Source organism: Pseudomonas sp. AL03 (assembly GCF_029960815.1).
In the GTDB taxonomy this organism is placed as follows: Bacteria; Pseudomonadota; Gammaproteobacteria; order Pseudomonadales; family Pseudomonadaceae; genus Aquipseudomonas.
In genome coordinates, this window is record NZ_JASBRE010000006.1 from 1 (window position 1) to 57671 (window position 57671).

General features: G+C 59.4%; 48 protein-coding genes, 1 pseudogene and 1 riboswitch (1 of these 50 running past the window's edge). Of the genes and pseudogenes, 38 read left to right on the plus strand and 11 right to left on the minus strand.

What is annotated here, in order from left to right; genetic code table 11:
• The 3 genes and pseudogenes from QK293_RS08045 to QK293_RS08055 form a co-directional block, all read left to right on the plus strand.
• Positions 1-257: pseudogene (locus QK293_RS08045) on the plus strand (hypothetical protein); the annotation flags it as partial.
• Between the two features lie 8 nt (positions 258-265).
• Positions 266-1222, plus strand: a complete 957-nt coding sequence (locus QK293_RS08050) for a hypothetical protein (RefSeq protein ID WP_282376649.1) — start codon at positions 266-268, stop codon at positions 1220-1222.
• A gap of 502 nt (positions 1223-1724) precedes the next feature.
• Positions 1725-2018 carry a fructose-bisphosphate aldolase gene (locus tag QK293_RS08055; RefSeq protein ID WP_282376650.1) on the plus strand — a complete coding sequence of 98 codons (294 nt, stop codon included), beginning with the start codon at positions 1725-1727 and terminating at the stop codon, positions 2016-2018.
• Positions 2019-2092: 74 nt separating this feature from the next.
• Here the strand turns inward: QK293_RS08055 and QK293_RS08060 are convergent, their stop codons facing one another.
• Positions 2093-3526 (minus strand): TolC family outer membrane protein, encoded by a 1434-nt coding sequence (locus QK293_RS08060; RefSeq protein WP_282376651.1) that lies wholly within the window; start codon positions 3524-3526, stop codon positions 2093-2095.
• Positions 3527-3719: 193 nt separating this feature from the next.
• A riboswitch (TPP riboswitch) is annotated at positions 3720-3825 on the plus strand.
• Positions 3826-3988: 163 nt separating this feature from the next.
• Here QK293_RS08060 and thiC point away from each other — a divergent pair.
• Both thiC and cytX read left to right on the plus strand, forming a co-directional pair.
• Positions 3989-5878: a phosphomethylpyrimidine synthase ThiC gene (thiC, locus tag QK293_RS08065; protein WP_282376652.1), complete on the plus strand. Its 1890-nt coding sequence runs from the start codon at positions 3989-3991 to the stop codon at positions 5876-5878.
• Positions 5879-6022: 144 nt separating this feature from the next.
• Positions 6023-7315: a putative hydroxymethylpyrimidine transporter CytX gene (gene cytX / locus QK293_RS08070; RefSeq protein ID WP_282376653.1), complete on the plus strand. Its 1293-nt coding sequence runs from the start codon at positions 6023-6025 to the stop codon at positions 7313-7315.
• Here the strand turns inward: cytX and QK293_RS08075 are convergent.
• Positions 7284-8030, minus strand: coding sequence for an RsiV family protein (locus QK293_RS08075; protein WP_282376654.1), 747 nt, complete (start codon positions 8028-8030; stop codon positions 7284-7286). The two genes, cytX and QK293_RS08075, sit on opposite strands and share 32 nt — an antisense overlap.
• 228 nt (positions 8031-8258) lie before the next feature.
• Between QK293_RS08075 and QK293_RS08080 the strand changes: the two genes are divergently transcribed.
• The 9 genes from QK293_RS08080 to QK293_RS08120 all read left to right on the plus strand — a co-directional run bounded on the left by QK293_RS08080 (position 8259) and on the right by QK293_RS08120 (position 17630).
• Positions 8259-8876, plus strand: coding sequence for an NUDIX domain-containing protein (locus QK293_RS08080; protein ID WP_282376655.1), 618 nt, complete (start codon positions 8259-8261; stop codon positions 8874-8876).
• The gene (locus tag QK293_RS08085; RefSeq protein ID WP_282376656.1) at positions 8867-9319 is read left to right on the plus strand and encodes a DUF1249 domain-containing protein; all 453 of its coding nucleotides are present in this window, start codon (positions 8867-8869) and stop codon (positions 9317-9319) included. The genes QK293_RS08080 and QK293_RS08085 overlap by 10 nt, the downstream gene beginning before the upstream one ends.
• A 105-nt stretch (positions 9320-9424) precedes the next feature.
• On the plus strand, positions 9425-10240 hold the full coding sequence (gene cpdA, locus QK293_RS08090; protein ID WP_282376657.1) for a 3',5'-cyclic-AMP phosphodiesterase: 816 nt from the start codon (positions 9425-9427) through the stop codon (positions 10238-10240).
• Between the two features lie 146 nt (positions 10241-10386).
• Positions 10387-10995, plus strand: a complete 609-nt coding sequence (locus QK293_RS08095; RefSeq protein ID WP_282376658.1) for a YqiA/YcfP family alpha/beta fold hydrolase — start codon at positions 10387-10389, stop codon at positions 10993-10995.
• 55 nt (positions 10996-11050) lie between these two features.
• The gene (parE, locus tag QK293_RS08100) at positions 11051-12955 is read left to right on the plus strand and encodes a DNA topoisomerase IV subunit B (RefSeq protein ID WP_282376659.1); all 1905 of its coding nucleotides are present in this window, start codon (positions 11051-11053) and stop codon (positions 12953-12955) included.
• Complete coding sequence (locus tag QK293_RS08105; RefSeq protein ID WP_282376660.1) at positions 12955-13944, plus strand: esterase-like activity of phytase family protein; 990 nt, start codon at positions 12955-12957, stop codon at positions 13942-13944. The genes parE and QK293_RS08105 overlap by 1 nt, the downstream gene beginning before the upstream one ends.
• Positions 13941-14465: a TIGR02281 family clan AA aspartic protease gene (locus tag QK293_RS08110; protein ID WP_282376661.1), complete on the plus strand. Its 525-nt coding sequence runs from the start codon at positions 13941-13943 to the stop codon at positions 14463-14465. Before QK293_RS08105 ends, QK293_RS08110 begins: the two co-directional genes overlap by 4 nt.
• A gap of 7 nt (positions 14466-14472) precedes the next feature.
• Positions 14473-16740, plus strand: a complete 2268-nt coding sequence (parC, locus tag QK293_RS08115; RefSeq protein ID WP_282376662.1) for a DNA topoisomerase IV subunit A — start codon at positions 14473-14475, stop codon at positions 16738-16740.
• A 176-nt stretch (positions 16741-16916) separates the two neighbouring features.
• The gene (locus QK293_RS08120) at positions 16917-17630 is read left to right on the plus strand and encodes an ABC-type transport auxiliary lipoprotein family protein (protein ID WP_282376663.1); all 714 of its coding nucleotides are present in this window, start codon (positions 16917-16919) and stop codon (positions 17628-17630) included.
• Between the two features lie 246 nt (positions 17631-17876).
• On the opposite strand, the gene QK293_RS08125 is transcribed toward QK293_RS08120, so the two are convergent.
• Positions 17877-19409, minus strand: a complete 1533-nt coding sequence (locus QK293_RS08125; RefSeq protein ID WP_282376664.1) for an AhpA/YtjB family protein — start codon at positions 19407-19409, stop codon at positions 17877-17879.
• Between the two features lie 135 nt (positions 19410-19544).
• On the opposite strand from QK293_RS08125, the gene serB reads away from it, so the two are divergent.
• Entirely contained in the window at positions 19545-20759 is a 1215-nt protein-coding gene (gene serB, locus QK293_RS08130; protein WP_282376665.1) for a phosphoserine phosphatase SerB, read from the plus strand.
• Between the two features lie 142 nt (positions 20760-20901).
• On the opposite strand, the gene QK293_RS08135 is transcribed toward serB, so the two are convergent.
• From QK293_RS08135 to QK293_RS08150, 4 genes are all read right to left on the minus strand, one after another.
• On the minus strand, positions 20902-22680 hold the full coding sequence (locus QK293_RS08135; protein ID WP_282376667.1) for a molecular chaperone: 1779 nt from the start codon (positions 22678-22680) through the stop codon (positions 20902-20904).
• Positions 22681-22797: 117 nt separating this feature from the next.
• Positions 22798-23658 (minus strand): archaetidylserine decarboxylase, encoded by an 861-nt coding sequence (gene asd / locus QK293_RS08140; RefSeq protein ID WP_282376670.1) that lies wholly within the window; start codon positions 23656-23658, stop codon positions 22798-22800.
• Positions 23659-23676: 18 nt separating this feature from the next.
• A complete protein-coding gene (locus QK293_RS08145) occupies positions 23677-24492 on the minus strand; it encodes a rhodanese-like domain-containing protein (protein WP_282376671.1) in 816 nt (271 codons plus the stop codon).
• Between the two features lie 42 nt (positions 24493-24534).
• Complete coding sequence (locus QK293_RS08150; RefSeq protein WP_282376672.1) at positions 24535-26073, minus strand: HDOD domain-containing protein; 1539 nt, start codon at positions 26071-26073, stop codon at positions 24535-24537.
• Positions 26074-26239: 166 nt separating this feature from the next.
• On the opposite strand from QK293_RS08150, the gene motA reads away from it, so the two are divergent.
• From motA to QK293_RS08190, 8 genes are all read left to right on the plus strand, one after another.
• Entirely contained in the window at positions 26240-27091 is an 852-nt protein-coding gene (gene motA / locus QK293_RS08155) for a flagellar motor stator protein MotA (RefSeq protein WP_282376673.1), read from the plus strand.
• 163 nt (positions 27092-27254) lie between these two features.
• Complete coding sequence (gene motB, locus QK293_RS08160) at positions 27255-28283, plus strand: flagellar motor protein MotB (protein WP_282376674.1); 1029 nt, start codon at positions 27255-27257, stop codon at positions 28281-28283.
• A gap of 241 nt (positions 28284-28524) precedes the next feature.
• Positions 28525-30618 carry a type VI secretion system tip protein VgrG gene (locus QK293_RS08165; protein ID WP_282376677.1) on the plus strand — a complete coding sequence of 698 codons (2094 nt, stop codon included), beginning with the start codon at positions 28525-28527 and terminating at the stop codon, positions 30616-30618.
• On the plus strand, positions 30615-31181 hold the full coding sequence (locus QK293_RS08170) for a DUF4123 domain-containing protein (RefSeq protein ID WP_282376678.1): 567 nt from the start codon (positions 30615-30617) through the stop codon (positions 31179-31181). The genes QK293_RS08165 and QK293_RS08170 overlap by 4 nt, the downstream gene beginning before the upstream one ends.
• Positions 31178-32224, plus strand: a complete 1047-nt coding sequence (locus QK293_RS08175; RefSeq protein ID WP_282376679.1) for a toxin VasX — start codon at positions 31178-31180, stop codon at positions 32222-32224. The genes QK293_RS08170 and QK293_RS08175 overlap by 4 nt, the downstream gene beginning before the upstream one ends.
• A complete protein-coding gene (locus QK293_RS08180) occupies positions 32184-33872 on the plus strand; it encodes a hypothetical protein (protein ID WP_282376680.1) in 1689 nt (562 codons plus the stop codon). The genes QK293_RS08175 and QK293_RS08180 overlap by 41 nt, the downstream gene beginning before the upstream one ends.
• A complete protein-coding gene (locus QK293_RS08185) occupies positions 33863-34789 on the plus strand; it encodes a hypothetical protein (RefSeq protein WP_282376681.1) in 927 nt (308 codons plus the stop codon). Before QK293_RS08180 ends, QK293_RS08185 begins: the two co-directional genes overlap by 10 nt.
• Before the next feature lie 683 nt (positions 34790-35472).
• The gene (locus tag QK293_RS08190) at positions 35473-35742 is read left to right on the plus strand and encodes a hypothetical protein (RefSeq protein WP_282376683.1); all 270 of its coding nucleotides are present in this window, start codon (positions 35473-35475) and stop codon (positions 35740-35742) included.
• A 92-nt stretch (positions 35743-35834) separates the two neighbouring features.
• On the opposite strand, the gene rsgA is transcribed toward QK293_RS08190, so the two are convergent.
• Entirely contained in the window at positions 35835-36866 is a 1032-nt protein-coding gene (rsgA, locus tag QK293_RS08195) for a small ribosomal subunit biogenesis GTPase RsgA (protein WP_008153263.1), read from the minus strand.
• A 107-nt stretch (positions 36867-36973) separates the two neighbouring features.
• Between rsgA and orn the strand changes: the two genes are divergently transcribed.
• The 3 genes from orn to QK293_RS08210 all read left to right on the plus strand — a co-directional run bounded on the left by orn (position 36974) and on the right by QK293_RS08210 (position 39437).
• On the plus strand, positions 36974-37516 hold the full coding sequence (gene orn, locus QK293_RS08200; protein WP_282376686.1) for an oligoribonuclease: 543 nt from the start codon (positions 36974-36976) through the stop codon (positions 37514-37516).
• Between the two features lie 92 nt (positions 37517-37608).
• Positions 37609-38220 carry a trimeric intracellular cation channel family protein gene (locus QK293_RS08205; RefSeq protein ID WP_282376687.1) on the plus strand — a complete coding sequence of 204 codons (612 nt, stop codon included), beginning with the start codon at positions 37609-37611 and terminating at the stop codon, positions 38218-38220.
• A 167-nt stretch (positions 38221-38387) separates the two neighbouring features.
• Positions 38388-39437, plus strand: coding sequence for a Fic family protein (locus tag QK293_RS08210; RefSeq protein WP_282376688.1), 1050 nt, complete (start codon positions 38388-38390; stop codon positions 39435-39437).
• On the opposite strand, the gene queG is transcribed toward QK293_RS08210, so the two are convergent.
• A complete protein-coding gene (gene queG, locus QK293_RS08215; protein WP_282376689.1) occupies positions 39434-40522 on the minus strand; it encodes a tRNA epoxyqueuosine(34) reductase QueG in 1089 nt (362 codons plus the stop codon). The two genes, QK293_RS08210 and queG, sit on opposite strands and share 4 nt — an antisense overlap.
• 63 nt (positions 40523-40585) lie before the next feature.
• Here queG and QK293_RS08220 point away from each other — a divergent pair, with 63 nt between their 5' ends.
• The 12 genes from QK293_RS08220 to QK293_RS08275 all read left to right on the plus strand — a co-directional run bounded on the left by QK293_RS08220 (position 40586) and on the right by QK293_RS08275 (position 55581).
• Positions 40586-42085, plus strand: coding sequence for an NAD(P)H-hydrate dehydratase (locus tag QK293_RS08220; protein ID WP_282376690.1), 1500 nt, complete (start codon positions 40586-40588; stop codon positions 42083-42085).
• Positions 42073-42543, plus strand: coding sequence for a tRNA (adenosine(37)-N6)-threonylcarbamoyltransferase complex ATPase subunit type 1 TsaE (tsaE, locus tag QK293_RS08225; protein ID WP_282376692.1), 471 nt, complete (start codon positions 42073-42075; stop codon positions 42541-42543). Before QK293_RS08220 ends, tsaE begins: the two co-directional genes overlap by 13 nt.
• Entirely contained in the window at positions 42544-43971 is a 1428-nt protein-coding gene (locus tag QK293_RS08230; protein ID WP_282376693.1) for an N-acetylmuramoyl-L-alanine amidase, read from the plus strand.
• A gap of 8 nt (positions 43972-43979) precedes the next feature.
• Positions 43980-45878: a DNA mismatch repair endonuclease MutL gene (gene mutL / locus QK293_RS08235; RefSeq protein WP_282376859.1), complete on the plus strand. Its 1899-nt coding sequence runs from the start codon at positions 43980-43982 to the stop codon at positions 45876-45878.
• Positions 45878-46849 carry a tRNA (adenosine(37)-N6)-dimethylallyltransferase MiaA gene (gene miaA, locus QK293_RS08240; RefSeq protein ID WP_282376860.1) on the plus strand — a complete coding sequence of 324 codons (972 nt, stop codon included), beginning with the start codon at positions 45878-45880 and terminating at the stop codon, positions 46847-46849. The genes mutL and miaA overlap by 1 nt, the downstream gene beginning before the upstream one ends.
• A 94-nt stretch (positions 46850-46943) precedes the next feature.
• Positions 46944-47204: an RNA chaperone Hfq gene (hfq, locus tag QK293_RS08245; protein WP_007902656.1), complete on the plus strand. Its 261-nt coding sequence runs from the start codon at positions 46944-46946 to the stop codon at positions 47202-47204.
• A gap of 12 nt (positions 47205-47216) precedes the next feature.
• On the plus strand, positions 47217-48518 hold the full coding sequence (gene hflX / locus QK293_RS08250) for a ribosome rescue GTPase HflX (RefSeq protein ID WP_282376694.1): 1302 nt from the start codon (positions 47217-47219) through the stop codon (positions 48516-48518).
• A 96-nt stretch (positions 48519-48614) separates the two neighbouring features.
• The gene (hflK, locus tag QK293_RS08255) at positions 48615-49787 is read left to right on the plus strand and encodes an FtsH protease activity modulator HflK (protein ID WP_131058812.1); all 1173 of its coding nucleotides are present in this window, start codon (positions 48615-48617) and stop codon (positions 49785-49787) included.
• Positions 49787-50656, plus strand: coding sequence for a protease modulator HflC (gene hflC, locus QK293_RS08260; protein WP_056746351.1), 870 nt, complete (start codon positions 49787-49789; stop codon positions 50654-50656). The genes hflK and hflC overlap by 1 nt, the downstream gene beginning before the upstream one ends.
• Before the next feature lie 316 nt (positions 50657-50972).
• Positions 50973-52160, plus strand: coding sequence for an ATP phosphoribosyltransferase regulatory subunit (locus QK293_RS08265; protein ID WP_282376695.1), 1188 nt, complete (start codon positions 50973-50975; stop codon positions 52158-52160).
• 54 nt (positions 52161-52214) lie between these two features.
• Entirely contained in the window at positions 52215-53507 is a 1293-nt protein-coding gene (locus QK293_RS08270; RefSeq protein ID WP_282376696.1) for an adenylosuccinate synthase, read from the plus strand.
• A 139-nt stretch (positions 53508-53646) separates the two neighbouring features.
• Positions 53647-55581 carry a methyl-accepting chemotaxis protein gene (locus tag QK293_RS08275; RefSeq protein ID WP_282376697.1) on the plus strand — a complete coding sequence of 645 codons (1935 nt, stop codon included), beginning with the start codon at positions 53647-53649 and terminating at the stop codon, positions 55579-55581.
• A 96-nt stretch (positions 55582-55677) separates the two neighbouring features.
• On the opposite strand, the gene QK293_RS08280 is transcribed toward QK293_RS08275, so the two are convergent.
• The gene (locus QK293_RS08280; RefSeq protein WP_282376698.1) at positions 55678-57243 is read right to left on the minus strand and encodes an iron ABC transporter permease; all 1566 of its coding nucleotides are present in this window, start codon (positions 57241-57243) and stop codon (positions 55678-55680) included.
• A protein-coding gene (locus tag QK293_RS08285) for an extracellular solute-binding protein (RefSeq protein ID WP_282376699.1) crosses the window boundary here: on the minus strand, positions 57243-57671 show its end. It continues 582 nt past the right edge of the window; only the last 429 of its 1011 coding nucleotides appear in the window; the start codon falls outside the window, past its right edge; it ends in the stop codon at positions 57243-57245. The genes QK293_RS08280 and QK293_RS08285 overlap by 1 nt, the downstream gene beginning before the upstream one ends.

Consider the following 57671-nt stretch of genomic DNA (forward strand, 5'->3'; position numbering starts at 1 on the left):
GAGGTTGGCCTTTAACCATCTTGTGGGAAGGTTTCTGCGGGATCTTCATTTTCAACACGCTGCTGATCGACGTCCTTGAACGGTGGAAACTGAACCCGCCGCCAGACCTGTCCTATCCCGACATCATCGAATGGTCAAAACCATTACCCCCCGAGCAGTGGGCCAAACGCTCTCCAGAGCTGGAAGAAGCCATAGCCAAACGCGAGGCTGAACTGGCCGCACAGGCGGAACAAGCGTTGCTTATGGAACAGTCTTAGAAACTGTAATGTCTCAACTTCCCTCACTACCAACTCCCGGACACGGCGAACTACCGGACTACGACGTATGCCTCCCGGCGAACCTGCGTCCCGACGCCGATCGTTTGATTCGCTATCTGCACGAATTGCCGCATCGGCGAGTGAAGTACTGCCCCTGGTGTGGCAACACCAACGTGACCCTGCAAAATCATTCGGCTCTACAACGGCTCCCGCGTTACTACTGCGGTTCCTGTCGCAAGAGTTGCAACAGCTTGAGCGATTCGCCCTTTGCACACATGCGCCGGATGGACCTGTGGTCAACGTTTGCCGTGTACCTGCTGGCCGGGTGGTCCAGCGTCCAGATCGCGCCTCGTTTGGGGGTGAACCACAAGGTCTACTTCAGCTGGGGGCAGGCGGTTCGAGAGGTGATGGCTGAGGAGTGTCCTGATTTGCATCAGTGGTGGACGACACGCCATTACCGGGAAAACCTGCAACCACCCGACCACATTGCAGCGCAACAGCAAGCGGTCATCACTTGGATTGAAACGACGCTGAACGCACAGCTCGCGACGTGCCCAAGGTGTGGGGGAACGCGGACCTATCGAATTAAAGGCATTCGCCCGAAGTTCAAGTGCGATCCCTGCGTGACCTGCTTTTCCATTCTGTCCGGGACACCGCTGGTCGGGATGATTCGACCTGAACTCTGGGTCGATTTCGTGAAAGGGGTGATGGATGGCCAAAGTATTCCGGACCTTAAACGGCGCTCAGGGCTGGGCATGGGCGGCAGTACACGCTGGCGTGAGCAGTTTTTGTTGTTGATTGAAACGTTGGGGCACCCTGAACTGTTGCAATGGATCACCTGGATGCGCAGTCGTCGTAATAACGAAGCGGTCAGTTTTGTGCGTCAGGGTGGTCACCTGGACAAGGCAACGCGCTCTATTTATCCGCAAGGAACGCGTAAAGGCAGGTTTGTTTCCCAAAAGTAGGCGCCGCGAAGGCTGCGATCTTTTGATTTTTTTCATGTCTGCAATACGTGTAGGACTGCTCCCATTGTGGCGAGGGGACCTGCCCTCCTTGGGCTGCGAAGCAGCCCCAAACCCTGCCACCGCATTCCTGCTGACATACCGCACCGCCCGACTTACGACGGCTGCGCCGCCGAACGGGGCGGCCACTCCATCGCCACAATGACGTGCTTGGTCCTACACCCCGGTTGCAGCCGCCAAAGTCGCCGCTTATAGTTCGCCACGTCGCCGACAACAGTCAGCGATAGGGTTTCGCAGCCCTTACGATACGTGTAACCGAGCATCATAAAAGCAACGACGGTCGCATCAGCGCTCGTAGTCCGTTTTATGGTGGTTGTGTGTGGGAGACCTTCGGGTCTGCCGGGTTCCTCGTATCCTCGGTCTGCGAACCCGCACACAGCTACCACCCCATTCGTTTCGCAGCGAACGGAAGTAGCTCTTCTTTTAGATTCGAGGAGTTTTACTTATGCCAATGAATAACCCGCCACGCCGCTTCACCCCCATGTCCCAATTCGCCACCGACTACCCCGTCCTGCTCATCGACAGCGACGCCCCGCTACGCGAACTCCACAACTGCGTCAGCGAACGCCTCAATGCCGTCCTCAAATACTTGCATCTGATGGCCTGCACAAGCCTGCCGGACTACGCCGAGAACGACATTAACACCGTCACCAACATCGCTCGGATTATGGTCCAGGATATAAGCGATGTATTTCGGGTGATTGAGCAGCGCGGTTTTGAAACGCCCAAAAATCAGTAGCCAATTTTCAGCCATAAAAAACCCGCATTTCTGCGGGTTTCTTGATGCTGTTACAGCGCTGCGATCTTTTAGTTTTACGGCCGCGCTTTGAGCTGATCCGCCGCTGCCTTGGCCAGATCCGGTGGCAAAAAGTCTTTGTCCGGGTTGTAATCAGCCTTGAGATAACGCGCCAGGTCTTGCAAATCCCCCGGGTTCAAGGTACCGGCGGCCTGCTTCAAGCGCAGGTTGTCGAGGATGTAGTCGTAGCGCGTGTTGTTGTAGTCGCGCACCGAGGTGTAGAGCTGACGCTGTGCATCCAGCACGTCGACAATGTTTCGCGTGCCTACCTGATAACCGATTTCGGTCGCTTCCACGGCGCTCTGGTTGGAGATGATCGACTGCTTGCGCGCTTGCACCTGTTCGACGTCGGTGTTCACCGCGCGGTGCAGGTTGCGGGTGTTTTCTACCACTTGCCGACGCAGGGATTCGCGCTGTTGTTCGGTTTGATCCAGGCGTGAGTAAGACTCGCGAACCTGTGAAGTGGTCAGGCCGCCGCTGTAGATCGGGATACTCAATTGCAGGGCCAGCGTGCGTTGCTCGACGTTACCGCCGTAAGGCGTACCGAAGGCGTTCGGGTTGCTGAAACCCAGGGCGTCGTTGTCGCCCTTCTCGTATTTCGCCACGGCATCCAGGGTCGGTGCGTGACCGGCCTTGCGCTGCTTGAGGGTTTCTTCGGCGGCGCTGACGGCGTAGTTGCTGGCCAACAAATTCAGGTTCTGTTTGGCGGCGGTGTCGACCCAGGATTTGGCGTCGTTCGGTGCCGGCGGCAGAATCGGCAACGTGTGGACGATGCCCTGGAGCGAGTTGTACTGACGGTTGGTCAGGGTGATCAACGCTTCAAACGCATCATCGACCTGACGCTGCGCGACGATCCGGTTGGCTCGCGCGGTGTCGTAACTGGCTTGGGATTGCAGCACGTCGGTCTTGTCCGAGAGGCCGACGTCGAAGCGCTCGTTGGACTGGTCGAGCTGTCGCTTGAACGCCGCCTCTTCGGCCTTGGTCGAGGCCAGATTGTCCTGGCTGCGCAGCACGTTGAAGTAGCTTTCGGCCGTTTGCAGGATCAGGTTCTGCTCGGTCGCCGAGAGTTGCAGTGCAGCCTGTTCGTTGACGTCCTTGGCGGCCTGATACTGGAACCAGCGATCGGCCCGGAACAATGGCTGGGCCAGCGTCGCCTGATAGGAATGGGCGCTGCGACTGGCAACGGCCGAGGGCTGGTCGATCGAGGTGCGCACGTTGGCCACTTCGGCACCGCCGGAGAAGTTCGGCAGCAGCCCGGCGCGGGCCTGGGGCACGACTTCTTTCTGCGCGCCGTACTGAGCGCGAGCGGCAGCCAGGTCGGCGTTGTTGTCCACCGCTTCCTGGTAGACGCTGACCAGATCGGTTTTGGTCGATAAGGGCGCTTCTGCTGCCCAGGCCATTCCGTTGGACGCACAAGACACGGCAAGGGCCAGTGAGAGTTTGCGCAGCATGAGGCGATCCCTAAAAAATTACGCTGATAATTTGAGCGCCAAAGGTACGGCGCAGCGCCATACAGCGTCAAGGCGCGGCACAGCGTAGCGAGTGTAGTGGTGCGCGCGAACGGCAACAATCCGTTAATTGCGCCATTCATCATGGTGTTTACCGCGGTGTTGGCGTTCTTTGTCCGTTGTGTCTAGACTGGCCGGGTTCTTGTCGGGGTGCCTTGCTATGAGGCTGAGATCGAATAATTTCGGATCCCGTTGAACCTGATCAGGTTAGCGCCTGCGTAGGGAACAAGATTTCTCGTCACCCGGCGAGTCCTCTTGTGCTTCGTCCGGGATGTTGTTCGACAATCGAACACCCCTCGAGCACTGAGCACAGCACTGCTGGTTTCCCCAGCGCCCGTGCGTCCATTCGATGACAGGTTCACTCCGACAAAAATCCACTGCCTGGATGTGTCTGGAGAGCCCGTGATGACTACAAAACCAAAAATCGCAACCAACCTGAGTGACTCGGCCAAGGTCGATCAGCAATCGGTTCAGCCTTTTACTCGCTCGCAAAAAATCTATGTTCAGGGCACTCGCCCGGACATCCTCGTGCCGATGCGCGAAATCAGCCTTGATGTGACCCCGACCGACTTCGGCGGTGAGATCAATGCGCCGGTGGTTGTGTACGACACCTCGGGCCCGTACACCGACCCCAACGTCATCATCGACGTGCGCAAAGGCTTGGCCGATGTGCGTTCGCCCTGGATCGAATCCCGTGGCGACACCGAGCGTCTGCCGGGTCTGAGTTCCAACTTCGGCCAGGAACGTCTCGCCGATGCGGAGCTGACCAAGCTGCGTTTCGCTCACGTGAACAACCCGCGCCGGGCCAAGGCCGGTGCCAACGTCAGCCAGATGCACTACGCCCGCAAAGGCATCATCACCGCCGAGATGGAATACGTCGCCATCCGCGAAAACATGAAGCTTGAAGTGGCTCGCGCCGCCGGCCTGCTGGACCAGCAACATGCCGGTCACAGCTTCGGCGCCAGCGTGCCGAAAATCATCACCCCCGAATTCGTCCGTGAAGAGATCGCCCGCGGTCGCGCGATCATTCCGGCCAACATCAACCACACCGAACTGGAACCGATGATCATCGGCCGTAACTTCCTGGTGAAGATCAACGGCAACATCGGCAACAGTGCCTTGGGTTCGTCCATCGAAGAAGAAGTGGCGAAACTGACCTGGGGCATTCGCTGGGGTTCGGACACGGTCATGGACCTGTCCACCGGTAAACACATTCACGAAACCCGCGAGTGGATCATCCGCAACTCGCCAGTGCCGATCGGTACGGTGCCGATCTATCAGGCCCTGGAAAAAGTCGGCGGCGCTGCCGAAGACCTGACCTGGGAGCTGTTTCGCGACACGCTGATCGAACAGGCCGAGCAGGGCGTCGATTACTTCACCATTCACGCGGGCGTGTTGCTGCGCTACGTGCCGCTGACCGCCAAACGCGTGACCGGCATCGTTTCCCGTGGCGGTTCGATCATGGCCAAGTGGTGCCTGGCGCACCACAAAGAAAACTTCCTCTACACCCATTTCGAAGACATCTGCGAAATCATGAAGGCCTACGACGTCAGCTTCTCGCTGGGCGATGGCCTGCGTCCGGGCTCGATTGCCGACGCCAACGACGCCGCACAATTCGGTGAGCTGGAAACCCTCGGCGAGCTGACCAAGATCGCCTGGAAGCACGACGTGCAGTGCATGATCGAAGGCCCGGGCCACGTGCCGATGCAGTTGATCAAAGAGAACATGGACAAGCAGCTGGAATGCTGTGACGAGGCGCCGTTCTACACCCTCGGCCCGCTGACCACCGACATCGCGCCAGGCTACGACCACATCACCTCCGGCATCGGTGCGGCGATGATCGGCTGGTTCGGTTGCGCCATGCTGTGCTACGTGACGCCGAAGGAGCACTTGGGCCTGCCGAACAAAGATGACGTGAAGACCGGGATCATCACCTACAAGATCGCCGCGCACGCCGCCGATCTGGCGAAGGGGCATCCGGGTGCGCAGATCCGCGACAATGCCTTGAGCAAGGCGCGTTTCGAATTCCGCTGGGAAGATCAGTTCAACCTGGGCCTTGATCCGGACACCGCTCGTTCGTATCACGATGAGACCTTGCCGAAGGATTCGGCCAAGGTCGCGCATTTCTGCTCCATGTGCGGACCGAAATTCTGCTCGATGAAAATCACCCAGGAAGTCCGCGAATACGCGGCCAACCAACGGATCGAAACCGTCGACGCCGAAGTCGCCCAGGGATTGGCGGAACAGGCTGAGCGGTTCAAGCAGGAAGGCAGCCAGCTGTACAAGAAGGTTTGATCCCGTACTGATCGTTCCCACGCTCTGCGTGGGAATGCCTCTTGTGACGCTCTGCGTCACGCTTTGGGACGCGGAGCGTCCCGGGCTGCATTCCCACGCGGAGCGTGGGAACGATCACAACAAATGTCCCTCTGAGATAACACCTTGAGCATTCAACCCAGCACGTATTCCCCTGATATCGCGGTGCCCACCGACAAACGTGTCTTCGGTGGTCGCGATCTGTTTTCCCTGTGGTTCTCCCTCGGCATCGGCCTGATGGTCCTGCAGACCGGTGCATTGCTCGCGCCAGGTCTGGGTCTGTCCGGCTCGTTGCTGGCCATCTTCCTCGGCACCCTGGCTGGCGTTCTGTTGCTGGCTGCCGTTGGCGTGATCGGCAGCGACACCGGTCTGTCGTCGATGGCCGCGCTCAAACTCAGCCTCGGTGCAAAAGGCGCGAGCCTGCCGGCCGTGCTGAACCTGCTGCAACTGATCGGTTGGGGCTCGTTCGAAATCATTGTCATGCGCGACGCCGCCAGTCTGCTCGGCGCGCGGGCGTTCAGTGAAGGCAGTCTGCTGTCGAATCCGCTGCTCTGGACCGTGTTCTTTGGCGGTTTGGCAACCTTGCTGGCCGTCAGCGGCCCGCTGACGTTTGTGCGGCAGATCCTGCGCAAGTGGGGCATCTGGCTGCTGCTGGCCGCGTGCATCTGGCTGACCTGGAACCTGTTTGCCAAAGCCGATCTGGCCGCGTTGTGGGCGCAGGCCGGTGATGATTCGATGTCGTTCGCCGTGGGCTTCGACATTGCCATCGCTATGCCGCTGTCGTGGTTGCCGCTGATTGCCGACTACTCACGTTTCGGCAAGCGTGCGAAAAACGTGTTCGGCGGCACGGCGCTGGGCTTCTTTATCGGTAACTTCTGGCTGATGAGTCTCGGTGTGGCTTACACCCTGGCGTTTGCGCCGAGCGGTGAAGTGAATGCCTTGCTGTTGGCATTGGCCGGTGCCGGTTTGGGGATTCCGCTGCTGCTGATCCTGCTGGATGAGTCCGAAAAAGCGTTCGCTGACATTCACTCGGCGGCCGTTTCCAGCGGGATTCTGTTGCGCTTGAAAGTCGAGCATCTGGCGCTGGCCATCGGTGTGATCTGCATCCTGATCGCCTGTCTGGCGCCATTGGTCCAGTACCAGAACTTCCTGCTGTTGATCGGCTCGGTGTTTGCGCCGCTGTTCGGCGTGGTGTTGGTGGATCACTTCATCCTGCGTAAACGCAGTGCTCGCGTGGCGTCAGCCGCATTGCGCTGGCCGGCGCTGCTCGCCTGGTTGGGCGGCGTGAGCACCTATCATTTGCTGGCTAATCTGTATCCGGACATCGGTGCAACCCTGCCGTCACTGATTCTGGCAGGGCTGCTGCAGCTGGTGCTGGGTCGAGCCTTCAGTTACGGCCAGGAAACAGCTCGGGCTTGAGAATGCCGTTCAGGCGTGGGTAGGGGATTTTCAGTTCGATGTGGCCCAGCGCGTAAGGCGCGATGGTGCTGGTTTCGTACTTGAGGATCACCCCGCCGTAGGTCAGCGCCACGTTCTGGGTTTTCACGAAGGGCCAGTTCTTCACAAACTCCGGCTCCTGATCGAGCTTGGTGCTGATCAGCCAACTGTTGTGCGCCACCTGCGCGGCTTTCCAGAACGCCTCTTCCTGCCCAGGCACCAACATGTCCGACAGTGTCAGCACCTTGTGTTGCTGGCGTGAGTAGTTGATGAAGCTGCGGCCCGGCGTGCCATGCGCGCCGCCGGTGTCCAGGTAGCTGGAAAATTCGACGATCACCAAGCCGTCATGCTGCTCACGTACCTTGGCTTGCAGGTAGCTGCTGTAGCGCGGGCCGGCACTGCTCAAAAATTGCTCGCGATACGCTGCCAGCGTCGGCGCCACTGGGGCGTCGGGCGAGGTGCGGGTCATTTGCAGCAGGCGTTTTTCGAGGATGCCGTCCAACTGCGGTTCGTCTGGGAAGCGCAGCGTATCAATGTTTACCAACGGGCAATCAGGCGTGGTGCAGCCAGGTTTCAACTGTTCCGATGCATCGCGGGTGGTTTCCAGCGGCGCCCGGTAGTTGGGTTGGAACAAACTCTGGCACGCGCCCAGAGTCAGGGCGATTGCGGCCACGGAGGCGATTTTAAAAAGCGACATGGGCGTCCTTCATAAAACAGGGAAAGGCGAAAAGCTATCCGCTTCGACTCTCAACGAAGCAGTCAGTTCGCCACTAAGCTAATTAGAGTTGGTTTCGCCCTCACCGTCTATCCCGCTGACTGGAAAGGGGCTGCATCAAACGCCGTGGGCGCGTTAGGATGGCGCGAAGTCGAGGTTGCAAGTAACAAAAAGGAGCCTCGTAACGGATTTGCAGTAAAGAGGATTGTCATGACAGATTTTGCCAACGCCGTTCCGACCGCCGTTGAGATCGTTAGGCGCGAAAAGTGCTACGAGGGCTTCTACAAGCTCGATCGCGTGCACTTGCGCCACGAATTGTTCGCCGGTGGCATGAGTCGCGAGATCAATCGTGAAGTGTTTGTTCGCCACGATGCGGTGTGCGTACTGCCTTACGATCCGCAGCGTGACGAAGTGGTGTTGATCGAGCAGTTTCGCGTCGGCGCCATGGGCAAAATCGACAATCCATGGCTGATCGAACTGGTCGCTGGTCTGATCGACAAGGATGAAGAACCGGAAGCAGTTGCTCACCGCGAAGCGCAGGAGGAAGCTGGGCTTGTGTTCGGGGCGCTCTGGCCGATGACCCAGTATTTTCCATCGCCGGGCGGCAGCAATGAATTCGTGCATTTGTACCTGGGGCGCTGCGACAGTACCGGGGTCGGCGGCCTGCATGGGCTGGAGGAAGAGGCAGAAGATATCCGCGTCACGGTCTGGGCCTTTGAAGATGCCCTGCAGGCCGTACGCGACGGACGAATTGCCAACGCGGCCAGCATCATTGCTTTGCAATGGCTTGCTTTGAACCGCGCTGAAGTGAGGGGGTTATGGTCGTAAACAAACTGCGCGATCGCTATCGGGTCGACCTTGTGGGGTTGCAAGCCTCCTGCGAGGCCAACTACGCGCGCCTGATGCGACTGCTACCGGACATGCGCAACGAGCCGCAGGCGCGGCGCATTGCCGTGACCCACGGCGACCAGATGCTCGGCGTGTTGGCCCTCGAAGTGCTGCAGGTCTGTCCGTACACCACGACCCTGCAAGTGCGCCAGGAACACAGCCTGCCGTGGTTGCCGGTGCCGCAACTGGAAGTGCAGGTCTATCACGACGCGTGCATGGCCGAAGTGGTCAGCGCCGAACATGCGCGACGCTTTCGCGGCATCTATCCTTACCCGAATGCCTCAATGCATCAGCCGGACGAAAAGGCCCAGCTGAATATGTTCTTGGGCGAATGGCTGAGCCATTGTCTGGCCTGCGGACACGAGTACGCGGTTGTGCGGTAGCGGTAGATGTGAACTGCGTCAGGTTCACAGGTTTCCCCTTTTGATCGTCCCCCAGCATAATTGCGGCACTCATCCAATCCCGTGATTCAGCCCTGGGAGAACGCCTTGCCGAGCGTATCCACATTAACCACCGCCGATTCGGCGTTGCTGGTGCAACTCTCCGACAGTCATCTGTTTGCCGAGACGGACGGGACGTTGTTGGGCATGAATACGCGCAATAGTCTGCAAAAGGTCATCGAGCTGGTGCGGGTTCAGCAGCCGCAGATTGATCTGATCATCGCCAGCGGTGATTTGTCTCAGGACGGGACGCTGGAGTCGTATCAGCTGTTTCGCGACCTGACCCGGCAGCTCGATGCGTCGGCGCGCTGGATTCCCGGCAATCACGATGAGCCGCAGATCATGGCCGAAGCGGCTGTGCAGAGTGCGTTGCTGGAGCCGGTGGTGGATGTCGGTAACTGGCGCGTCACGTTGCTCGATTCGGCCGTGCCGGGTTCGGTGCCAGGGTATTTGCAGGATGAGCAGTTGCAGTTGCTGGCCCGTTCGTTGAGTGAGGCGCCGGAGCGGCATCATCTGGTGTGCTTCCATCATCATCCGGTGTCGATCGGGTGTGCGTGGATGGAGCCGATCGGGTTGCGAAATCCTGAGGCGTTGTTTGCGGTGCTGGACCGGTTTCCGCAGGTTCGCGCTATTTTGTGGGGGCATGTGCATCAAGAGATCGACCAGGTTCGCAATGGCGTGCGGTTGATCGCTTCGCCTTCGACCTGCATTCAGTTCGAACCGGGCAGTGATGATTTCAAGGTGAGTGAACAGGCGCCGGGGTATCGGTGGTTGCGGCTGTTGCCGGATGGGCAGATTGAAACGGGCGTGGAGCGCGTGATCGGGTTCGACTTTCAGGTTGATTACGGCTCCAACGGTTACTGACAAAGCCCTGTAGGAGCTGTCGAGTGCAACGAGGCTGCGATCCTTTGACTTTGTTTTAAAAGCAAGATCAAAAGATCGCAGCCTCGTTGCACTCGACAGCTCCTACAGTAAGCTGCGCTTCTTTACCCGACGCACAGGGAGCTCAAATGTCCGGTCCGATCCTTTATATCCACGGTTTCAACAGCGCGCCTTCGTCGAAAAAGGCGACTCAGCTGATCGAAGTGATGGAACGTCTGGGCTTGAGCGATCAGTTGCGCGTTCCGGCCTTGCATCACCATCCCCGCGAGGCCATCGGTCAGCTAAACAACGCGATTGAGGCGCTGGGGCGGCCACTGCTGGTCGGCAGCTCACTCGGCGGCTACTATGCGACTCACTTGGCCGAGCGCCATGGCCTCAAGGCCCTGTTGATCAACCCTGCCGTCAGCCCGCACCGGATGTTCGACGGGTTTCTGGGGACGCAGAAAAACCTGTATACCGATGAGGCCTGGGAATTGACCCACGACCATGTGGCGGCCCTGGCCGAGTTGGAAGTGCCGGCGCCCCAGGACCCGCAGCGGTATCAGGTGTGGTTGCAGACCGGCGACGAAACGCTGGACTACCGCCTCGCCCAGCAGTATTACCGGGCCTGTGCCTTGCGCATCCAGGCCGGCGGCGACCATAGTTTCCAGGGTTTTGCCGCGCAACTTCCGGCAATGCTGAGTTTTGCCGGCATCGGCGCAGATTTGTATCAGGTGATCGATTTCACTGCACTGTGAGTCGTCGCCTCTTTTTCACAGAACACTTTTTATAGAAGACGGACGACGAGACCCCATGGCCACTCCCAGCGCTAGCTCTTATAACGCAGACGCCATCGAAGTCCTCTCGGGCCTCGACCCGGTGCGCAAACGCCCCGGCATGTACACCGACACCAGTCGGCCGAACCACCTCGCCCAGGAAGTCATCGACAACAGCGTCGACGAAGCCTTGGCCGGGCATGCGACCTCGGTGCAGGTCATCCTGCACGCCGATCACTCCCTGGAAGTCAGCGATGACGGCCGCGGCATGCCGGTGGATATCCACGCCGAAGAAGGCGTTTCGGGCGTCGAGCTGATCCTCACCAAGCTCCATGCGGGCGGCAAGTTTTCCAACAAGAACTACCAGTTCTCCGGCGGTCTGCACGGGGTGGGTATTTCCGTGGTCAACGCCTTGTCGAACGAAGTCCGGGTGCGCGTCAAGCGTGACGGCAACGAATACCAGATGACCTTCGCCAACGGTTACAAGAAAACCGAGCTGGAAGTCATTGGCACCGTCGGCAAGCGCAACACCGGTACCAGCGTGTTCTTCGCGCCGGACCCGAAGTACTTCGATTCGCCGAAATTCTCCATCAGCCGCCTCAAGCACGTGCTCAAGGCCAAGGCCGTTCTGTGTCCCGGGCTGCTGGTCAGTTTTGAAGACAAGGCCACCGGCGAGAAAGTCGAATGGCATTACGAAGACGGCCTGCGTTCCTACCTGGTCGACGCGGTCAGCGAATTCGAACGCCTGCCGGACGAACCGTTTTGCGGCAGTCTGGCCGGTAATAAAGAAGCGGTCGATTGGGCGCTGTTGTGGTTGCCGGAAGGTGGCGACAGCGTGCAGGAAAGCTACGTCAACCTGATCCCGACGGCTCAGGGCGGTACCCATGTCAACGGTCTGCGTCAGGGCTTGCTCGACGCGATGCGCGAGTTCTGCGAATTCCGCAGCCTGCTGCCACGCGGCGTGAAACTGGCGCCGGAAGACGTCTGGGAGCGCATCGCTTTCGTTCTGTCGATGAAAATGCAAGAGCCGCAATTCTCCGGCCAGACCAAAGAGCGTCTGTCGTCCCGTGAGGCGGCCGCGTTCGTTTCCGGGGTAGTCAAGGACGCGTTCAGCCTGTGGCTCAACGCCCACCCTGAAACCGGCATGCTGCTGGCGGAACTGGCGATCAACAATGCCGGCCGCCGTTTGAAGGCCAGCAAAAAGGTTGAGCGCAAGCGCATCACCGCAGGGCCAGCGCTGCCGGGCAAACTCGCTGACTGCGCCGGGCAAGACCCAATGCGCTCTGAACTGTTCCTGGTCGAAGGTGATTCCGCCGGCGGTTCGGCCAAGCAGGCGCGGGACAAAGAGTTTCAAGCGATCCTGCCATTGCGTGGCAAGATTCTGAACACCTGGGAAGTCGACGGCAGCGAAGTGCTGGCCAGCCAGGAAGTGCACAACATCGCCGTGGCCATCGGTGTCGATCCAGGCTCGGCGGACATCGCCCAGCTGCGTTACGGCAAGATCTGCATCCTTGCCGACGCCGACTCCGATGGTCTGCACATCGCCACCTTGCTGTGCGCGTTGTTCGTCCAGCATTTCCGCCCGTTGGTGGATGCCGGTCACGTTTACGTCGCCATGCCGCCGCTGTACCGCATCGACTTGGGTAAAGAGATTTACTACGCCCTGGACGAAGCCGAACGCGATGGCATCCTCGATCGTCTGGTGGCCGAGAAGAAACGTGGCAAGCCGCAGGTCACACGATTCAAAGGTCTGGGTGAAATGAATCCGCCGCAGCTGCGCGAAACCACCATGGACCCGAACACTCGGCGTCTGGTGCAGCTGACGCTTGAAGATTACGACGCTACAGCTGAAATGATGGACATGCTGCTGGCGAAGAAACGCGCGGGTGATCGCAAATCCTGGCTGGAATCCAAAGGCAACCTGGCCGAGGTTCTTGGCTGATGCGGGTTGGCTTTGCCCTGGCGTGTGCGTTACTGCTGACCTCGGTGACGGCGTTTGCCGAACCGGTACCGGAACTGCGCTTGTTGTCCGAGCATCCCGTTGACGGTATGCGCGGCGGCAATTTGTCGGGGCTGGCCCAATGTGGCAAGGATATGTGGACGGTGTCCGATCGCGATGATGATCAGATTTACCGCCTCGATACCCGCGATACCGTCTGGCAGGCTGAAACCGTGGGCATCGGCGTACCTGCGGTGCCTGACAGCGATTTGCCCTGGGGGCTGCGTTCTCGGACCTGGGTGGCGTCGTTTGTCCGGGGCGGGGATCTGGATTTTGAAGGCATCGCCTGCGACAGCGCGGGTAATCGCTACATCGTCAGCGAATCCCATGCGGCGGTTCTGCAAGTGCCGCCCGTTGGGCCGACGTCCTGGCTGAAGATCTCGCCGATGCTGATCCGCGAAGCACGGGCCAGTGGCATGCTGTTGCACTTCAATGCGCTGTTCGAAGGCCTGGCAATTAATCCTGCGGGTGACCAGTTATGGTTGGCCGCCGAGCGTGAGCGCCGCGGTTTGTTGTTGATCAAACGCAAGCAAACGGTCTGGGATTGCGATGGCGGCTGTGTGTTGCTGAGCGAAGCCGGGATGGACATGCAGCCGGCGCAGTTTCCCAGCGCCAAAGCGGTCTCCCGGGATTTTTCCGATCTGTCATTGTTCAACGGCAAGCTGTTTACGCTTGAACGCAACGCCTTCGAAATATGTCGCCGCGACGTGGTAACGGCCAAGGTCGAGCGCTGTTGGTCGTTTGCCGACGAGGCGTTGCAGGAAAACCGCCGTTATCGACAAGCCTTTGGGCTGGTGGAAGCGTTGATCGTGGACGCCGACGGTGCCTGGATCGGTATCGACAACAACAACGGCACGCGTGCCGACGGCGAGAAACGTCCAATTGTCTGGCGCTTTGCCGCGCCTGAAGGTGGCTGGAGTGCCAAGCCATGAGTCAGCAGCCACCGGGCAAACGCGCCGGTCGGGTATTGATGGTGCTGGCCTGGTGCGCGGCGCTGTTTCTGGCCACACGGTTTTTCGGCCAGTGGGAAGCACATCAGCAGAACCCTAATGTCGTGGTCAGCTCGGAGCAGGGCGAAGATTTTATCGAAGTGAAACTGGCAAGCAACAATCAGGGGCACTTCGTCGCCAGCGGCCAGATCAACGGCCAGCCGGTGGATTTCATGCTCGATACCGGAGCGACCGACGTGTCAGTCCCGGCGGAAATGGCCGAACGGCTGAAACTGGAAAAAGGTTTCGGGGTGACCCTGAGCACGGCCAATGGGCTGACCCAGGGCTATCGAACCCGCATTGACCGGCTGCAACTGGGCGACATTGTGCTGCGTGATGTGCGCGCCCTCGTCGTGCCAGGCCTGGATGGCAAACAAGTGCTGCTCGGTATGAGCGCGCTGAACAAACTTGAATTTACCCAGCGCGGTGGCACCATGCTGCTGCGCCAGACAACGAACCAATGAGGCCCGCATGAGCGACTCCCTTGATCTCAGCCTGGACGGTGTAGAACGCCGGTCACTGGCTGACTTCACCGAAAATGCCTACCTCAACTACTCCATGTACGTGATCATGGACCGTGCCTTGCCGCATATCGGCGATGGCCTGAAACCGGTACAGCGACGCATCATCTATGCGATGAGCGAGTTGGGGCTGGACGCCGATTCCAAGCACAAGAAGTCGGCGCGTACCGTCGGTGACGTGCTCGGTAAGTTCCACCCGCACGGCGATTCGGCCTGCTACGAAGCCATGGTCCTGATGGCCCAGCCGTTCAGTTACCGCTACACGCTGGTTGACGGCCAGGGTAACTGGGGTGCGCCGGATGATCCCAAGTCCTTCGCCGCCATGCGTTACACCGAGGCGCGGTTGTCGCGTTATTCCGAAGTGCTGCTCAGCGAGCTGGGCCAGGGCACTGCGGACTGGGGCCCGAACTTCGACGGCACGCTCGACGAGCCGCTGGTGTTGCCGGCGCGTTTGCCGAACATCCTGCTCAACGGCACCACCGGCATCGCCGTGGGCATGGCCACCGACGTACCGCCACACAATCTGCGCGAAGTCGCGGCAGCGTGCGTGCGTTTGCTCGATGAGCCCAAAGCCACGGTCGAACAGCTCTGCGAACACATTCAGGGCCCGGATTACCCGACCGAAGCGGAAATCATCACGCCCCGCGCCGATCTGCTGAAAATGTACGAAACCGGCAAGGGTTCGGTGCGCATGCGCGCCGTGTACCACATTGAAGACGGCGACATCATCGTTACCGCGCTGCCGCATCAGGTCTCCGGTGCCAAGGTGCTGGAGCAGATCGCGGCCATGATGCAGGCCAAGCCGTCCAAGGCCCCACAGATCGCTGACCTGCGGGACGAATCCGACCACGAAAACCCGTGCCGGATCGTGATTATTCCGGGCGCACGCAAAAACTTTGACCACGATGCGCTGATGCAGCACCTGTTCGCCAGCACCGAGCTGGAGTCGAGCTATCGGGTCAACATCAACATCATCGGTCTGGACGGCAAGCCGCAGTTGAAAAACCTGCGTGCGTTGCTGGTGGAGTGGCTGGAGTTCCGCGTCAACACCGTGCGCCGCCGCCTGCAATTCCGCCTCGACAAGGTCGAGCGCCGCCTGCACCTGTTGGACGGTTTGTTGATCGCGTACCTCAACCTGGATGAAGTGATTCACATCATCCGTACCGAGGAACACCCGAAAGCGGCGCTGATCGCGCGTTTCGCCCTGAGCGAAATCCAGGCCGATTACATTCTTGACACCCGTTTGCGTCAGTTGGCGCGACTGGAAGAAATGAAGCTGCGTGCCGAGCAGGATGAACTGCTCAAGGAGCAGGCCAAGCTGCAAGCCCTGCTGGGTAGTGAAGCCAAGCTGAAAAAACTGGTACGCACCGAACTGATCAAGGACGCCGAAACCTACGGAGACGACCGTCGTTCACCCATCGTCGAGCGCACCGAATCCAAGGCCCTGACCGAGCATGATCTGCTGCCGAACGAGAAAGTGACCGTCGTCCTGTCGGAAAAAGGCTGGGTTCGTTCTGCCAAAGGGCACGAAATCGACGCCACCGGGCTTTCCTACAAGGCCGGGGATGGTTTCAAGGCCTTGGCGCCCGGTCGCTCCAACCAGTTTGCGGTGTTTATCGACTCCACCGGTCGCAGCTATTCCGTGGCCGCCCACACGTTGCCATCGGCCCGTGGCCAGGGCGAACCGCTGACCGGTCGTCTGACGCCGCCACCCGGGGCGAGCTTCGAATGCGTGCTGATGCCGGAAGACGATTCGCTGTATGTGATCGCGTCTGACGCCGGTTACGGGTTCGTGGTCAAGGGTGAAGACCTGCAAGCCAAGAACAAGGCGGGCAAGGCGTTGTTGAGCCTGCCGAACAATGCCAAGGTGATTCTGCCGCGGCCGGTGGCTGATCGTGAGCAAAACTGGCTGGCCTCGGTGACCACCGAAGGTCGCCTGCTGATCTTCAAGATCAGCGATCTGCCACAATTAGGTAAGGGCAAAGGCAACAAGATCATCGGGATCTCCGGTGAGCGTGTCGCCAGTCGCGAAGAATATGTCACGGACATCGCGGTACTGCCGGATGGCGCCACGTTGGTGCTGCAGGCCGGAAAACGTACCTTGTCACTGAAAGCAGACGACCTCGAACACTACAAAGGTGAACGTGGGCGTCGTGGTAACAAACTGCCACGTGGCTTTCAGAGGGTAGATGCGCTGCTCGTCGAAAACCTCAATTAAGCGTCCTAGAGCGCTCGATCTACGATTTAACGCGTAGATCGACACTTTGGCGCTGGAGTCGGAACGCATATTCACGGATGATATGGCCTTTCAAGCGCCGGCGTGGCCGAGCGTTCTTCATATTTATTGAGTATTTTCACTGTGGTTAGCCTTGTGGCAACCACCTGGATGGGACGATGACTGCTCTGCGCCTTCCTTTTATTTTGATGCTCGCTGGCGTTCTTGGCCTGGCGGGTTGCAGCGTTCACCAACCGGTGTCGCTGTATCAACTGGACAGTGGAAGCCCAGCTCAGCCTGCGCAAAGCGCGGGCATGGCTGTATTGCTGGGTCCGGTAACGGTGGCTGATTACCTGCAACGCGAAACGTTGTTGCAACGACAGCCGGATGGCAGCCTGCAAGCTTCGACTGATGGTCGCTGGGCGGGTAGCCTGTCGTCCGATATCGATCAGTTGTTGCTGCGTCAGGTAGCGGGGCATCTGGACAGCCAGCGCGTGGTGCTGGCGCCTGCGACAGTGGGCTTCACGCCGGATGTACAGGTTCTTCTGACGATTACTCGTCTGGACTCGGGTGAGGCGCAACCGGCGATCCTTGATGCGCAATGGCGTCTGATCGACCGTCGGGGCCAGGTTCGCGATAACCGCATCATTCATCTGCAGGAACAGCATGCCGGTGGAACGGCGGCTCAGGTTCAGGCTCAGGGTGTATTGCTGCAGCGTCTGGCCGGGCAACTGTCGACGGCGCTCAAGCCACTGGCCAATCAGCCACCGATCGCCGAAGCACCAAAAAAGCCGGCTACCAAGCCTGTCGCGCCTGCGGCGGAGCAGGGAAAACAACCGAAGATCCCGATGGCTTCGCCGATCCGGACCGATATGGAAGTGTTCAGGTTCTAATGCTTGGATTGATCCAAAGCAAAGCCCGCCATGTGCGGGCTTTGTTGTTTCTGCCGTTCGGTGATGATCGTTCCCACGCTCTGCGTGGGAATGCAGCCCGTGACGCTCTGCGTCACATCGGTGCCAGGCGGTGAGTTGAGGTGAGGCTGGAACGCGGAGCGTCCCTGGAGGCATTCCCACGCAGAGCGTGGGAACGATCAGCCCGCAGACGATCACTCGTGTGCGGGCTTCTTTATAACGAGGCGACTACGCCCGACGCTCATGCATCCGCGCCAGTTGTCGCTCGAGCATCGACGGATAAGGCTCCATCAGCCGCTCTACACAGCAAGCGCCTTCCGGGCTCGCGATCGGGCGGATCCGTGCGCGCTGGCGGATCAGCGCGTCGTCACCGATCTTGCGCTCCACCAGCAGCAGGTTGCGGCTGTGTTGCGACAGGGCCAGCGCATCCTGAGCGGTTTCGGTCAGCAGCAGATCAATCTGGCTCAAGCCGAACAGCTCGTCACCCAGGGTCAGGCCCAGCTGCAATTGCAGGGTGATGCCGCTGTCGGCGACTTCGATCTGCAGCTGATGGCCCAGCGCTCGCAACAACTCACCGCAGCAGATGGCGTTGGTCAGGTAGTCGTCGCCGCTGTCTTCGGTGTGGAACAGCATCAGCGTGCTTCCATCGTTAAGGGTGTGCAGTTCGCTCTGGTAGAGCGAGGCGGCCTGATCGAGGCAGTCGCGATAGCGTTTGAGCAATTCTTCCAGGCGTGTGCGGGGCAGGCGACGCAGCTGATCCTGAGCACCCAGTTGCACGGCCAGTACCGCGCTGTGCTGCGGAACGTTCGAGATCTGTGGTTTCGCTGCCGGCTTCGGCGCGCTGTTTGCCGAGTCATCACGCAGGTCGGCAAACGGATCTTCGTCATCCTCATCGTCTTCGACAGTACTGACAATTTGCCGTGGGGCTGGCTTGAGGCCTGCCACCGGTCGGGTTTCGTCAAAGCTTGGATCGCGCAGGTTACGCACTTCGAAGGCCGGATCGGCCTCGTCGCTGTCGTAATCGCTGTCATCGAACTCGGGTTCCGGCTCCGGTTCCGGCTCGGCCGGCTCCGGTGCGAAGTTGGCGTGCAGCTGGCGAGCCAGGTCACCGATCTCATCCTGACGCTCGGTGGCCGGGGTGTATTCGTCGATATTGCGCAGCCACACCCGCAATTGCAGCAGCGGTGTGGAGAGGTGCCGGCCCAGACGCAGGCTCAGTGCCAGGGACAGCGCCAGCAGAATCGCGCTCAAAATGCCCATGCTTTGCAGGCTGATGGTCATCGGCTGCTGGAACTGATCCATATCCAGGCTGATGCGCAGTTGCCCGGCGGTGACATCCTGGAACGTGATCTTGCTCTGGTACATGCCTTCGGCTTCGCTCAGCAGGCTGTGCTTGGGGCGCTGACCGGCTTCGGCGAGGATGCGGTTATCCACGCTGTAGATGGCGGCGTGGGCCACCAGCTTGTTTTTGGTCAGGTTGTTGAGCAACACGTTGAGGCTGAGGATGTCGTTGGACACCAACAGCTCCGTGGCGGACGTGGCGGTCTGCGTGGTCAGGCTCTCGCCCAGGGCATCGGCCTGCTCGTGCATGGCCTGCTTGAACTGCAAACCCATCACACAGGCATAGATCACCAGGGCCAGAGCGACCAGGATCACGTTATGGCTGGCGATGCGTAATGCAATCGGTACACGGCGGTGGCGCAGTGCACGGAAGATCAGCAGAAAGAAGTTATCGGTTTTTACTGGCGTGGGCCGGTTCACTTGAGCTCGGCTCTTTTGTCCGTGAAGTTGACGCGCAGTATAGCGACAGGCCCTAGACCGTCAAAGCGCTCACGGTGCCCGATGGCCACTGAAAGTGGGTAGAATGCGGTTTTTTTCCACCTGCGGGGGTGCGCCTTGCGCGAAATCGTCCTGATAAACATCACGGGAGTCGACCGTCCGGGTCTGACTGCGGCCATTACCGGTGTTCTGGCCCAGGGTGGTGTGAACATTCTCGACATTGGTCAGGCAGTGATCCACGACACCTTGTCGTTCGGCATCCTGGTTGAAATTCCTGACACCGAGCAAGGCAAGTCGGTGCTCAAGGACATCCTGTTTACGGCTTACAAGCTCGATCAGCAAGTGCGTTTCACGCCGGTGTCCGAAGAGGATTATCAGCAGTGGGTCGGCAATCAGGGCAAGAAACGCCACATCGTGACCCTGTTGACCCGCAAAGTGACCGCCGGGCAACTGCAGGCCGTGAGTTCGATCACCGCCAAATATGGCCTGAACATCGACCACATCGATCGTCTGTCCGGGCGCATGCCGCTGGACACTCCGGCCGATCAGGGCAAGGGCTGCATCGAGTTTTCCGTTCGTGGTGAAGCGGCTGATCCGCAAGCGCTGCGGGCCGAATTCCTCAGCGTCGCTCAAGAACTGAACGTCGACATCGCCTTCCAGGAAGATTCGCTGTTCCGCCGCAACCGTCGTCTGGCGGTGTTCGACATGGACTCGACGCTGATCGAAGCCGAAGTCATCGACGAACTGGCCAAGGCTGCCGGCGTGGGCGATCAGGTTTCTGCGATCACCGAACGGGCGATGTCCGGCGAATTGGACTTCCGCGCCAGCTTCAAGGAGCGCCTGGCCTTGCTCAAAGGGCTGGACGTCAGCGTGCTGGACTCGATCGGCGCCTCCCTGCGCCTGACCGAAGGCGCTGAAACCCTGTTCGCCGAACTCAAACGCCTGGGCTACAAGACGGCGATTCTGTCGGGCGGCTTCACCTACTTCGCCAAGCAACTGCAGGCCAAACTGGGTATCGACTATGTGTTCGCCAACGAACTGGAAGTGGTCGACGGCAAGGTCACCGGCGTGGCGGTCGAGCCGATTGTTGACGCGCAGCGCAAGGCCGATCTGCTGAAAGAACTGGCGCACAAGGAAGGCTTGCGTCTGGAGCAGACCATCGCCGTTGGCGACGGTGCCAACGATTTGCCGATGCTGGCGATTGCCGGGTTGGGCGTGGCGTTCCGTGCCAAGCCGCTGGTGAAGCAGTCGGCGAAGCAGGCAATTTCCACCCTTGGGCTGGATGGCGTGCTGTATCTGCTGGGATTCCGGGATCGTGACGGGCAACTCTGAAATCTGGGCTGCCTGATCGGGCCCATCGCGGGCAAGCCTTGCTCCTACAGGTCGGCGGTGAAGCGCATTTTTGTGTTCACCGCCGACCTGTAGGAGCAAGGCTTGCCCGCGATGGCTTCACCTCCGGTCTGCCGCCTGCCCCTCAAAGCGATTTCCACAACGAATCAAAATTCTCCTCAGCGCCGCTCACTGCGGCGTTGTCGTTTTTGGCTGTCTCCAGGGGACGGTAGGCGAACTGATTGAAGCTGTTGGTGCTCGACACCCGCCGATCCAGCCCGACCCTGCGTTCGTCGCCGTTGGTGTTGATCATGATCTTGTTGCCCTCCTGAAAGGGCAGGCGCGGCGCGAGCAAAGTGGCGGGCAGGTCGATGGCGCTGATTTGCGGCAGCAACAGACCGCGCAGGTATTGGCTGTGGTCATCACGGGTGCGCACCAGTTGCAGGCCGCAGGGCTCGGCGAAGGGCGCAACCTGCTCGATGCCCATCTGCGTGCCACCGCCGCGCACCTGGCGGATCCAGCGCACCACCGCGATGCTCCAACCCTGGCCGGCAGCGTCCTCGATGCCGACCATCTCCCCCGCCTGTAACTCGGCAGGCACCGCGCCGGGCCAAGCCAGGCAATAACCGCCGGGGCTGTGATTGATCACTGACAGGACGTGGGTCGGGAAGTGCTGATTGCGGTCGGATGCCTCGTGGCTGTCGTCGTTCAGCAGCTGCGGGTATTCGATCTCTTCGTAGGGCAGCAGAGCGTCCGCAGTGCCTTGGGGCGCGGCGTCGAAGGCTTGGTGCCATGGGTCCTTTTCCCTGCCTGTGACAGGCGTCGCCGAAAATTGTGCAAGCCGGGCACCAGGGTTTTTCAAGATGTCGCTGAATGAGCGTTGCCCACCCAGATAAAAATGCAGCGCGCTCATGCCCACGCACAAGGTCAAAGTACCTTGGCCGACGGTACGCTGGAAGCTGCGCTCGGCAGCCTGGCCCCACGCAGCGCTGAGGTGTTGCAACGTGTCGAGGCTCAGTTCCGACGGTACGGGTAGCGGCGATGAGCTGTCGGTTTTTTGCAAATAGCCTTCGATGGCCGCGACCAGAGGCTGCGGATCGATTCCCAGCAAACGCTCCTGCTGCTCGGCCCGGAACTTGGTGCGGTAACGCGGCCCGGAGTCGAGGTCGGGCGCGACGGCAAACAGACCGATGGACGGGTTGCCGGGTTGCAGCTTGATCCATTGGCTCCAAGGCTCAAGCACCTCGGCCACTCGGGCAATCTGGTTCTGACGCAGTTGATTGCAACGCGAGGCGCCCAGCAGCAAGGCGACCACGTAAGTCTGTTCGATGCTCAGGTTTTGCGTCTGGCTGGCCAACTCATCGCGCAGGCTCAAATGCTGGAGCCGGTGTGCGCAGGCGATCCGGTAGAGCTGATGCAGCTCCAGCCACAGGCCTTCCGGCACCGGGCAATAGAGTTTAGTCGAGCGAATCAGCGGCCCGTTCAGGCAATGGATCGCTCGTTGCAGCGCTTGGGTCAGCAGCGGCGCACGGTCCTTGCTGAACTTCGGTGTGATGCGCACGACAATCTGTTTGTAACCAATGGCCAAGTGACTTTGCAGCGCCTGGCAGAGGTTGGCGATCTTGCGGGAACGCTCGTCGAGGACAATCGACTGATGCAGGAAATGCTGCTCAAGGTGTTTGCAGACGTAATACACCTCGGGCCGCAGCAGTTCGAGCAATTGCAGGCGATTGTCGCTGGGCGTGAGCAGTTGGTTGAGTTCGCTCAAGCCTTGATACAGCTGGCGGGCGGTTTCGCCGATGTTGGCTTTGGGCAGATTGGCGATCCAACGCTTGAGATCGCGCGGGGTGGCTTCACAGAACGACAGGCGCGCCTGTATCGGGATGGGCGCGCGCAGCAGCAGGTGGGGGCTGGTCTCATTCATGCCGTGGAAAAACTCCAACCGGGAAAGGGGCAGTGAATGACCTGACTGTAGCAGTTATAACTAAGGGAGGGGTGTGGTCTGCCCCCTCGAACCCGGTCGAGGGGGCAAATCAGAAAATCAGGTTTTTGGCAGGCCCATGCCGTGGCCCATCTGCACCGGCGAACCGGCCGTCAGTTCTTCAGCCCACTTCACTTGATCAGGCCCGAACAACACGACAGCGGTCGAACCCAGTTTGAACCGGCCCAGTTCTGCACCTTTCTCCAAATGGATTGGCGCACGGGCAGCTTCGTCGTAGCGGAAGGTTTTCAGCTCGCGTTTTGGCGGCGTGACCAGCCCGGCCCAAACGGTTTCGATCGACGCCACGATCATTGCGCCCACCAGCACCACGGCCATCGGCCCGCGTTCGGTGTCGAAAATGCATGCCACACGCTCGTTGCGGGCGAACAGTTCCGGAACGTTTTCGGCGGTGGTCTGGTTGACCGAGAAGATCCGGCCCGGGATGTAGACCATCTCGCGCAGGGTGCCGGCCAGCGGCATGTGCACGCGGTGGTAGTCCTTCGGTGACAGATAAATAGTCGCGAAATCACCGCCCATGAACGGCGCTGCGTTGTCCGCGTCGCCGCCCAGCAATTCCAGCACGCTGAAGCTGTGGCCCTTGGCCTGGAACACACGACCGTGTTCGATCGGGCCGAGTTGGCTGACCGCGCCGTCGGCCGGGCTGAGGATCGCGCCTGGCGTCTCGTCCAGCGGGCGAGCGCCGTCCTTCAAGGCACGAGTGAAGAACGCATTGAAGTGCTCGTAGGCGGTCAGGTCTTCGACCAGCGCCTGCGACATGTCCACCTGATAACGCTTGGCGAACCAGGCGGTGAAGGCATTCTTGAACCAGCGCACGCGGCATTCGGCAATGCACCCGGCCAGTCGCGACAGCAGGTGATGGGGCAGCAGGTATTGGCTGAGGATAAACAAACGCTTATTCATTAACTGTCCTTAAAAACCTTAAATCTCTACGGGCGTATCGGGGTGGTTGCCCCATTCGCCCCAGGAACCGGCGTAGCCTTTGACCCGCGGATAACCGAGAGCCTTGGCCACCAGATAGGTGAAGCCAGAACGATGGTGAGTCTGGCAGTGGGTAATGACTTCTTTGTCTTTACTGATCCCGAGTTTTTCCAGGATCTGCGGCATGTCGGTGCGGATGCGCAGGTGGCGCGACTGATCCATGCCCGCGGTCCATTCGAAATTGACCGCGCCGGGAATGTGCCCGGCCTTGGCCGCCAGGACTTTCTCGCCGGAGTACTCCAGCGGCCCGCGTGCGTCCCAGATTGCCAGGTCGGCGGCACCGAGACGGCTTTGCAGGTATTCGCGGGTGGCGGTGGGTTCGTCGTGCAGGGTCAACGCAACCGCGCCGCCGACCGGCGCCGGGATCTGGATCGACATTGGCAAACCTTCAGCCAGCCAGGCCGTCAGGCCGCCGTCGACATAGTGGTAGTGGCTGTGGCCGATGACATCCAGAAGCCAGATAAAGCGACCGGCCCAGCCACCGCCCTCGTCGTCATAGACGACGTAGACCGCGTCCTTGTTGTGGCCCAGTTCGCCGAACAACGCTTCGAGTGCCGCTTGCGGCGGCATCAGTCCCGGCGCAGGCGCCTGACCGAGTTGCGTGCGTTTCGGATCGACAAAACGCGCGCCGGGGATATGCCCTGCGGCATAGCGGGCGCTGCTGGTCAGGTCCACCAAAATCAGTTCGCGGGCGTCGAGACGGGCGAGCAAGTCGCTCGGCTCAATGACCAGCGCCAAGCCAGAGAAGTCAGACATGTGAGGTCTCCAGAGCACAAAGGGGGGGATTGTAGCGCAGCCTTATTGGCCACGGGAGCTAAAGCTGTGCAGCGCTTTCTCGATGCACTGCGCGGTTTTGCCGAAGGCTTGCACGGTGATTTCCGAGAACGGCCCGCCACCCTGATCCGCCGCCACAATCATGATGACCCGGCCGTTATTGACCAGTGAGCGTAGCAGCAGGTGTTCGCCGCCGAACTGCGAGCGCAGGCTGGCCGGTAACAGGGCGGAAAATTGTGCGTTGTTGGCCGGCGTCAGGCGTACCTGGGCCTGCTGCGAGAGAAGGCGTTGCAGCACGGTGCTCTGGCTGACGACGAAGTTCAGACCGGCCACTTCTTTTGGCAGCCCGGCCGTCTGGTGCACTCGCAGATTGGCGTGAGTGCGGTCGGCCATCAGGATCATCACCCGACGCATGCCGCACGCGACCAAAGCGTCCCGGGCAGACGTGGTCAGGTGCATGGCGTTGGTGAAGCGGCTGGGTTCGACCAGCAACTCGGCACACTGTCTGCGCCATTTCGCCAGGTCTTCGGCAGTCGGTGCCGGGGCTGGCAGCAATCCGGCGTGAACGCGGTTCATGCCCCACGGCCAGATCAGTGAAACGGCCGGGTGCCAAAGGTCTGGCATCGCATGATGACGGGCGCTGTTGGCGGCTTGTTGGTGCAACTGCTGCTGCACTTCGTCCATCGGCATTTGCAGGTAAAGGCTGGTCAGGTATTGCCAGCGTTCACTGTGAGGGCTGTCCCAGGCGTGTTGTGCCGACAGCGCCAGACCGTTGGCCAGCAGCACCGTATTGGCCGGTTGATTGAGCCAGCGGCGCAGGGTCGGATCGTCATCGAGGCGGTTCTGCTGGCGCAGTGGATGATCACTGTCACGCGCGATGCGCAGCACTTTCACCAGCTCACGCTGCTCGTTGAGCAACAGCCGATAACCCTGCTGCACCCAGATCGGCAGGCGCCAGATGTCCACGAGCGCCAGACAGATTTCCAGCAGGCGTGCGCCGAACAATTGCTTCTCGACTTTGTGCGCCGACTCGCCTTTATGGATGACCCGCAGCTCCCATTCTTCGAGCAGCTGCGGATGGGTCAACGCCATCGGCCACAGCGGCGAGAGAAACAGCAGGCTGCCCCAGTGAATGTCCTGCCACAGCCGGGCCAGGCGACTGGCAAAAAAACCGTTGGCCTGTTGAGTCGCGTGCTGGCTGATCAGCTGCAACTGACGCAGGGCAACCGGGATATCGGACTGAGGTTCGGCGGGCAGGCGGGCGAGCAGCTCTTCGGTGCGCTTCAAACCGAGGCGATTGATTGCCACCTCAAGGTTTTCTGCGGGCTCGGTCATGCTGCCATGGGTGTGGCGGTTGGCTTCGCGAATCACACTCAGCGCCAGCGCCGGGCTGTCCTGTATCAGTTCCGCGATATCGCGCAGGGAGCTGCGACTGTTGGCGATGGCCTTGCAGACACGGTCGTGACTGGCTTGCGGAACGGGCAGGCGCACGCCATCGAGAAGCTTGACCCAGCCTTCAAGAGTGGTCGGTTTTGGAGTTGGAACGTTCGTTTCGTTAGCCATGGTTGGACGCGATCATCGTCTGCATTACCTATGCCCGGATCGGGCCAAATTGGCTTTTCGCCTGAACTGGCTATAGTCTGGCGCAGTTTTGCCGATAAGTAGAAGAAGAGATTTTTTAACTTCCGAATATGACCTTGAACCCGACTCAGTAAGTGCTCTCCTACCTATGGCTAAATTAATCGGCATCATCGTCGTATTCGCGAGCGTGCTCGGCGGATACGTGCTCTCCCATGGCAAAATTGCCGCCCTTATTCAGCCTTTCGAGGTGTTGATTATCGGTGGCGCGGCCCTTGGCGCATTCCTCCAGGCCAACCCTAGTTACATGACCATGCACGTGCTCAAGAAATCCTTGAGCATGTTCAGTTCGCGTTTCAACCACACCTTCTATCTTGAAGTGCTTGGCCTGATTTACGAGATCCTCAACAAGAGCCGCCGCGAAGGCATGATGGCCATTGAAGGCGACATCGAAGATGCTGCCGCGAGCCCGATCTTCGCCAAGTACCCGACCGTGCTAAAAGACGAACGCATGACTGCGTTCATCTGCGATTACCTGCGCATTATGTCCTCCGGCAACATGGCTCCCCATGAGCTGGAAGGCCTGTTCGACATGGAACTCTATAGCCTCAAGGAAGACCTCGAGCATCCGTCTCACGCGGTGAACGGCATCGCCGACGCCATGCCCGGTTTCGGCATTGTCGCGGCGGTACTCGGTATCGTGGTGACCATGGCCTCCCTGGGCGAAGGCGACCAGAAATCCATCGGTCTGCACGTGGGTGCGGCACTTGTCGGTACCTTCTTCGGTATTCTCGCGGCGTACGGTTTCTTCGGTCCGCTGGCCCATTCCCTGGCCCACGATGCCAAGGAAGAGCTGAACGTCTACGAAGCCATCAAGGCCTCGCTGGTCGCTTCCGCTTCCGGCATGCCGCCATCGCTGGCGGTAGAGTTTGGCCGCAAGGTTCTGTACCCGGCGCACCGTCCTAGCTTTGCTGAGCTGGAACAAGCGGTTCGCGGTCGCTAGTGTCCTGTCTTGCAAATACGTTCCTTTTTGGCGAGTGGCTGTTGTTGCCAGACAAGGCGCCGCGACGAGTCATAGCCGGCTATGGCGAGGAGCGGCAACGCAGTATGGCGACAACAGACACCGCCAAAAAGGAACAGTATTTGTGAGACAGGGCACTTAGATCATGGAAAATAACCAGCCGATAATCATCAAGCGCGTCAAGCGCATCGCCGGCGGGCATCACGGGGGCGCCTGGAAAATCGCCTTCGCGGACTTCGCGACGGCGATGATGGCGTTCTTTCTGGTGCTGTGGCTGCTGTCCACCGCAACACCTGAGCAGAAGATCGCCATCGCCGGTTACTTCAAGGACCCGGTCGGTTTTTCCGAAAGCGGCACGCCGTACATCATCGACTTGGGCGGCACGCCGACCCTGGCGCCGGAAAACACCCTCAACCCCGAGGTGAAATCCCAGCCGCAGCCGGACAAGGTGACCATCGACGCCGAGCAGGTTGAAGGGATGGCCGAGCAGGTCGAGAAGGAACGTCTCGAGCTGTTGCTGCAAGAACTGCAGAACAAGGTCGAAGAGAACCCGCAACTCAAGAAATTCAAAGACCAGATTCTGTTTGAGATCACGCCGGACGGTTTGCGCATCCAGATCGTGGACGCTGAAAACCGGCCGATGTTCGACTCTGGCAGTGCCCGTCTGAAGCCGTACTTCGAAGACATCCTGCTGGCCATGGCCGACACCATCAAAGCGGTGCCGAACAAGATCAGCATCAGCGGCCACACCGATGCCAAACCGTACACGGGCACCGGTGACTTTGGTAACTGGGAGCTCTCGAGCAACCGCGCCAACGCTGCACGTCGTGCACTGATCGCCGGCAGTTATCCGGATGCGCAGGTGGCGCGCGTCGTCGGTTATGCCTCGTCGGCGTTGTTCGATCGCGAGAACCCGTTCAACCCGGTCAATCGCCGTATCGACATCGTGGTGCTGACCAAGAAAGCCCAGCGCGCCATCGAAGGTTCGCAAGGTGCGGAACCAGCTCCAGAGCCGACGCAAGGGCAGGGTGGCCCGGGCGAAGTGCCCGCCACACCAGCCGACCCCAATGCGTTGCCAGCGGATAAAGAACCGTTGCCGGCGCATGAGCTTCGCGAGCGCTTGAACCTCTTCGACAGCCCGGCACCGAAACCGGGTGAGCCCCCGAAGCAGTGACCCATAAAAAAGCCGACAGCGATGTCGGCTTTTTTGTGCCTGCTGGGGGGATCCTACCAATCGGTATTTTGTCGTTCATTGAGAGGCTGACCTTCGATAGCGAAGCTTCCTTCTGGGTTTAAAGATTAGTCCTACATCTATCCTTTGCCTGCCTTGTTAGCGTGCCCGCCAATTTCGCGTGCACAGACCATGGAGGGTTTGGACATCGCGCTTCATTTCCTCTTTGCTTAAGGATAAGCGTGTGTTCGGATCGGCCAATACGGCGCATTTTGCGCTGCACATCCCCGCGGTTCGTAACGATTTCAAAGTCCTCGCCTTTGACGGTGTTGAGGCCATCAGCGCCTTGTACGCGATCCAGATTGAACTGGTCAGCGAACACCCGGATTTCGATCTCGAAAGTCTGCTCAGCCAACCCGCATTTCTCCAGTTCGGTCTTAACGGCGAAGGCCTTCACGGTCGGATCGAAGACGTGTTCGTGGGTGAGGCCGGCAAGCGCCTGACCCGTTATCACCTGACCCTCGTACCGACGCTGCATTATTTGCAGTTCAGCCACAATCAGCGGATTTTCCAGCACCTGACGGTGCCGCAAATCATTGCTCAGGTGCTCAAAGGTCACGGCATTCAGGCCGATGCGTTTACCTTCCATGTCAGCACCAGCCCCGAGCGCGAATACTGCACTCAATACGGGGAAAGCGATTTCGAACTCGTCCAGCGCCTGTGCGCCGAGGACGGCATCGCGTGGCATCACCAGCACTCGGCAGACGGTCATTTGTTGGTGTTCACCGACGACCAGACCTGGTTCCCCAAACTGGGCGAAACCCCTTATCAGCAAGACTCCGGCATGGTGGCAGAGCACCCGGTGGTCAGCCAGTTTTCCATGCGTTTCAGCACCCGCACCAGCACGGTCACGCGCCGGGACTATGACCTGAAACGGCCGAGTCTGTTGCTGGAAAGTCGCTTCACCGCCGAGTTCAGCCCAGAGCTTGAAGACTATCGTTACCCGGAGTTCATCGAGAACGAAAAGCGCGGCAAACAACTCGCTCGCCAGACCTTGGAGCGGCACCGCACCGATTACCAGTTGACCGAGGGCAAAAGTGACCAGCCGACGCTGCGCTGCGGTCACTACTTCGACCTGACCGAACACCCGCGCAAAACCTGCAACGATTTGTGGTTGTTGCTCAGCGTGACGCACGCTGGAAAACAACCGCAGTCACTGGAAGAGGCCATCACCAGCGACGTCAAACCCGAAGACGGCTTTACCCAAGGCTATCGCAACAGCTTTCGCGCCATTCCCTGGGACGTGCTCTACCGTCCGCCGATGCGTTCACGCAAAACCGTGCTGGTCAGCCAGACCGCCCGTGTTACCGGGCCGGCCGGCGAAGAGATTTATTGCGATGAATATGGCCGTGTCCGTGTCGAGCTGCCGTGGGATCGGACCGAACTCAACAGCGAAAAAAGCAGTTGCTGGCTGCGGGTTTCCTCCAGTTGGGCCGGGGAAAATTTTGGTTCGGTGACCATCCCGCGCATCGGCATGGAAGTGGTGGTGACTTATCTGGAAGGGAACCCCGACCAACCATTGATCACCGGTTGCGTGGCTAACACCGTCACGTCCGTGCCGTACACCTTGCCCGAGCACAAAACCAAAACCGTATTGCGCAGCCACAGCTCCCCACACACCGGTGGTTACAACGAGCTGTCGATTGAAGATCGCGCCGGGCAGGAACAAATCTACCTGCGCGCCGAGCGCGACCTAGACCAACTGATCCTCAACGACAGCGACACCCAGATCGGTAACGACCGCCGTGAACAGATTACTCGCGACAGCCACAGCCTGATCAGCAACGACCGTTTCGAACAGGTGGACAACCACAGCGCCAGCCTGATCAAGGGCGACGAGTTGCACACCACCCAAGGCGTGCGCAACACGGTGATCGGCGGCAATGAACTGATCACCATCACCGGTAATAGCAGCACCACGGCAGGCGGCACGCTGGTGATTCAGGCCGGTCCACAGGCCCACGTCACCGCTGCGAACGTGGTAATCGATGCGGGGATGAGCCTGACGCTCAAGGCTGGCGGTCACCACATCGTGATCAACTCGGGCGGGATCTTCAGCAGCGTGGCCATTGTCGAGGGTGGTTCACCGCTAGCTGGCCTAACCGGGCAGGCGGCACTGTCAGCAGCTCCCCAAGCTGCCGAGGCTGTGGTCATCGACACCCTTCCCATGGAAGCACTACTCAAACAGAACATCGTCTTTCGTGAAACCGATTCCGGCATTTGCCCAGTATGCGAGGTCGCCCAGGAACCCCAGGCAGCAGAGAGGGGTGAAGCATGACCCTGGTCACCCCGAACAAAGGACTGCTCCTGCTTGATGGTGCTCAGTATGAAGACGCTATCGATTGGCTTCACCAGCACTACGGCGCAGACGCTCCTCAATCGCTTTTCAAGGGGACCGCTTACGAGCCGATTGGCGCAGCGGGGCCATTTCTGCTGAATGCCTCGCTTGGCAGCGCAGCCTACGCCGCATGGTGGGGCGGCTCCGACTTGCAACACGGTGTTTGGCTGGCTTCTCCACAGAGCGCTCAACAATGGCTACCGATCCTGCAACGTCGCTTGCGCATTTTTGATGAACACCAGCGAGAGTTATGGCAGCGCCTGGCGGATGGCTCGGTCCTGCTTCGCGCCTGGTTGGCCGGCGTGCAATGGCCAACAGGCTTTTGGTTCGGCGTGGAAAGCGTCTGGCTACGCCATGGCAACGCGCCAGTGTGCGCTTGGGAGAACCAGGCGCCGGAATTCGACTCAGCACCGGCCAATAAAGGTCTGGCCGCGCAAATCACCCTGCCTGAGCCGCTTCTGCATGCACTGAGCCTTCCAGCCAACCCGGAGAAAAACGCATGAGTGCCCAGAATAAAATCCGCGTTGGAACGTGCCCGCTCTTCACTGCCGTTTTGCCCCTGCGATACGCCCTCGGCCCTACCGTCGCTGTCGATACCGATGCCTACGACTTGCCGGCGTTGAACGGCTCGTTTCCCGAGTTGGGGCCTCGTCATCCTGACTTGACCGGGCATGCGCTCAATTACACCTCGCGTTTGTTGCGCGACGGTTGGCTCTATGTCTGGGAGAGCAGTCCACCCAAGTTGGTGGAGTATCAAGTCGAAAAAGCTCAGCTCACCCAAACCCCGCGTGCGGGCAGGGTAATCGACACCCGGGTCAAACCCCATCTGTTGTTAAGAGCGGGCGACGTTGCCGGATTGGTATGGTCGCCCGTTCGCTGGAGTGAGGCGCAATACCAGGCCACCAGAAAAGACCCCGCCGTGCGTCAGCGCATCATGCGAAGTTTTGTTCCGGGTGTTGCGCCGTTCAGCGGCAAGGTTGACGCGGTCGCTAAGCAGATTGGCGAATACAACGATGCGACGAGCTATGGCTGGAGCGCGGAGCCCAAGACGGAACACGCGCCTGATTGGTTGAAGGTGCGAAAGCAGATGAAGGCTTGCGAGCAGCAAACTTACGCGGTCATTGATGACGCCTGGGGCGTTCTGCTCGACCTCGCTGCGCTGATGCGTGTCCGTAAAGAAACATTCGACAGTTACCAGGAACATCACGCTGAAGAGTGGGCGATGGCCGGCGTCATCAAGTCACTGAGCGAAGGCGACCGCCAACTGAGTGCACAACTGCCGTCTATCACTCGCTATGACGAACTCCAGCAGGTGTGGAAAGATCAAGAGATCCAAAACAATCGGTATACCGCCGACACGCGGCGTCTGGCCCAACTCTGGGTGGCGTGGTTCAACACCCTGCAAGTGACCGGTCCGTCGAGCATGGACACGGCTTGCGGCCATTTCGACATCACTCAGTCGATGGCGCGTGAGGCACTGGAATTGCATTTCGCAGCGGCGTGCCTTGGGGCCGGCCAGCACCAGTATCGGAGCCGAGGCCATTAGCCTCAACCTGAACGGCAATGCGTCGGGAAAACCTTGGCTCCTCTGGGCTTTGCTTGGATTACCCGCACGGCTTGGCAAAAGCGAGATCAAGTACCTCGTTGATCTTGGCGATGCGTTCAACGACAACACGACGGCGTTGCAGGAAGGTGCTAGCAAGGTTGCCAGCGCTTTCGGGTATGCCGATGCACTGAACAAGACTGCCGACAAACTGAAGCAACATAAGCCGGCATCGAGCATTGAGGCCTTGTTTCTGGCAATCGCTCCGGTGGCTGGGTTGCAACTGCATCAGGCACAAAACTCGACCAGCACCGCCGGGAGCTTGTACATGGCGGCGGCTCTGGCTCGTAGCGACCAGCGCATCCAGGCGTTGGGCGTTACCTCGCGTCAGTTGGGCGAGTGGTACAGCGACTTGATGGGGACACGCCCAGCGGCGCCTGCTCATTTGAGCGTTGCACCGCTGGTCGCGGCCGTGGGGCAGAGCGTGCCGTTCATGCATCTGGTGCCGACCAGCACCAAATTGCCACCGTTGCCGGTGAATCTGGCGGCGGGTGTGGATTTGAGTAGCGTGCTGGATCTGAAAGGGGCTTGGGATAAAGCACCGATCAAGGTTTTGGTGACGTTGATGGCGGGGCTGAATTTTTATTGGTCAATGGATCAGTTAGTAGATAGCGGAACAACTAAAAAATGGGTTGGTGCTTTCGGCGTCTTGACTGGCGTTGGAGCAGCAGGCGCGGCAGTTGGTCAGCGGATGGCAGAGGTTAACTGGACCTCTGCTATTAGCCAGGGCGGCAAAAACTCTATTCCAGCGAGGCTCGCGTTAGTTCGAGCCATGGGAATGGCCGCAGGTGCTGCTTTGTTGCAGTCAGCGTTCCTCTGCTTTGATGTGGTGGTTTACGGTTTCGAAGCCTTTGAGGCGTTCCAGGCGGGTGACTTTGATACCTTCTCCGTTAATCTGGGGCTAATCGGGGCATCGGTGGCGAGCATTAGGCTGCAGGCTCAAGCCTTCCGGGCACTGCGCATTGCACGAGCGGCCGTGATAGCAGGGGATGCGGCGGTTATTTCTAAAGGGTTGGATGTCGTGCCTCACTTGGGCGTCAAGCTTTTGGGGCTCGCCGTGGTGATTGTGGGCGGGGTCATCGCCCGGCTCTATACGACTGACTCACCGCTAGAAAAATGGGTAAAAAACAGTCATTTCGGTATCCGTCCGGACAACGATTGGTCAACTAACTACACCCAGTCAATGGAGCGTCTGTATCCCATTCTGTTTCCTGTCAGTTTTGAAGTATTCCGACTGAGAGAGTTACACCCTTATCAAGGGCAAGTCACCTCGACCTACCTGATGCTGAACCTGCCGGGGAAAAACATTCAGATGACGGATGGGATGATCCACTTCAAGGGCCATGAAATCTGGCGCGATACCCTCGGATATCACTCCGAACGGGTCAAAAAAGTCAAATGGACAGGTGAAAATTTTGATCGGCATAGTGGCAGCCGGATTCCTGTACAAGTTGGCGTAACCCCGTACCGGCGCGTCTACCATGAGGACGGCGTGCGGGATTTGTGGAGCATTGAGGGCGATTTGATCTATTCACCGCGTGAAGGACTGACGCTGCCAGCGGTAAAAATCAAGGACTGGGCATGGATATGAATACGCCGGAGCAACCGCGATACAGCGCTATCCCCACGGTACTGTTGGAAGCGCATAAGCCCACTGGTGAGCAGCCAATGGAGCTGTTTATTACTGATGAGCACACCGAACATTATCTGGCTTTGCGGGCAGGCGGCGATTCGGATCGGGGTCAATTTACAGGCCTTGGCGGGTGGATAGGGTTGGGTGGGCTAGGAATGGTTTTTTTGTTAATGATCAATGGGAAGTGGGAAAGCGTTCCCATGGGCCTGATCATGTCGGCAGCATTTTTCCTTGTTCCTTTTTTATGGGAAACCCTTCGTCCCTTGCCTTTGCCTATCCTGTTCAACCGTCGCACTCGTGAAGTGTATTTCGAACACGAAGGTGAACTGCTCCACGCTCCATGGGATGGCATAACCGCCGTGGCCAATGAATATCAGCTAGTTGGTACCCACATTGGTGGCATGCAAAGCGCCTCACTGGAAATACGCATGTGGCAGTTTGAAAGGCCGGAAATTGCATTGATGGTCAGTCTCGGCTCGCCTTTCGGCAAATCATTGGCGATGCAGAAAGGCTTTTGGGAATACATCCGCTCTTACATGAACAACGGCCCGTATTTCGACGAGCAGGGTAATCACTGTGAGTCGGATGCGTTCATAAAAAGCCAGCTAGCGGTGCAGCCAAACATGAGCGGGTGGTTCAAGGACACCTTCAGCGACATAAAAAAAAGACGGGCGGAAAGTGGAAGGAAGAACTACTTGGGCGGCAGTGATGTAGTCATGCTTGTTCTTACTTTTCTCTTTTATCCATGGTTTCGCATTCAGGAACTCACTTACAGCTTCGCCAAACGCCGCTCCCGCAACCTGTGGCCGAAAGTCGTCACCGAACGACTAAAGGCCAATGGCCCTTCTTCGCGACTTGTGGACTTGTGGACTTGATGAGTTGATCGGAAGTCGATTGGTTGTAAATCTGTTTGATATGGTGTGAAGTCTTTATGCGGGTGATTTGGAATGAACGTGTGGGTTTAAGAATCAGAGCTTTGGCTTATGTGAGCTTGGTTCCAACCTATGCAGTGATTAAGTTTATGTTGGATCCGCTTTTTTACTTGGAGGATGTTGTGCTGGGTCGAGCGTTAGTATTGTCTGTTCTGATGAATATAATATTGTTTTCATATTTTACGGTTGGGTAGCGCGACAGAGAGGTCGCTGTTGAAATTGTTTCGGATGGGCTGGATTTTCGTGATGATGCTGCTGGTTACTGTCGTCGGATTCTAATTCGTAGCGATGAGATACTAAAAATAAAAGTTGTAAGTAATATATTTTTTGATTCGCTCGTCATTGAGCTAAAGGATGATCAGAGATTTTCGTTTAGTAATATGATTGCGCCGGAAAATTTTGTTGAATGCGCTCAATCTCGAATAAATTATTAAATTTTGGTTTGTTTTTAGTCGTGTTGATGTCTCTCAAAATGGATTTGTAGGAGCTTTCCGAAATTATCGGGTGGGGTTTTAATCATCTAGGTAGCTGTTTATAGTTCCAATGTCGCCCCACCAGTTCGGTGACCGATCTTAGCCGGTCGAAACAAAGATGAAACCTTTCGACAGTAACCGGAGTTTTGACCAATGGCTAAGTACCACCCGCTCCAAGGCAACTTCAGCGTCGGCTCGACGCTATACATCGACACCGAAGCCCGCGCTTCCGATCTCCTGGAAACCGCCGTCCACCGACTCAAAGCCGCGCGTAATCTGCTCAACAGCGTCACCTGTCTGTGCGTCAAAGAAGCCGAAGGACACGACCTGGAGCATTTCGCCAACGCTGCGCACATGTTGATCCAGGACGGCTGTGATGCCTTGGATGTGCTGGGCTGGACGCTGGACAAAGCCGCACGCTGAAAATGAGAAAGCCGCGAGATGATCGCGGCTTTCTTGTCTCTGCTGGATACTGCTGATCATTTTCGTGGCATCACGAAAATGATCAAGGCTACTTAATAGCTGGTTTCCGGCAGGCTGGCGATGATCGAGCGGTAGCTGTTCATCCGTTGCTGCTGCACGCGACCTTCTTCCAGGGCCTTGAGCAGGGCGCAACCCGGCTCGCGGTCATGCTTGCAGTCGCGGAAGCGGCAGGTGCCGATCAGGTCGTTGAACTCGATGAAGCCGGCTTCGACGTCGGCACGGCTGACGTGGCCCAGACCGAACTCACGAATACCTGGGGAGTCAATCAACTCACCGCCACCGGGGAAGTGGAACAACCGTGCGGTGGTGGTGGTGTGAGTGCCCTGGCCGGACAACTCGGACAGCGGGCCGACACGGGCTTCGACTTCAGGCAACAGGCTGTTGACCAGCGAAGACTTGCCGACGCCGGACTGGCCGACGAACACGCTGATGCGCCCGTCCAGCTGTTCCTGCAGTTGCTCCATGCCGTTGCCGTGGTGCGCCGAGACTTCCAGCACCGGGTAACCCAGCGTGCGGTAAACCGCCAGCAAGGCATTCAACGCCGGGGCGTTCTGCTCGTCGATCAGGTCGAACTTGTTGAGCAACAGCAGCGGACGAATCCCTGCGTGCTCGGCGGCGACCAGGTAACGGTCGATCAGATTCGCGTGAGGCTCGGGCAGCGGGGCGAAGACGATGACAATCATGTCGACGTTGGCCGCTACGGGTTTTAGCTGACCACGGCTGTCCGGACGGCAGAGTTCGGTTTTGCGCGGCAGTTGCGCCACGATCACGCCGATGCCCTGGTTGCCGGCACGCCAGACCACCTGATCGCCGGTCACCAGCGCAGGCAGGTTGGCGCGCAAGTGGCAGCGGAACACCTGGCCGGCCAAATCGCCATCGAGGGCTTCGACTTCGACCTGCACACCGAAGTGCGCGATCACCAGGCCGGTCTGTTCCGGACCCAGATCGCCACCCTCAAGTGCCTCGACAGCCGAGGACTCGCGTTTGGCGGCGCGGGCAGCGCGTTCGCCCTGAATCTTTTCGATGCGCCAGTTTTGACGACGATTGAGTTGGCGTTTGGCCATGGGTGTTCCGTATCAAGAATGCAGCGATTAGGTAAAACGGCCGCGAGTTTAGCACGCCCGGCCACCGGCCTAGGCTAAACTGCGCAGCATTGCCTAGGAGCCGACTCATGCAAAACCCGCAGAATCTGATCTGGATCGACCTGGAAATGACCGGTCTGAACCCTGATACCGACGTCATCATCGAGATGGCCACCATCGTCACCGACAGTGACCTGAACACCTTGGCCGAAGGTCCGGTGATCGCTATCCACCACAGCGACGAGATCCTCGCCGGCATGGACGAGTGGAACACCCGTCAACACGGCGGCTCCGGGCTGACCCAACGGGTGCGCGACAGCCGTATCAGCATGGCTGAAGCCGAAGCCGACACCATCGCCTTCCTGGAAAAATGGGTACCGAAGGGCAAGTCGCCGATCTGTGGCAACAGCATCTGCCAAGACCGCCGCTTCCTTTATACCCACATGAAATCCCTGGAAAGCTTCTTCCACTACCGCAACCTCGACGTCTCGACGCTGAAAGAGTTGGCCGCACGCTGGGCGCCGGACGTGCGCGACAGCTTCAAAAAGGGCAGCACGCACCTGGCCCTGGACGACATCCGCGAATCGATCGCCGAGTTGCAGCACTACCGCAAGCATTTCATCAAGTTCTGATGGAGTTGAGGGCTGCACGGATTGTGCAATGCCCTCTTTTGGTGCCGCCACTAAATAGCTAGACTGCGCGCCTTCCTGCAAGGACCGCCCCCATGTTGCTGATGCTTTACCTGATCGCCATCACCGCCGAAGCCATGACCGGTGCCTTGTCGGCCGGCCGTCGCGGGATGGATTGGTTCGGCGTGGTGCTGATTGCGTGCATCACAGCGTTGGGCGGTGGTTCGGTGCGTGACGTGCTGCTCGGTCACTACCCGCTGACGTGGGTCAAACACCCGGAATACCTGGTGCTGACCTCGGTGGCGGCGATGTTCACGGTTTTCGCTGCGCGCTGGATGCGGCATCTGCGCTCGCTGTTTCTGGTGCTCGATGCCGTGGGTCTGGTGGCGTTCACCCTGATCGGCTGCATGACCGCCCTCGAAATGGGCCACGGCATGCTGGTGGCATCGGTCAGCGGCGTGATCACCGGGGTTTTCGGCGGCATCCTGCGCGACATCTTCTGCAACGACATCCCGCTGGTCTTCCGCCGCGAACTCTACGCCAGCGTCTCGTTCGCGGCGGCGTGGTGCTACATGCTCTGCCTTTACCTGCAATTGCCCGGTGAACAGGCGATTTTGATCACGCTGTTCGGCGGTTTCCTGCTGCGGTTGCTGGCAATCCGTTTCCATTGGGAAATGCCGAAGTTCGTTTATAACGACGAAGCCTGATTTCAGCGGTGTGCATGGTCTGATAAGTGTGTGCTTCGAAATATCCTGTCGAGGAAGTCGCTTAGGTTACTCAGTGAAAATGGGGTAAAAAGTGCATAAATGGGGTAATCCGTTATTGAATTACCCTGTTTGTTGTTGAATTACCCTATTTGGCAGGTAAAACATCTATGCGGTCACTTACTCCTGAATTTCTCTCAACACTTCGCTACAACGGATTGCAGGTCGCGACGTTGCGGGCTCTCGGTGAGTACCGTGGCAAGCAACAATTGTTCGCTTCCCAGTCCCCAGAAATTCTCCAGGACCTGAAGCAGCTTGCAGTCATCGAGTCCACAGAGTCATCGAACCGATTGGAGGGGGTGGTTGTTTCGCCAAGTCGGTTGAAGTCGTTGATTATCAAAAATGCCGAACCGAAAAGTCGCTCCGAGCAAGAAGTTGCGGGGTACCGCGATGCGCTTTCTCTTATCCATGAAGCAGCAGAGGGGATGCCATTCTCCGAGGGCGTCATTCGGCAATTGCACGGCATGCTTTATCGCTATTTACCGCAGGATGGCGGGGAGTGGAAAGCAACGAACAATGACATCATCGAGCGCCATCCAGACGGCAGTTCACGTATCCGCTTTCAACCGGTCGCTGCACATCTAACACCCATTGCAATGGTCGATATGGTCATGCAATACCGCAGAGCACTGGATCAGAATCTGGCAGATCCGCTGGTATTGGTCCCGTTGAGTATTCTCGACTTTCTCTGCATACACCCTTTTTCAGATGGCAACGGGCGCGTAGCTCGACTGCTTACCTTGTTGTTGCTTTACCAGTTTGATTATCGCGTAGGCCGTTTTATCAGCCTTGAGCGGATCTTCGAGGACTCAAAGGAAAGCTACTACGAAACGCTTGAGGTTAGCTCTCAAGGTTGGCATGAAGGCAGGCACGACGTTCAACCATGGCTCAACTACTTCTGGGGTGCGCTTCTTCGCGCTTACAAGGAGTTTGAGGAGCGTGTTGGTAAGATCGATAAGCGCCATGGAGGCAAAAGCGATCGAGTTCGATTTGAAGCGTTGAAGCGCACCCTACCGTTTTCGATTACTGAGCTTGAAGAGGCTTGCCCTGGTGTGAGTCGTGACACCGTGCGTATGGTTTTGCGTTCATTGAAAGCTGAAGGACTAATTGAGTCGACTGGGAGGGGGCGCAGTGCCAAGTGGATAAACTTGAATCGCTAAGGACGAATTCCATGGTTGCCAGCGCGCTGTTCATGTTGCTTCAACGCCCACTCGACATGCTCCCGCACCAACTCCGACGGATAGTCCCGCCGCGCCTTCAACGCTTCCAGCACTGGAATGCTCGACGGCGCGTTCCCCAGGCCTACCGCCAGGTTTCGCAGCCAACGCTCGTAACCGGCTCGGCGTAACGGCGAACCTTCGGTGCTGCTGAGGAATTTGTCCTCGTCCCACATGAACAGTTCGGCCAGCTCCGCGTTGTCCAGGTTGTGCCGTGGCTTGAAGTCGCTTTCGCCGGACGGACGGGCGAAGCGATTCCAGGGGCAGACGATCTGACAGTCATCGCAACCGAACACCCGATTGCCGATCAGTGGCCGCAAATCTTCAGGGATCGCGCTTTTCAGTTCGATGGTCAGGTAGGAGATGCAGCGTCGGGCATCCAGCACGTACGGGCCGACGAAGGCGTTAGTCGGGCAAATATCGAGGCACGCAGTGCAGCGGCCGCAATGTTCGGTGGCGTGAGGCGGGTCGATGGGCAGCGGCAGATCAACAAAGAGTTCGCTGAGGAAGAAGTAACTGCCGGCCTGGCGATTCAGGACCAGAGTGTTTTTACCGATCCATCCGAGACCAGCCTGCTCGGCAATGGCCTTTTCTAGCACCGGCGCGCTGTCGACAAAGGCGCGATAGCCAAACGGGCCGATGACTGCTTGAATTTTTTCCGCCAGTTGTTGCACGCGTTTGCGGATCAATTTGTGGTAATCGCGGCCCAAGGCATAACGCGAGACGTAGGCTTTTGCAGGTTGTGCCAGGCGTTTGGCCATTTCGGTGTCGCCCGGCAGGTAGTCCATGCGCAGGGAAACCACCCGTAGCGTGCCGGGCACCAGCTCTTCCGGGTGTGAGCGTTTGCTGCCGTGGGCGCCCATATACTCCATTTCGCCGTGGTAGCCGGCCGCGAGCCAGCGTTCCAGGTGCTGCTCATGCTCGGCCAGGTCGAGACCGCTGATGCCGACTTGCTGAAAGCCCAGCTCGCGGCCCCAGTCCTTGATGGATTGGGCGAGGGCGGGCAGGTCTGTGGTAATAGCGGGCATGAGGCGAGAGAAACCGGAGCTGAGGTGCGTATAATTCTGCCAGACATCGGAGCCCGAAGACGCATGCCGCAGACTAAAGATGATTTACCCGACGCGCTGTACAGCGCCGCGCAAGTCCGAGCCCTCGATGCGAGCCTGATCGCGGCCGGTACATCGGGCTTCGAATTGATGCAGCGCGCGGCGCGGGCGACCTGGCGCGCACTGGTCCGTCATTGGCCGACGGCTAACGAGTTGAGTGTTGTGGCCGGCCATGGCAATAACGCCGGCGACGGTTATCGGGTGGCCGTGCTGGCGCGACGTGCTGGCTGGCATGTGCGGGTGTTGGCGGCGGGTGATCCCCTGCGTTTACAAGGCGACGCGGCATTGGCCCATGCCGAGGCCGTGTCCGAGGGTGTCGCGGTTCAAGCCTGGAACGCACATTCGGAGTTGCGCGGTATCGTGCTGGATGCCTTGCTCGGCACCGGTCTGACGGGAGAGGTGCGAGAGCCTTACGCCAGTGTGATCGCGACGATCAATGCCAGTGGGCTGCCGGTTGCGGCCGTGGATATCCCTTCGGGGTTGTGCGCTGATACCGGCCGAATACTCGGTGCTGCCGTTCGAGCTGATCTGACCGTAACCTTCATTGGTTTGAAGTTGGGTCTTTTCACGGGAGACGCCGCGGATCTGGTTGGCGAACGGGTCTTCAATGATCTGCAAGCCTTTCCCGAGTCTTTTAACGGGGTCACCGCCACTGCCCGTCGCCTGACCACCGGTAACGTGCCACGTCTGGCGCCTCGCCCTCCCACCTCCCACAAAGGTAACTTCGGCCACGTCCTGCTAATCGGCGGTGATCGCGGATTTGGCGGCGCCATCCTGCTGAGCGCGCAAAGTGCGCTACGCAGCGGTGCCGGGATGGTGTCCGTCGCAACTCGCAGTGAACATGTTCCGGCCGCTCTGGCGAGAATTCCCGAAGCCATGGTGCTGGGCACTTCGTCGGCCAATCAGCTGATGGGACTGCTTCAAAAAGTTTCCGTGCTGGTTGTCGGCCCAGGCTTAGGTCAGGCTTCCTGGGGGAGCAGCCTTTTGTCGGCGGCTGCCAATGCGCCGCTTGCGCAAGTCTGGGACGCCGATGCGTTAAATATGCTGGCTGAAGAACGTGTGAGCTTGCCCAAGGACTGCGTGATCACACCGCATCCTGGCGAGGCGGCGCGGCTGCTGGGAATAACGACTGCCGAGGTGCAGGCTGACCGTCCTGCAGCCGCTCACGCATTGAGCAAAAAATACACAGCTGTAGTGATTTTGAAAGGCGCCGGCAGCCTGATCGCCAGCCCCGATGGGCGTCTGGCGTTGTGTCATCAGGGGCATCCGGCCATGGCCACCGCCGGTTTGGGTGATGTGCTGGCCGGTCTGGTTGGCGCATTGCTGGCTCAAGGCATGGAGGCGTACGACGCCGCCTGCCTGGCCGTCTGGCTGCACGCCAATGCCGGCGAGCAAGAAGGTAAAACGGGCCGTGGGCTGGCGGCCAGTGATCTGATTCCAGCCATTCGTCAGTTGTTGGAGGAGCAAGCACCGTGTCTGAAGTAACCCTGTACCTGGCTGATGAAGAGGCGATGACCGCATTCGGCGAACGCATCGCAAAAACCACTCAAGGGCACGGTCTGATTTTTCTGGAAGGGGATCTGGGGGCGGGGAAAACCACGCTGTCGCGGGGCATCATCCGGGGGCTGGGGCATGTCGGCGCGGTGAAAAGTCCGACGTTCACGCTGGTCGAACCCTACGAGATTGGCGACATCCGGGCCTTCCACTTTGACCTCTATCGCCTGGTCGACCCTGAAGAGCTGGAATACCTCGGTATCCGCGACTACTTCGAAGATGACGCCTTGTGCCTGATCGAATGGCCCCGACAGGGTGCAGGCTTTTTGCCAAAGCCCGACCTGACCATTACCATTAGCCCGCAAGACAGCGGGCGTTCGCTGAAAATTTTGTCCCAGGGCTCGCGTGGCGAGTCGTGGTGTGCCGCTTTGGCATTGGAATCCAATTAAATGATGGGGTCAGGTATGCGCTTTCGCGCGATGGTAGCTGCCGTAGGATTGTTGTTTTTGGCGGTGACCGTCGACGCTGTGGCCGAGACGAAGGTCAACAGCGTTCGCCTGTGGCGGGCTCCGGACAACACACGATTGGTGTTCGACCTGACAGGGCCTGTCCAGCACAGCGTCTTCACCCTGACCGCCCCGGATCGGCTGGTCATCGACATCAATGGCGCGACTCTGGGGGCGCCGTTGAACGTCAACTCCTCGAACACTCCGATCACCGCCATGCGCTCGGCTCAACGTACGCCGACCGACCTGCGAGTGGTCATCGACCTGAAAAAAGCCGTCACGCCGAAAAGTTTTACCCTGGCGCCAAACGCCCAGTACGGCAATCGCCTGGTGGTCGACTTGTTTGATAACGCCGCCGACGCCGCGCCAATTCCAGCGCCGACCAACGTCGCGACAGTCGCCCCGGTACCGGTCACGCCGGTGGAGCCCGCGGTGAAGCTGCCGCCAGCACCGGCCGGCAAGCGCGACATCATTGTGGTCGTCGATGCCGGCCACGGCGGCGAAGACCCGGGTGCCTCGGGCTCTCGCGGTCAGCGTGAAAAAGACGTGGTGCTGGCCATCGCCCGCGAACTGCAGCGTCAGGTCAACGGCATGAAAGGCTTCCGCGCCGAACTGACCCGCACCGGCGACTACTTCATTCCATTGCGCGGCCGGACTGAAATCGCCCGCAAGAAGGGCGCCGACCTGTTCGTTTCGATTCACGCCGACGCCGCGCCTTCGGCCGCTGCTTTCGGAGCCTCGGTGTTCGCCCTGTCTGATCGCGGTGCTACCTCGGAAACGGCCCGTTGGCTGGCTGACAGCGAAAACCGTTCCGACTTGATCGGCGGTGCCGGCAACGTCAGCCTCGACGACAAGGACCGCATGCTGGCGGGCGTACTGCTCGATCTGTCGATGACGGCATCCCTCACGTCCAGCCTTAACGTTGGCCAAAAGGTTCTTAGCAACATCGGCCGCGTCACGCCGCTGCACAAACAGCGCGTAGAACAGGCCGGGTTCATGGTGCTGAAGTCGCCGGATATTCCATCGATCCTGGTGGAAACCGGGTTTATCTCCAACGCCAACGAAGCTTCCAAGCTGGCCGCAGCGAACCATCAGCAGGCGCTGGCGCGTTCGATCAGCAGCGGCGTGCGCCAGTTCTTCCAGCAGAATCCGCCACCGGGCACCTACATCGCCTGGCTGCGTGATTCCGGCAAAATCGTTCAAGGTCCACGTGACCATCGGGTAAACCCGGGTGAAACACTGGCGATGGTTGCCGTGCGTTACCAAGTGTCGCCAGCCACGCTGCGCAGCGCCAACAACCTGAAAAGTGACGAGCTGAAGATCGGCCAGACCCTGACCATTCCCGGCACTGAACTGGCGGCCAAAGAATGAACCAGGTGCTGACCAACACGGCTCGCATCGAGCTGCTCAGCCCGCGACTGGCGAACCAGATTGCCGCCGGTGAGGTGGTTGAGCGCCCGGCCTCGGTGATCAAGGAGCTGCTGGAAAACAGCCTCGACTCCGGCGCCAAGCGCATCGATGTCGATGTGGAGCAGGGCGGCGTCAAGCTGCTGCGGGTTCGCGACGACGGCAGCGGCATTTCCGCCGATGACCTGCCGCTGGCTCTGGCCCGTCACGCCACCAGCAAGATCCGCAACCTGGAAGACCTCGAACAGGTCATGAGTCTCGGGTTTCGCGGTGAAGCCCTAGCCTCGATCAGCTCCGTGGCGCGTCTGACCCTGACGTCCCGCACCAAGGATGCCGATCAGGCCTGGCAGGTCGAAACCGAAGGCCGGGACATGGCGCCTCGTGTTCAGCCCGCGGCCCATCCGGTGGGCACCTCGGTGGAAGTGCGCGACCTGTTCTTCAACACCCCGGCACGGCGCAAATTCCTCAAGACCGAAAAAACCGAATTCGATCACCTGCAAGAAGTGATCAAGCGTCTGGCGTTGGCGCGTTTCGACGTGGCGTTCCATTTGCGTCACAACGGCAAAACCATCCTCAGCCTGCACGAAGCCCATGACGATGCGGCCCGTGCCCGGCGTGTGGCGGCGATTTGCGGTTCGGGTTTCCTCGAGCAGGCGCTGCCGATCGAGATCGAGCGCAATGGCCTGCATCTGTGGGGCTGGGTCGGGTTGCCGACCTTTAACCGCAGCCAGGCGGACTTGCAGTACTTCTTTGTGAATGGCCGCGCGGTGCGCGACAAGCTGGTGGCCCACGCGGTGCGTCAGGCTTATCGCGACGTGCTGTTCAACGGTCGACACCCGACGTTCGTGCTGTTTTTCGAGGTAGATCCGGCGGGCGTCGACGTCAACGTGCACCCGACCAAGCACGAAGTGCGCTTCCGTGACGGGCGCATGGTTCATGATTTCCTCTATGGCACCTTGCACCGCGCCCTCGGCGATGTGCGGCCGGAAGACCATCTGGCCGCGCCGGTGGCGACGGCCATCGTTCGACCGACCGGCATTGATGCGGGCGAGTTCGGCCCGCAAGGCGAAATGCGTCTGGCGGCCAATGCCTTGCTGGAACAGCCTCAGACCCAGCCGTCGTTCAATACGCCGGCAGGCGCGGGCGCGGGCGCCGGTTATCAGTATCAATACTCGCCTCGGCCTCAATCGGGTGTGCCTGCGGCTGAAGCTCAGGCTGCCTACCGTGAGTTCTTTGCGCCGTTGCCAGAAGCGAACGCTGTCGCACTGCCAGCGGGGCAGGACGATATTCCGCCGCTGGGTTATGCACTGGCGCAGCTCAAAGGCATCTACATTCTTTCGGAAAATGCTCAGGGCCTGGTGCTGGTGGACATGCACGCCGCCCACGAGCGGATCATGTACGAGCGCCTGAAAATCGCCATGGCCAGCGAAGGCCTGAGCGGCCAGCCGCTGCTGGTGCCGGAATCCCTGGCGGTCAGTCAGCGTGAGGCCGATTGCGCCGAAGAACACGTCGCGTGGTTCCAGCGCCTGGGCTTTGAGTTGCAACGTCTGGGGCCGGAATCCCTGGCGATCCGGCAGATCCCTGCACTGCTCAAGCAGGCTGAAGCCAATCGATTGGTCAGCGACGTCTTGGCGGATCTGATGGAATACGGCACCAGCGACCGGATTCAGGCCCACCTGAACGAACTGCTCGGCACCATGGCCTGCCACGGCGCGATTCGTGCGAATCGGCGTCTGGCCCTGCCGGAAATGAACGGCCTGCTGCGCGACATGGAAAACACCGAGCGCAGCGGTCAATGCAACCATGGCCGACCGACCTGGACCCAACTGGGCCTGGACGATCTGGACAAACTGTTCTTGCGCGGTCGTTGATGAACCAGCTCCCGCCTGCGATTTTCCTGATGGGGCCGACCGCCGCCGGCAAGACCGACCTGGCCATCGAGCTCACCAAAGTCTTGCCTTGCGAGCTGATCAGTGTCGATTCGGCGCTGGTCTACCGTGGCATGGACATCGGCACCGCCAAGCCTTCCAAAGCGCTTTTGGCTGAATTTCCGCACCGCTTGATCGATATTCTTGACCCGGCAGAGAGTTATTCGGCCGCAGATTTCCGTCGTGATGCCCTCGAAGCCATGGCCGAGATCACCGCGCGGGGGAAAATTCCGCTGCTGGTGGGCGGCACAATGCTCTATTACAAGGCTTTGGTGGAAGGTCTGGCAGACATGCCGGCGGCCGATCCGGTCGTTCGCGCGCAGATTGAAGAAGAAGCTGCACGCCTTGGCTGGCAAGCCCTGCACGATCAACTGGCGGTCATCGATCCAGAATCCGCCGCGCGTATTCATCCGAACGATCCACAGCGACTCAGTCGAGCGCTGGAAGTTTATCGCGTCAGCGGTCAGAGCATGACTGCACTAAGGTTGCGACAATCTGCGCAAAGTACTGAAGCAGCCGCCTCGGGACTGCAACAATTGCCCTATACTGTCGCGAACTTGGCCATTGCTCCGGCAAATCGCCAGGTACTGCACGAGCGAATTAAACAAAGATTCACGAATATGTTGGAACAGGGATTCATTGACGAGGTCGTAGCCCTGCGTAAGCGAAGTGACCTGCATGCCGGGTTGCCGTCTATACGTGCAGTAGGTTATAGGCAAGTCTGGGACTACCTGGATGGCAAGCTGACGCAAGCCGAGATGCAGGAGCGTGGAATCATTGCCACGCGCCAATTGGCGAAGCGCCAGTTCACCTGGCTGCGCAGTTGGGCTGATTTACACTGGTTGGACAGCCTGGATTGCGACAATCTGCCGCGCGCCTTGAAATACCTGGGGACCATCTCCATATTGAGCTGAGTCCTTGCAATTGCCGTCTATCCTTGGGGGTCTGACGGCCACAAGCCATCTGTTTACCTATTTTTTATATTGAATCCTTAAAGGAGTGCGGCACATGTCAAAAGGGCATTCGCTACAAGACCCTTACTTGAATACTTTACGTAAAGAGAAAGTGGGGGTTTCCATCTACCTGGTCAACGGGATCAAACTGCAAGGCACGATCGAGTCTTTCGACCAGTTCGTTATCCTGCTGAAAAACACCGTCAGCCAGATGGTTTACAAACACGCTATCTCTACAGTGGTGCCGGTTCGTCCAATTCGTCTGCCTAGCGCAACCGAATCCGAAGCAGGTGATGCTGAGCCAGGTAACGCCTGATAGGAGTCTCCTTTGTTCTTTGAGCGCCACGGTGGTGGTGAGCGGGCAATTCTCGTTCACTTGGATGGTCAGGACCCTGAGGCGCGCGAAGATCCGCAGGAGTTTCAGGAGTTGGCAATTTCGGCTGGCGCCGAGACCGTCGCGTTTCTCAACGTGCCGCGTCATCGGCCAACCGCCAAATACCTGATTGGCAGCGGCAAGGTCGAAGAGTTACGTGACCTGGTCAAAGCCGAGCAGGTTGATCTGGTGATTTTCAATCACATCCTCACGCCCAGTCAGGAACGTAACCTCGAACGTGTTTTCGAGTGTCGCGTGATCGACCGCACGGGTCTGATTCTCGATATCTTCGCCCAACGCGCCCGCACCCATGAAGGCAAGCTCCAGGTCGAACTGGCCCAGCTTGAGCACATGAGTACGCGGCTGGTTCGTGGCTGGACTCACCTTGAGCGGCAGAAGGGCGGTATCGGTCTTCGCGGTCCAGGTGAAACCCAGCTGGAAACCGACCGGCGCCTGTTGCGGGTTCGCCTGCGGCAGATCAAGGGGCGTCTGGAAAAGGTTCGCAGCCAGCGCGAGCAGTCTCGTCGCGGGCGCAAACGGGCTGACATTCCGACGGTTTCACTGGTGGGTTACACCAACGCCGGCAAATCGACGCTGTTCAACTCGGTGACCGACTCCGACGTCTTCGCGGCTGACCAACTCTTCGCCACCCTCGACCCGACCCTGCGCCGACTCGAACTCGATGACCTCGGGCCAATCGTGCTGGCCGACACCGTGGGTTTCATTCGCCACCTGCCGCACAAACTGGTCGAGGCATTTCGGGCTACGCTCGAGGAGTCGAGCAACTCTGACCTGCTGTTGCACGTGATCGACGCCCATGAACCGGAGCGTATGGCCCAGATTGAACAGGTCATGGTGGTGCTCGGGGAGATCGGGGCTCAAGACTTGCCGATCCTTGAGGTATACAACAAACTCGATTTGCTCGAGGGTGTAGAGCCGCAGATCCAGCGCGATGCCGATGGCAAGCCGCTGCGGGTCTGGTTGTCGGCCAAGGACGGTACAGGTCTGGATCTGCTCAAGCAGGCGGTGGCCGAGCTGCTCGGGGATGATTTGTTTGTTGGCACCTTGCGTTTGCCGCAACGTTTTGCTCGACTGCGTGCGCAGTTTTTCGAACTCGGTGCGGTACAGAAAGAAGAACACGACGAAGAAGGCATCTGCCTGCTGGCCGTTCGTTTGCCACGGATCGAGTTGAATCGACTGGTGAGCCGCGAAGGATTGCAGCCGATGGATTTCATCGAGCAACACACTTTGCAATAAAAGCCTGAGAAAGCGGTTGTGCCGCGGTGACAGGCATTCTGTAGCATTGGTCGGCGCGCCGTGGGTGCGTCTTTGCTTTATCAGATGGAGAGCGCTATGGCTTGGAATGAGCCGGGTGGCAACTCGAATAATCAGGATCCTTGGGGTGGCAAGCGCCGCAATAACGGCGACCGCAAGGGGCCACCGGATCTCGACGAGGCCTTCCGAAAGCTGCAGGAAAGCCTGAACGGGTTGTTCGGTGGTGGTAAAAAACGCGGTGATGACGGTGGTGGTTCGGGCAAGAGTGGCGGCTTCGGCGGCATTCTTGGCATCGGCCTTGTCGTGCTCGCGGCTGTTTGGCTGTACAGCGCGGTCTATGTAGTCGACGAGCAGGAGCAAGCCGTGGTGCTGCGCTTCGGCAAGTACTACGAAACCGTCGGCCCGGGCCTGAACATCTATTTCCCGCCGCTTGATCGCAAGTACCTGGAAAACGTCACGCGTGAGCGTGCCTATACCAAGCAGGGTCAAATGCTGACTGAAGACGAGAACATCGTCGAAGTGCCGCTGACCGTGCAGTACAAGATCAGCAATCTGCAGGACTTCGTACTGAGCGTCGACCAGCCGGAAATCAGCCTGCAGCACGCGACCGAAAGTGCCTTGCGTCATGTGGTGGGTTCCACCGCGATGGATCAGGTGCTGACCGAAGGTCGTGAATTGATGGCCAGCGAAATCAAGGAGCGTCTGCAACGCTTCATGGATACCTATCGCACCGGTATCACCGTCACTCAGGTCAACGTACAGAGCGCAGCGGCACCGCGTGAAGTGCAGGAAGCCTTCGATGACGTGATCCGCGCCCGTGAAGACGAGCAGCGTTCGCGCAACCAGGCTGAAACCTACGCCAACGGCGTCGTGCCGGAAGCCCGTGGTCAGGCCCAGCGCATCATCGAAGATGCCAATGGTTACCGTGACGAAACCGTCTCGCGCGCCAAGGGTGAGGCCGATCGCTTCACCAAGCTGGTCGCCGAGTACCGCAAGGCACCCGAAGTCACCCGCGAGCGTCTGTACCTGGACACCATGCAGGAAGTCTTCAGCAATACCAGCAAGGTTCTCGTGACCGGCAACAAGAATGGCCAGAGCAATCTGCTGTACTTGCCGCTGGACAAAATGGTCGAGAGTGGCCGTAGCACCGGCACTTCTGTGACCGGCGCGGCAGCCACCAGCAATGAAGCGAGCGCGCGTGCGGCCGCTGATCTGCAGCAACAGCCAGCACGTACCAGGGAGAGTCGCTGATGAGCAATAAATCGCTGATCGCCCTTATTGTCGGCGTCGTCGTGGCGATCGCAGCCTGGAACTGCTTCTACATCGTGGCTCAGACAGAGCGTGCGGTGCTGCTGCAGTTTGGTCGCGTGGTTCAGGCTGATGTTCAGCCAGGCCTGCATGTGAAAGTGCCTTACGTTAACCAGGTGCGTAAATTCGACGCACGCCTGATGACGCTGGATGCACCGACGCAACGCTTCCTGACGCTGGAAAAGAAAGCCGTCATGGTTGATGCCTACGCCAAGTGGCGCGTGAAAGATGCCGAGCGCTTCTACACCGCGACGTCTGGCCTCAAGCAGATTGCTGACGAGCGTCTTTCCCGTCGTCTGGAATCGGGCCTGCGTGACCAGTTCGGTAAGCGCACGCTGCACGAAGTGGTTTCCGGTGAGCGCGATGCGCTGATGACCGATATCACTGCTTCGCTGAACAAGATGGCGGAAAAAGAGCTGGGCATTGAAGTTGTCGATGTTCGGGTCAAGGCTATCGATCTGCCGAAGGAAGTGAACCGCAGCGTGTTCGAGCGCATGAGTTCCGAGCGTGAGCGTGAAGCTCGCGAGCATCGCGCCAAGGGTAACGAGCTGTCAGAAGGCATTCGTGCCGACGCTGATCGTCAACGCCGCGTGTTGCTGGCTGAAGCCTATCGTGAATCTGAAGAGGTTCGCGGTGATGGTGACGCCCAAGCCGCTGCGATCTACTCCAAGGCCTACGGCCAGGATCAGGAGTTCTACGGTTTCTACCGTAGCCTGCGTGCCTACCGTGAAAGCTTCGCGAACAAATCCGACGTCATGGTCCTGGACCCAAGCAGCGACTTCTTCCGTTACCTGGAAAAAGCCAAGCCTTGATACGACGTTGACCTGAATCATCCCCCGCCTGACGGCTAACACCTCGGGCGGGGTGATCCTTTGGGAAAACGTGTGTATGATGCGGCAGCCGGGAAATTCCCGGCTTTTTTGCGTCTGCACGTTTGATTGCTGTTTTTTATGCAGGCGTCCGAGTTGAATGACTCGACAGGTTTTTCGAGGAAAGTGGTTGGCGAAGCCGATTTCAGGCTTTTCGCCCCGTTGTTCATGCGCGTGGTTTGCGCATGAGCCGATCATTTTCTGCTTCACTCAAGGCTCGCCCAAAGGCTTGCCGCCCGGATCATAGGGGAATGGCGTAATGGCAACGGTAGACCGCTGGCTGCTGCCAGATGGCATCGAAGAAGTACTGCCACCAGAAGCGGCGCGCATTGAAGTCGCGCGTCGTCAGGTGTTGGATCTGTTCCAGAGCTGGGGTTACGAGTTTGTCGTGACTCCCCATATCGAGTACCTGGAATCCCTGCTGACCGGCGCGGGCCAGGACCTCGATCTGCGTACCTTCAAGGTCATCGACCCGCAATCGGGCCGGCAGATGGGTTTCCGTGCTGACATCACGCCGCAAGTGGCGCGCATCGATGCGCACACCTTGCGTCGCGAAGGCCCGAGTCGCCTGTGCTATGCCGGTAGCGTGCTGCACGCTCAGCCGCGTGCCTTGTCGTCCTCTCGCAGTCCGATCCAGCTGGGCGCCGAGTTGTACGGCGATGCCAGTCCGAGCAGCGACGTGGAAGTCATCAGCCTGATGTTGGCTATGCTGCAACTGGCCGATGTGCCGGATGTGCACATGGACCTCGGTCATGTCGGCATCTACCGCGGCCTGGCTCGCGCCGCCGGTTTGTCCGGTGAAGTTGAACAACAGTTGTTCGATGCGTTGCAACGTAAGGCCATCGACGAGGTCATTACCTTGACCGAAGGCTTACCTGCCGATCTGTCGGGCATGTTGCGGGCGTTGGTCGACCTGTGTGGCGGCCGTGAAGTATTGAACGCTGCCCGCGAGCGTCTGGCGAATGCGCCGGCGCCGGTACTGGCAGCTCTGGACGACCTTCTGGCGATTGCCGAGCGTCTGTCCACGCGTTTCCCGGAGTTGCCGCTGTATTTCGACCTGGGCGAGTTGCGCGGCTACCACTACCACACCGGTGTGGTGTTCGCGGTGTTCGTGCCGGGTGTTGGCCAGTCCATTGCTCAGGGCGGTCGTTACGACGACATCGGCGCCGACTTCGGTCGCGCTCGTCCGGCAACCGGCTTCTCTACCGATTTGAAAACCCTGGTGACCCTGGGGCGTGCTGAGATCGAGTTACCGTCTGGCGGTATCTGGATGCCTGACAGTACGGATGCGGCACTCTGGCAGCAGGTTTGCCAGTTGCGCAGTGAGGGTCAGCGTGTCGTTCAGGCATTGCCTGGGCAACCTTTGGCCGCCGCCCGTGAAGCGGACTGCGACCGGCAATTGATTCAGCAGAACGGGCTTTGGCAAGTATCGCCACTGGCTTCTTGAGTTTTCCTGCCGGCCGCGGCCGGCACCAAGTTTGCGCGAATGAGGACAAGTGTTATGGGTAAGAATGTCGTAGTCCTGGGCACCCAATGGGGTGATGAGGGCAAAGGCAAGATCGTTGATCTGCTGACCGAACATGCTGCCGCCGTAGTGCGCTACCAGGGTGGCCACAACGCTGGTCACACCTTGGTGATCGACGGCGAAAAAACCGTCTTGCACCTGATCCCTTCGGGCGTGCTGCGCGCAGGCGTGCAGTGCCTGATTGGCAACGGTGTGGTGGTTGCACCCGACGCTCTGCTGCGGGAAATCATCAAGCTGGAAGAGAAAGGCGTACCGGTGCGTGAGCGCCTGCGTATCAGCCCTTCCTGCCCGCTGATCCTGTCCTACCACGTAGCGCTGGACCAGGCGCGTGAAAAGGCCCGTGGCGAGCTGAAGATCGGTACGACCGGTCGCGGCATCGGCCCGGCTTACGAAGACAAGGTTGCACGTCGCGGTCTGCGCATCGGTGACCTGTTCCACCGTGAGCGTTTCGCCGCCAAGCTGGGCGAGTTGCTGGATTACCACAACTTCGTACTGGTCAATTACTACAAAGAACCCGCAATCGACTTCCAGAAGACGCTCGACGAGTGCATGGAATACGCCGAGCTGCTCAAGCCGATGATGCTCGACGTCACCGCTGAGCTGCACGAGCTGCGTCGTGCTGGCAAAGACATCATGTTCGAAGGCGCCCAAGGCTCCCTGCTGGACATCGACCACGGTACCTACCCGTACGTCACCAGCTCCAACACCACTGCGGGCGGCATCGCCACTGGTTCGGGTTTTGGTCCGATGTACCTGGATTACATCCTCGGTATTACCAAGGCCTACACCACTCGCGTGGGTTCGGGTCCATTCCCGACTGAGCTGTTCGATGACGTGGGTGCTTTCCTGGCCAAGCGTGGCCACGAGTTCGGCGCTACCACTGGCCGTGCCCGTCGTTGCGGCTGGTTCGATGCCGTCATCTTGCGTCGCGCTATTGACGTCAACAGCATCTCGGGCCTGTGCCTGACCAAGCTGGACGTGCTGGACGGTCTGGAAACCATCAACATCTGCGTTGGCTACAAGAACCAGGATGGTGCAGTGATCGACGCACCGACAGACGCCGACAGCTACATCGGCCTGGAGCCGGTGTACGAAGAGATGCCAGGCTGGACCGAATCCACCGTCGGTGCCAAGACCCTGGAAGCGCTGCCGCAAGCTGCTCGCAACTACATCAAACGCGTCGAAGAGTTGGTCGGTGCACCGATTGACATTATTTCGACGGGCCCGGACCGCAACGAAACCATCGTTCTGCGTCACCCGTTCGCTTAATAAGCCGTTGATGTAAAACACAAAGGCTCCTTGATTGGGGCCTTTGTCGTTTAGGTCTTTCGGACGGCACGACCCTTGCTGTGATTATCGCTTCTTGATGAGCCATCAATTTAATGGCGTCAAAGCAGAGGGATTTCCTGTGTCGGCCGTTCTCTCACTGTTACAAAGCCGTCTATTGCGGCCCGTGTTCGTTACCCTTGGTATCGCGCTTTTGGTGCAGGTGCTGGTGGCTGTTGCCCTGACTCGGAGCACAGTGACCGCGCTGGAAGCCGATCTGGGTGTGCGCCTGGGTGCCGACAGCCAAAAGCTCTCTGGTGAACTGGAGCAGGCGGGGCGTGAAGTCACGTCGAGCCTCGACAGCCTCTCCACCAGTACTCGTCAACGCCTTACGGCCGGTTTGTCCTCGCGATTGAAGGACGAGCAGGCACAACTGCGTGCGACGCTGGAAAAGGATCTGAAGGACTCCGCCAATGATATGGCGCAGCTTCTGGCCTCGGTCGCACCCCGCGCCATGTGGGACAGCGACGTTCCAACCCTGTCCGAATTCGCCCGCCGGGCCCAGCGTAATCCCAACGTGTTGTTCGTGGTCTACGACGACGCCACGGGGCAGCACCTGACGCGCTACTTGAACCGGGAGAACCCGATCAACAAGGCGCTGTTGGAGAAGGGCCAGGGCGAGCGTGCCCTGGACAAGGTGCTGGATGCGGCGAAGAACGATCCATCGGTCTATTACCTCGAAGCCTCGATCAACCCCAACGGGGTGGAAATCGGCAAGGTCTTGATGGGCGTCTCGACCGCCTCGGTGGAAACCGATCTGGCGGCCCTGGACAAGCGCTTCTCGGCGCTGATCGCCAGCAGTGATCAACTGGTCGGCGACAGCCTCAAGGGCGCGGCGGCTGACAGCGCCACGGCGATGCGTGCGCGTCTGACGTCTGCTCAGTCCACCGCCTCTGAAATGAAAGACAACACTACCAGCACTGTTCAGGAAGCCGCGGCGACCTTGCGCTGGCGCATCGGCATGGGCCTGGCGCTGGTAGGGTGCGGCGTGCTGCTGTTGCTCGCGGTGGTGCTGGGCCGTCGAGTGGTCAACCGCTTGAAAATGCTCATCGCGGCCATGGACGACCTGGCGGCGGGCGAGGGCGATCTGACCAAGCGCGTGCAGATCAGCAGTAAGGACGAAATCGGCGACATGGCCTCGGCGGTCAATCGCTTTGTGGATAAGTTGCAACCTATCGTGCGCGAAGCGGGCGATGTGGCTCAGCGAACCGGCGTGGAAATCGGCGCCATGACCTTGCGCAATGCGGGTGCCGATGCGGCGGCGGGCATGCAGCGCGATGAAGTGGCCGAGAGCCTGCGTGCGTTGTCGCAAATGGCTGATGATGCCCAGTCTGAAAGTCATGCCATGCAGGCAGCCTTGCAGCAAGTGGTGGATATTCGTTCGGCCACGGATGAAAACACGCGGACGTCGGCGAAAGTCGGCAGCCTGATCGAGGCGTTGGCCGGTCAGGTCGATACCGGTGCGAAAGTCATCGAGCGGCTGGCGCAGCAGAGTGAGCAGATTGAAGTGGTGCTGACGGTGATTCACGGGATCGCCGAGCAAACCAATCTGCTGGCGCTGAACGCGGCCATCGAAGCGGCACGAGCTGGCGAGACCGGCCGCGGGTTTGCCGTGGTAGCGGACGAGGTGCGAGCGCTGGCGAGCAAGACACAGAGCTCCACCGGCGACATTCAGGCGCACATCGTTGCTTTGCAGCAAGGTGCGCGAGAGGCTGTTGCAGCGATTGGCCAGGCCGGACGTCAGGCCAGCGAAGGTTTGCTGGTACTGCGTGACAGTGCGCGGTTGCAGCAATCAGTGCAGGCGTCGGTCGAGCAAGTGCATGCGGCGATTGGTTTGGCAACACAGGCCGCGGCGCATCAGGCACAAGGCGCGCAGGCGGTGCGTGGTCGGGTTGAGACCATTCATGCGCAGGCTGAGCAAGCGGCTCAAGCGGTGGTGGCAACCACGGCCAGTGGCAAGGTGCTTGATGGGTTGGCGGCGCAGTTGAAGGCCAGCCTGGGGCAGTTCAGGGCTTAGGATGTTCTTTGTTTGGGCTGGCCTCTTCGCGAGCAAGCCCGCTCCCACATTGGAATGCGTTCCCCTGTGGGAGCGGGCTTGCTCGCGAAGGCGGTCTTAACGGCTCAAATACATCCGTGTCGTGAGTAGATAAACCGGCAACCCCGACACCAAAATCAACAACGCCGCATAAGGCGCCGCCGCCGCAAACTCCACATTCGCGGTATGCGCCCAGACTTCCGTTGCCAGCGTATTGAGCCCGGTAGGACTCAGCAACAACGTCGCTGTCAGCTCCTTCATCGCATCCAGAAACACCAGCGCAAACGCTGCACCGAGTGCTGGAAAGATGATCGGCAACGTCACCCGGCAAAACGCACTGAAGGACGACGCCCCCAGCGTGCGTGCCGCCTCTTCCAGTTGCGGCGCAGCCTTGTTCAGTGCCGTGCGAATCGGCGCCTGAGCCAGCGGCAGGAACAGCAGCGCATAAGCGATCAGCAACAACGCCGAGGTCTGATACAGCGCTGGCACATAGTGCAGGGCGAAATACACCAGCGTCAGTGCGATCACCAGTCCAGGCAGTGCATGCAACAAATACGGCAGACGCTCGGCCCAGATTGCCAGTTGACCCTTATAGCGCACCACCAACAGCCCAACCGGCACAGCCAGCACCAGACACAGTGCTGCGCCACCGAGGGAGAGTGCCAGTGACGACAACAGCGCTTCGCTGATCGCCGCCACGGGGAATGCGGCTGAGGAGCCAACTGCTAGCCAGTACACCAACATGCCCAGCGGAATGCCGCTGCCGATGATTGCCAGCGCCAGACAATAAACCTGCCCAGCCGCCGACCACGGTCCCAGGCGAACCTGCTCTGCACGTCGCGCCGCGCCTTGACCGGTGCGCACATGCCGGCCCTTGCCGCGCACCCGCAGCTCAAGCCAAAGCAGCACCAGACACAGCGCCAGCAATACTGCCGAAAGCATGGCTGCGTTGGCGTTACTGAATTCGAGCTCGAACTGTTGATAGATCGCGGTGGTGAAGGTCTGCAGGCCGATGATCGACAGCGCGCCGAACTCCACCAGCATGTGCAGGGCGATCAGCAGCGAACCGGCCAGCAACGAAGGCCAGAGCAGCGGCAGGGTGATCCTGAAAAACACGCCCCAGCGATTCTGCCCAAGGGTTCGTGCGGACTCCTCGAGAGAGGGATCAAGATTGCGCAGGGTCGCCGCGACCGGCAGAAATATCAGCGGGTACTTGGAGAGGGTCATCACCAGGATTGCCCCGCCGAGCCCTTCGAAGTGAGCGCTCAACGAGACCCAGGTAAAACTGCTGACAAATGCCGGCACCGCGAACGGCAGGCACAGAATGACGCCCCACAAGCGTCGCCCCGGCAGATTGCTGCGTTCCAGCAGCCACGCCAGCGACAGGCCGATCACGCCGCAGGCCAGCGTCACACCGACCATCAGTGCCAAGGTATTGCGCAGCAGCCCGAACACATAAGGCCGCCAAAGAAGGTGCAGTGCCTCGGCCCAACCGGCCTGCCAGGTTTTGAGCCCGACATACACCAGCGGCAAGAGGCTGAGCACGACCAGCAGTAAAACCGGGAGCAACAACCAGATCGATGGCCGCTTGCGCCGTGGCACGTAACCCCCGCGCGCGACGGGGGCGGATAACGATGCGCTCATCAGTTCAAGCCAACGTCACGTTCCAGGTCCAGGGCTTCTTCGGCATTGCCAAGATCGGCTGGCGTGACCTTCGGTGCCTCAAGTTCGCTGAACGGCTTGAGTCCGCGATCCGACTCCATGCCTTTGTGCAAAGGGTACTCGGCGGTGGTCTGGGTGATCACACGCTGACCTTCTTCGCTGGCCATGTAGGCGAGGAATTGCTGGGCTTCTTTTGGATGCTTGCTGGATTTCAGCGCGGCCGCACTGGAAACGGTGATCAGCCCGCCGACGTCGCCGCCGGTGAAGTAATGCAGTTTCGAATCGAGCTGGCCTTTCTCACGCTGCAAGGCGAACCAGTAGTAGTTGTTCACCAGCACGGTGGCGACTTCGCCGTTTTCCACCGCCTTCAGCGCAACCATGTTGTTGCTGTAAGTCTTGCCGAATGCGCG

Bases quoted from the DNA above. Each gene is read 5' to 3' on its own strand.
- QK293_RS08050 (WP_282376649.1), top strand. From the start codon at position 266: ATGTCTCAACTTCCCTCACTACCAACTCCCGGACACGGCGAACTACCG.
- QK293_RS08055 (WP_282376650.1), top strand. From the start codon at position 1,725: ATGCCAATGAATAACCCGCCACGCCGCTTCACCCCCATGTCCCAATTC.
- QK293_RS08060 (WP_282376651.1), bottom strand. From the start codon at position 3,526: ATGCTGCGCAAACTCTCACTGGCCCTTGCCGTGTCTTGTGCGTCCAAC.
- thiC (WP_282376652.1), top strand. From the start codon at position 3,989: ATGACTACAAAACCAAAAATCGCAACCAACCTGAGTGACTCGGCCAAG.
- QK293_RS08075 (WP_282376654.1), bottom strand. From the start codon at position 8,030: ATGTCGCTTTTTAAAATCGCCTCCGTGGCCGCAATCGCCCTGACTCTG.
- QK293_RS08080 (WP_282376655.1), top strand. From the start codon at position 8,259: ATGACAGATTTTGCCAACGCCGTTCCGACCGCCGTTGAGATCGTTAGG.
- QK293_RS08085 (WP_282376656.1), top strand. From the start codon at position 8,867: ATGGTCGTAAACAAACTGCGCGATCGCTATCGGGTCGACCTTGTGGGG.
- QK293_RS08095 (WP_282376658.1), top strand. From the start codon at position 10,387: ATGTCCGGTCCGATCCTTTATATCCACGGTTTCAACAGCGCGCCTTCG.
- parE (WP_282376659.1), top strand. From the start codon at position 11,051: ATGGCCACTCCCAGCGCTAGCTCTTATAACGCAGACGCCATCGAAGTC.
- QK293_RS08105 (WP_282376660.1), top strand. From the start codon at position 12,955: ATGCGGGTTGGCTTTGCCCTGGCGTGTGCGTTACTGCTGACCTCGGTG.
- QK293_RS08110 (WP_282376661.1), top strand. From the start codon at position 13,941: ATGAGTCAGCAGCCACCGGGCAAACGCGCCGGTCGGGTATTGATGGTG.
- parC (WP_282376662.1), top strand. From the start codon at position 14,473: ATGAGCGACTCCCTTGATCTCAGCCTGGACGGTGTAGAACGCCGGTCA.
- QK293_RS08120 (WP_282376663.1), top strand. From the start codon at position 16,917: ATGACTGCTCTGCGCCTTCCTTTTATTTTGATGCTCGCTGGCGTTCTT.
- QK293_RS08135 (WP_282376667.1), bottom strand. From the start codon at position 22,680: ATGAATGAGACCAGCCCCCACCTGCTGCTGCGCGCGCCCATCCCGATA.
- asd (WP_282376670.1), bottom strand. From the start codon at position 23,658: ATGAATAAGCGTTTGTTTATCCTCAGCCAATACCTGCTGCCCCATCAC.
- QK293_RS08145 (WP_282376671.1), bottom strand. From the start codon at position 24,492: ATGTCTGACTTCTCTGGCTTGGCGCTGGTCATTGAGCCGAGCGACTTG.
- QK293_RS08150 (WP_282376672.1), bottom strand. From the start codon at position 26,073: ATGGCTAACGAAACGAACGTTCCAACTCCAAAACCGACCACTCTTGAA.
- motA (WP_282376673.1), top strand. From the start codon at position 26,240: ATGGCTAAATTAATCGGCATCATCGTCGTATTCGCGAGCGTGCTCGGC.
- motB (WP_282376674.1), top strand. From the start codon at position 27,255: ATGGAAAATAACCAGCCGATAATCATCAAGCGCGTCAAGCGCATCGCC.
- QK293_RS08170 (WP_282376678.1), top strand. From the start codon at position 30,615: ATGACCCTGGTCACCCCGAACAAAGGACTGCTCCTGCTTGATGGTGCT.
- QK293_RS08175 (WP_282376679.1), top strand. From the start codon at position 31,178: ATGAGTGCCCAGAATAAAATCCGCGTTGGAACGTGCCCGCTCTTCACT.
- QK293_RS08185 (WP_282376681.1), top strand. From the start codon at position 33,863: ATGGATATGAATACGCCGGAGCAACCGCGATACAGCGCTATCCCCACG.
- QK293_RS08190 (WP_282376683.1), top strand. From the start codon at position 35,473: ATGGCTAAGTACCACCCGCTCCAAGGCAACTTCAGCGTCGGCTCGACG.
- rsgA (WP_008153263.1), bottom strand. From the start codon at position 36,866: ATGGCCAAACGCCAACTCAATCGTCGTCAAAACTGGCGCATCGAAAAG.
- orn (WP_282376686.1), top strand. From the start codon at position 36,974: ATGCAAAACCCGCAGAATCTGATCTGGATCGACCTGGAAATGACCGGT.
- QK293_RS08205 (WP_282376687.1), top strand. From the start codon at position 37,609: ATGTTGCTGATGCTTTACCTGATCGCCATCACCGCCGAAGCCATGACC.
- QK293_RS08210 (WP_282376688.1), top strand. From the start codon at position 38,388: ATGCGGTCACTTACTCCTGAATTTCTCTCAACACTTCGCTACAACGGA.
- queG (WP_282376689.1), bottom strand. From the start codon at position 40,522: ATGCCCGCTATTACCACAGACCTGCCCGCCCTCGCCCAATCCATCAAG.
- QK293_RS08220 (WP_282376690.1), top strand. From the start codon at position 40,586: ATGCCGCAGACTAAAGATGATTTACCCGACGCGCTGTACAGCGCCGCG.
- QK293_RS08230 (WP_282376693.1), top strand. From the start codon at position 42,544: ATGATGGGGTCAGGTATGCGCTTTCGCGCGATGGTAGCTGCCGTAGGA.
- miaA (WP_282376860.1), top strand. From the start codon at position 45,878: ATGAACCAGCTCCCGCCTGCGATTTTCCTGATGGGGCCGACCGCCGCC.
- hfq (WP_007902656.1), top strand. From the start codon at position 46,944: ATGTCAAAAGGGCATTCGCTACAAGACCCTTACTTGAATACTTTACGT.
- hflK (WP_131058812.1), top strand. From the start codon at position 48,615: ATGGCTTGGAATGAGCCGGGTGGCAACTCGAATAATCAGGATCCTTGG.
- hflC (WP_056746351.1), top strand. From the start codon at position 49,787: ATGAGCAATAAATCGCTGATCGCCCTTATTGTCGGCGTCGTCGTGGCG.
- QK293_RS08265 (WP_282376695.1), top strand. From the start codon at position 50,973: ATGGCAACGGTAGACCGCTGGCTGCTGCCAGATGGCATCGAAGAAGTA.
- QK293_RS08270 (WP_282376696.1), top strand. From the start codon at position 52,215: ATGGGTAAGAATGTCGTAGTCCTGGGCACCCAATGGGGTGATGAGGGC.
- QK293_RS08280 (WP_282376698.1), bottom strand. From the start codon at position 57,243: ATGAGCGCATCGTTATCCGCCCCCGTCGCGCGCGGGGGTTACGTGCCA.